Origin of the sequence: Streptomyces fragilis (genome assembly GCF_003112515.1) — a bacterium.
GTDB classification, from domain to species: domain Bacteria; phylum Actinomycetota; class Actinomycetes; order Streptomycetales; family Streptomycetaceae; genus Streptomyces; species Streptomyces fragilis.
Genome location: NZ_BEVZ01000004.1, coordinates 344624 through 400149, shown reverse-complemented (window position 1 = coordinate 400149; position 55526 = coordinate 344624). Strand labels below are relative to the sequence as shown.

56 protein-coding genes and 2 tRNA genes (2 of these 58 running past the window's edge) are annotated in these 55526 nt (G+C 71.8%); 41 read left to right on the top strand and 17 right to left on the bottom strand.

The features are described 5' to 3' along the window. Positions 1-781, top strand: partial view of a non-homologous end joining protein Ku gene (gene ku / locus Sfr03f_RS15005; RefSeq protein WP_170145089.1) — the 3' portion only. The gene continues 242 nt to the left of window position 1, outside the view; the window shows 781 of its 1023 coding nt (coding positions 243-1023); its start codon lies beyond the left edge, outside the window; it ends in the stop codon at positions 779-781. Between the two features lie 8 nt (positions 782-789). Here the strand turns inward: ku and Sfr03f_RS15000 are convergent, their stop codons facing one another. Further along, positions 790-1869: a PucR family transcriptional regulator gene (locus Sfr03f_RS15000; RefSeq protein WP_108954400.1), complete on the bottom strand. Its 1080-nt coding sequence runs from the start codon at positions 1867-1869 to the stop codon at positions 790-792. Positions 1870-2181: 312 nt separating this feature from the next. On the opposite strand from Sfr03f_RS15000, the gene Sfr03f_RS31540 reads away from it, so the two are divergent. Both Sfr03f_RS31540 and Sfr03f_RS14995 read left to right on the top strand, forming a co-directional pair. Beyond that, a complete protein-coding gene (locus tag Sfr03f_RS31540) occupies positions 2182-2313 on the top strand; it encodes a hypothetical protein (RefSeq protein ID WP_281262836.1) in 132 nt (43 codons plus the stop codon). 149 nt (positions 2314-2462) lie between these two features. Further along, positions 2463-3293 (top strand): hypothetical protein, encoded by an 831-nt coding sequence (locus tag Sfr03f_RS14995; protein WP_108954399.1) that lies wholly within the window; start codon positions 2463-2465, stop codon positions 3291-3293. On the opposite strand, the gene Sfr03f_RS14990 is transcribed toward Sfr03f_RS14995, so the two are convergent. Then, positions 3284-3562: a tautomerase family protein gene (locus Sfr03f_RS14990; RefSeq protein ID WP_218028153.1), complete on the bottom strand. Its 279-nt coding sequence runs from the start codon at positions 3560-3562 to the stop codon at positions 3284-3286. The genes Sfr03f_RS14995 and Sfr03f_RS14990 overlap by 10 nt on opposite strands. Positions 3563-3656: 94 nt before the next feature. After that, on the bottom strand, positions 3657-5165 hold the full coding sequence (locus tag Sfr03f_RS14985; RefSeq protein ID WP_159105650.1) for a cellulose binding domain-containing protein: 1509 nt from the start codon (positions 5163-5165) through the stop codon (positions 3657-3659). A gap of 454 nt (positions 5166-5619) precedes the next feature. Here Sfr03f_RS14985 and Sfr03f_RS14980 point away from each other — a divergent pair, with 454 nt between their 5' ends. Together Sfr03f_RS14980 and Sfr03f_RS14975 are read left to right on the top strand one after the other, a co-directional pair. Next, on the top strand, positions 5620-6714 hold the full coding sequence (locus tag Sfr03f_RS14980; RefSeq protein WP_108954397.1) for a glycosyltransferase family 2 protein: 1095 nt from the start codon (positions 5620-5622) through the stop codon (positions 6712-6714). A gap of 20 nt (positions 6715-6734) precedes the next feature. Continuing rightward, entirely contained in the window at positions 6735-6956 is a 222-nt protein-coding gene (locus tag Sfr03f_RS14975; RefSeq protein ID WP_108954396.1) for a hypothetical protein, read from the top strand. Positions 6957-7269: 313 nt separating this feature from the next. On the opposite strand, the gene Sfr03f_RS14965 is transcribed toward Sfr03f_RS14975, so the two are convergent. The 3 genes from Sfr03f_RS14965 to Sfr03f_RS14955 form a co-directional block, all read right to left on the bottom strand. Continuing rightward, entirely contained in the window at positions 7270-7491 is a 222-nt protein-coding gene (locus Sfr03f_RS14965) for a hypothetical protein (RefSeq protein ID WP_108954394.1), read from the bottom strand. A 197-nt stretch (positions 7492-7688) separates the two neighbouring features. Further along, on the bottom strand, positions 7689-8297 hold the full coding sequence (locus Sfr03f_RS14960) for a M23 family metallopeptidase (protein ID WP_108954393.1): 609 nt from the start codon (positions 8295-8297) through the stop codon (positions 7689-7691). Between the two features lie 326 nt (positions 8298-8623). Continuing rightward, on the bottom strand, positions 8624-9013 hold the full coding sequence (locus tag Sfr03f_RS14955) for a VOC family protein (protein ID WP_108954392.1): 390 nt from the start codon (positions 9011-9013) through the stop codon (positions 8624-8626). 105 nt (positions 9014-9118) lie between these two features. Here Sfr03f_RS14955 and Sfr03f_RS14950 point away from each other — a divergent pair, with 105 nt between their 5' ends. After that, positions 9119-9907, top strand: a complete 789-nt coding sequence (locus Sfr03f_RS14950; RefSeq protein WP_108954391.1) for a TetR/AcrR family transcriptional regulator — start codon at positions 9119-9121, stop codon at positions 9905-9907. A gap of 583 nt (positions 9908-10490) precedes the next feature. On the opposite strand, the gene infA is transcribed toward Sfr03f_RS14950, so the two are convergent. After that, positions 10491-10715, bottom strand: a complete 225-nt coding sequence (gene infA / locus Sfr03f_RS14945) for a translation initiation factor IF-1 (RefSeq protein WP_108954390.1) — start codon at positions 10713-10715, stop codon at positions 10491-10493. A 200-nt stretch (positions 10716-10915) separates the two neighbouring features. Then, on the bottom strand, positions 10916-11734 hold the full coding sequence (locus tag Sfr03f_RS14940; protein WP_108954389.1) for a GNAT family N-acetyltransferase: 819 nt from the start codon (positions 11732-11734) through the stop codon (positions 10916-10918). 408 nt (positions 11735-12142) lie between these two features. On the opposite strand from Sfr03f_RS14940, the gene Sfr03f_RS14935 reads away from it, so the two are divergent. The 6 genes from Sfr03f_RS14935 (at position 12143) to Sfr03f_RS14910 (ending at position 17203) form a co-directional block, all read left to right on the top strand. After that, entirely contained in the window at positions 12143-13675 is a 1533-nt protein-coding gene (locus Sfr03f_RS14935) for a serine/threonine-protein kinase (protein ID WP_159105649.1), read from the top strand. Positions 13676-13829: 154 nt separating this feature from the next. Continuing rightward, entirely contained in the window at positions 13830-15092 is a 1263-nt protein-coding gene (locus Sfr03f_RS14930; protein WP_108954388.1) for a GNAT family N-acetyltransferase, read from the top strand. 225 nt (positions 15093-15317) lie between these two features. Next, a complete protein-coding gene (locus Sfr03f_RS14925; RefSeq protein ID WP_108954387.1) occupies positions 15318-15677 on the top strand; it encodes a 5-carboxymethyl-2-hydroxymuconate Delta-isomerase in 360 nt (119 codons plus the stop codon). A gap of 109 nt (positions 15678-15786) precedes the next feature. Beyond that, positions 15787-16215, top strand: coding sequence for a DUF6892 domain-containing protein (locus Sfr03f_RS14920; RefSeq protein WP_108954386.1), 429 nt, complete (start codon positions 15787-15789; stop codon positions 16213-16215). 79 nt (positions 16216-16294) lie between these two features. Further along, on the top strand, positions 16295-16963 hold the full coding sequence (locus Sfr03f_RS14915) for a maleylpyruvate isomerase family mycothiol-dependent enzyme (RefSeq protein WP_108954385.1): 669 nt from the start codon (positions 16295-16297) through the stop codon (positions 16961-16963). A 166-nt stretch (positions 16964-17129) separates the two neighbouring features. After that, positions 17130-17203, top strand: a tRNA-Met gene (locus Sfr03f_RS14910). A gap of 93 nt (positions 17204-17296) precedes the next feature. On the opposite strand, the gene Sfr03f_RS14905 is transcribed toward Sfr03f_RS14910, so the two are convergent. Beyond that, the gene (locus Sfr03f_RS14905) at positions 17297-17743 is read right to left on the bottom strand and encodes an ATP-binding protein (protein WP_108954384.1); all 447 of its coding nucleotides are present in this window, start codon (positions 17741-17743) and stop codon (positions 17297-17299) included. Positions 17744-17861: 118 nt separating this feature from the next. Between Sfr03f_RS14905 and Sfr03f_RS14900 the strand changes: the two genes are divergently transcribed. Both Sfr03f_RS14900 and Sfr03f_RS14895 read left to right on the top strand, forming a co-directional pair. After that, entirely contained in the window at positions 17862-18704 is an 843-nt protein-coding gene (locus tag Sfr03f_RS14900; protein WP_108954383.1) for a helix-turn-helix domain-containing protein, read from the top strand. Further along, complete coding sequence (locus Sfr03f_RS14895; protein WP_108954382.1) at positions 18701-18892, top strand: DUF397 domain-containing protein; 192 nt, start codon at positions 18701-18703, stop codon at positions 18890-18892. The genes Sfr03f_RS14900 and Sfr03f_RS14895 overlap by 4 nt, the downstream gene beginning before the upstream one ends. Positions 18893-19085: 193 nt before the next feature. On the opposite strand, the gene Sfr03f_RS14890 is transcribed toward Sfr03f_RS14895, so the two are convergent. After that, positions 19086-19844 carry a DeoR/GlpR family DNA-binding transcription regulator gene (locus Sfr03f_RS14890; protein WP_108954381.1) on the bottom strand — a complete coding sequence of 253 codons (759 nt, stop codon included), beginning with the start codon at positions 19842-19844 and terminating at the stop codon, positions 19086-19088. 48 nt (positions 19845-19892) lie between these two features. Between Sfr03f_RS14890 and Sfr03f_RS14885 the strand changes: the two genes are divergently transcribed. After that, positions 19893-20309 (top strand): DUF4406 domain-containing protein, encoded by a 417-nt coding sequence (locus Sfr03f_RS14885; protein ID WP_170145088.1) that lies wholly within the window; start codon positions 19893-19895, stop codon positions 20307-20309. Continuing rightward, the gene (locus Sfr03f_RS14880; protein WP_108954380.1) at positions 20306-20998 is read left to right on the top strand and encodes an NUDIX domain-containing protein; all 693 of its coding nucleotides are present in this window, start codon (positions 20306-20308) and stop codon (positions 20996-20998) included. Before Sfr03f_RS14885 ends, Sfr03f_RS14880 begins: the two co-directional genes overlap by 4 nt. Before the next feature lie 308 nt (positions 20999-21306). Here the strand turns inward: Sfr03f_RS14880 and Sfr03f_RS14875 are convergent, their stop codons facing one another. The 4 genes from Sfr03f_RS14875 to Sfr03f_RS14860 form a co-directional block, all read right to left on the bottom strand. After that, entirely contained in the window at positions 21307-23214 is a 1908-nt protein-coding gene (locus tag Sfr03f_RS14875) for an Ig-like domain-containing protein (RefSeq protein ID WP_108954379.1), read from the bottom strand. 271 nt (positions 23215-23485) lie between these two features. Continuing rightward, positions 23486-23923, bottom strand: coding sequence for a hypothetical protein (locus Sfr03f_RS14870; protein WP_108954378.1), 438 nt, complete (start codon positions 23921-23923; stop codon positions 23486-23488). 30 nt (positions 23924-23953) lie between these two features. Beyond that, the gene (locus Sfr03f_RS14865; protein WP_108954377.1) at positions 23954-24610 is read right to left on the bottom strand and encodes a hypothetical protein; all 657 of its coding nucleotides are present in this window, start codon (positions 24608-24610) and stop codon (positions 23954-23956) included. 169 nt (positions 24611-24779) lie between these two features. Continuing rightward, positions 24780-24851 (bottom strand) — tRNA-Arg (locus Sfr03f_RS14860). A gap of 134 nt (positions 24852-24985) precedes the next feature. Here Sfr03f_RS14860 and Sfr03f_RS14855 point away from each other — a divergent pair. From Sfr03f_RS14855 to Sfr03f_RS14735, 25 genes are all read left to right on the top strand, one after another. Further along, on the top strand, positions 24986-25450 hold the full coding sequence (locus tag Sfr03f_RS14855) for a response regulator (RefSeq protein WP_372514370.1): 465 nt from the start codon (positions 24986-24988) through the stop codon (positions 25448-25450). Between the two features lie 102 nt (positions 25451-25552). Beyond that, positions 25553-26749, top strand: coding sequence for an ArgS-related anticodon-binding protein NrtL (gene nrtL, locus Sfr03f_RS14850; protein ID WP_108954376.1), 1197 nt, complete (start codon positions 25553-25555; stop codon positions 26747-26749). Positions 26750-26813: 64 nt separating this feature from the next. Beyond that, positions 26814-28205, top strand: coding sequence for a diaminopimelate decarboxylase (lysA, locus tag Sfr03f_RS14845; protein WP_108954375.1), 1392 nt, complete (start codon positions 26814-26816; stop codon positions 28203-28205). Between the two features lie 205 nt (positions 28206-28410). Further along, positions 28411-29703, top strand: coding sequence for a homoserine dehydrogenase (locus Sfr03f_RS14840; protein ID WP_108954374.1), 1293 nt, complete (start codon positions 28411-28413; stop codon positions 29701-29703). 8 nt (positions 29704-29711) lie between these two features. Then, a complete protein-coding gene (thrC, locus tag Sfr03f_RS14835) occupies positions 29712-30788 on the top strand; it encodes a threonine synthase (protein WP_108954373.1) in 1077 nt (358 codons plus the stop codon). A 400-nt stretch (positions 30789-31188) separates the two neighbouring features. Beyond that, complete coding sequence (gene thrB, locus Sfr03f_RS14830) at positions 31189-32112, top strand: homoserine kinase (protein WP_108954372.1); 924 nt, start codon at positions 31189-31191, stop codon at positions 32110-32112. A gap of 489 nt (positions 32113-32601) precedes the next feature. Continuing rightward, complete coding sequence (rho, locus tag Sfr03f_RS14825) at positions 32602-34677, top strand: transcription termination factor Rho (protein WP_108954371.1); 2076 nt, start codon at positions 32602-32604, stop codon at positions 34675-34677. 310 nt (positions 34678-34987) lie between these two features. Beyond that, positions 34988-36175 (top strand): LCP family protein, encoded by a 1188-nt coding sequence (locus tag Sfr03f_RS14820; RefSeq protein WP_108954370.1) that lies wholly within the window; start codon positions 34988-34990, stop codon positions 36173-36175. Between the two features lie 181 nt (positions 36176-36356). Further along, positions 36357-36581: a 50S ribosomal protein L31 gene (rpmE, locus tag Sfr03f_RS14815; protein WP_108954369.1), complete on the top strand. Its 225-nt coding sequence runs from the start codon at positions 36357-36359 to the stop codon at positions 36579-36581. 111 nt (positions 36582-36692) lie between these two features. After that, positions 36693-37769, top strand: coding sequence for a peptide chain release factor 1 (gene prfA, locus Sfr03f_RS14810; protein WP_108954368.1), 1077 nt, complete (start codon positions 36693-36695; stop codon positions 37767-37769). A gap of 85 nt (positions 37770-37854) precedes the next feature. Beyond that, positions 37855-38694, top strand: coding sequence for a peptide chain release factor N(5)-glutamine methyltransferase (prmC, locus tag Sfr03f_RS14805; protein ID WP_108954986.1), 840 nt, complete (start codon positions 37855-37857; stop codon positions 38692-38694). Between the two features lie 90 nt (positions 38695-38784). Next, positions 38785-39432 carry an L-threonylcarbamoyladenylate synthase gene (locus Sfr03f_RS14800; RefSeq protein ID WP_108954367.1) on the top strand — a complete coding sequence of 216 codons (648 nt, stop codon included), beginning with the start codon at positions 38785-38787 and terminating at the stop codon, positions 39430-39432. Further along, a complete protein-coding gene (locus Sfr03f_RS14795) occupies positions 39429-40076 on the top strand; it encodes an arsenate reductase/protein-tyrosine-phosphatase family protein (protein ID WP_108954366.1) in 648 nt (215 codons plus the stop codon). Before Sfr03f_RS14800 ends, Sfr03f_RS14795 begins: the two co-directional genes overlap by 4 nt. An 80-nt stretch (positions 40077-40156) precedes the next feature. Then, the gene (gene glyA / locus Sfr03f_RS14790) at positions 40157-41401 is read left to right on the top strand and encodes a serine hydroxymethyltransferase (RefSeq protein WP_108954365.1); all 1245 of its coding nucleotides are present in this window, start codon (positions 40157-40159) and stop codon (positions 41399-41401) included. A 90-nt stretch (positions 41402-41491) separates the two neighbouring features. After that, positions 41492-42919: an MraY family glycosyltransferase gene (locus tag Sfr03f_RS14785; protein WP_108954364.1), complete on the top strand. Its 1428-nt coding sequence runs from the start codon at positions 41492-41494 to the stop codon at positions 42917-42919. A 376-nt stretch (positions 42920-43295) separates the two neighbouring features. Beyond that, positions 43296-43733 (top strand): Cg1360 family ATP-synthase-associated protein, encoded by a 438-nt coding sequence (locus Sfr03f_RS14780; RefSeq protein WP_108954363.1) that lies wholly within the window; start codon positions 43296-43298, stop codon positions 43731-43733. A gap of 225 nt (positions 43734-43958) precedes the next feature. Continuing rightward, positions 43959-44780, top strand: coding sequence for a F0F1 ATP synthase subunit A (atpB, locus tag Sfr03f_RS14775; RefSeq protein WP_108954362.1), 822 nt, complete (start codon positions 43959-43961; stop codon positions 44778-44780). Between the two features lie 79 nt (positions 44781-44859). Then, on the top strand, positions 44860-45087 hold the full coding sequence (gene atpE / locus Sfr03f_RS14770) for an ATP synthase F0 subunit C (protein ID WP_108954361.1): 228 nt from the start codon (positions 44860-44862) through the stop codon (positions 45085-45087). Positions 45088-45129: 42 nt separating this feature from the next. After that, positions 45130-45675, top strand: a complete 546-nt coding sequence (locus tag Sfr03f_RS14765) for a F0F1 ATP synthase subunit B (protein WP_108954360.1) — start codon at positions 45130-45132, stop codon at positions 45673-45675. Beyond that, positions 45672-46487: a F0F1 ATP synthase subunit delta gene (locus Sfr03f_RS14760; protein WP_108954359.1), complete on the top strand. Its 816-nt coding sequence runs from the start codon at positions 45672-45674 to the stop codon at positions 46485-46487. The genes Sfr03f_RS14765 and Sfr03f_RS14760 overlap by 4 nt, the downstream gene beginning before the upstream one ends. Positions 46488-46632: 145 nt before the next feature. Continuing rightward, positions 46633-48225, top strand: a complete 1593-nt coding sequence (atpA, locus tag Sfr03f_RS14755; RefSeq protein ID WP_108954358.1) for a F0F1 ATP synthase subunit alpha — start codon at positions 46633-46635, stop codon at positions 48223-48225. A 21-nt stretch (positions 48226-48246) separates the two neighbouring features. Beyond that, positions 48247-49164 (top strand): F0F1 ATP synthase subunit gamma, encoded by a 918-nt coding sequence (locus Sfr03f_RS14750; RefSeq protein ID WP_108954357.1) that lies wholly within the window; start codon positions 48247-48249, stop codon positions 49162-49164. After that, a complete protein-coding gene (gene atpD, locus Sfr03f_RS14745) occupies positions 49164-50612 on the top strand; it encodes a F0F1 ATP synthase subunit beta (protein WP_108954356.1) in 1449 nt (482 codons plus the stop codon). The genes Sfr03f_RS14750 and atpD overlap by 1 nt, the downstream gene beginning before the upstream one ends. A 173-nt stretch (positions 50613-50785) precedes the next feature. Then, a complete protein-coding gene (locus Sfr03f_RS14740; protein WP_108954355.1) occupies positions 50786-51160 on the top strand; it encodes a F0F1 ATP synthase subunit epsilon in 375 nt (124 codons plus the stop codon). Between the two features lie 174 nt (positions 51161-51334). After that, positions 51335-51790 (top strand): DUF2550 domain-containing protein, encoded by a 456-nt coding sequence (locus Sfr03f_RS14735; RefSeq protein ID WP_108954354.1) that lies wholly within the window; start codon positions 51335-51337, stop codon positions 51788-51790. A 398-nt stretch (positions 51791-52188) separates the two neighbouring features. Here the strand turns inward: Sfr03f_RS14735 and Sfr03f_RS14730 are convergent, their stop codons facing one another. The 3 genes from Sfr03f_RS14730 to Sfr03f_RS14720 all read right to left on the bottom strand — a co-directional run. After that, entirely contained in the window at positions 52189-54018 is a 1830-nt protein-coding gene (locus Sfr03f_RS14730) for a glycoside hydrolase family 18 chitinase (protein WP_108954353.1), read from the bottom strand. Between the two features lie 173 nt (positions 54019-54191). Then, entirely contained in the window at positions 54192-54848 is a 657-nt protein-coding gene (locus tag Sfr03f_RS14725; protein WP_108954352.1) for a response regulator, read from the bottom strand. Between the two features lie 4 nt (positions 54849-54852). Beyond that, positions 54853-55526, bottom strand: the 3' portion of a protein-coding gene (locus Sfr03f_RS14720) for a sensor histidine kinase (protein WP_108954351.1). 529 nt of this gene lie beyond the right edge of the window; the window shows 674 of its 1203 coding nt (coding positions 530-1203); its start codon lies beyond the right edge, outside the window — the gene reads right to left on this strand; its stop codon occupies positions 54853-54855.

The window sequence follows — 55526 nt, the reverse complement described above, 5'->3', positions numbered from 1 at the left end:
GCTCCCCATCCCCACCGCCAAGACGATCGAGATCGTCGCCTTCGTGCCGTCCGAGCGGATCGACCCCATGCAGATGGAGTCCGCCTACTACCTCGCGGCCGGCGGCGCGCAGGCCGCCAAGCCGTACACGCTGCTGCGGGAGGCGCTCAAGCGCAGCCACAAGGTCGCCATCGCCAAGTTCGCCCTGCGCGGGCGGGAGCGGCTGGGGATGCTGCGGGTCGTGGAGGAGGCGATCGTCATGCACGGCCTGCTGTGGCCCGACGAGATCCGCCGGCCGGAGGGCGTGGCCCCGGAGAGCGACGTCAGGATCCGCGACCAGGAGCTCGACCTGGCGGACGCGCTGATGGACACGCTCGGCGAGGTCGACATGGACGACCTGCACGACGAGTACCGCGAGGCGGTGGAGGAGATGGTCGCCGCGAAGGCGTCCGGCCAGGAGGCGCCGGCCGTGCCGGAGGCCCCCGCGGGCGGCGGCAAGGTGCTCGACCTGATGGCCGCGCTGGAGAACAGCGTCCGCGCGGCGCAGGAGTCGCGCGGCGAGAGCGCGGAGGTGCGCGAGATGAACCGGTCGCGCACGACGCCGAAGGACACCTCGGGCAAGAAGTCCACCTCCACGGCGGCGAAGAAGTCCACCGCCAAGAAGACGGCCTCCTCCCGCGCCGGCTCCGGGGGTTCGGGCTCCGCCTCCTCCAAGAAGTCCACGAGTTCCGGCACCGGCAAGAAGGCGGCCGCGAAGAAGACCCCCGCGAAGAAGACGGCCTCCCGCAAGCGATCCGCCTGACGCCCGGGTCAGAGTTCCTGGGCGGGCCAGTTGAGGAGGCGGGCTCCGATCGCCGCGGTCTGCAGCATGTACCGCTGCGCGGGGTCCGCCGCGTCCGCCCCCGTCAGCTTCCGGATCCGCTCCAGGCGGTACGTCAACGCCCGCACGCTCAGCGACAGCCGCCGCGCCGCCTCGGCCGCCACGCACCCGGAGTCGAAGTACGCCGTGAGCGTCTCCAGCAGCGGCTGCGCCCCGCCCCGCGCCCCCCGCAGCGGGCCCAGCGCGCTGACCACCAGGTCGGCCAGCGCCTGCCGGTCCCGGGCCAGCACCGGGTAGACCAGCAGGTCCGCCGCCTTCAGCACCGGCCCGTCGAACCCCAGCCGCTCGGCCATCTCCAGGGTGCTCAGCGCCTCCTCGTAGGACTGGACGACACCCCCGGGGCCGGCGTGGGACCGCCCCACCGCGACCCGCCCGCCGTCCGTCGCCGCGTACGCCTGCTTGGCGAACCAGTTGAGGACGTCCTCCTCGTCGCCCGGCGCGACGCACAGCAGCCGGCCCTCCTTGGTGGTGACCAGGATGCGCCGGCTGTCGAACCGCGCGGTCACCGCCCGTGCCACCCGCCGCGGCACCGCGTCGCCCTCCTCGTACGTGTCCGGCCCCTCGGCCACCGCCACCGCGTGGGCCCGCGCCAGCCGCAGCCCGAACCGCTCGGCGCGCTCGGCCAGCCGGCCCAGGTCGCTGCGGCCGAGCAGCAGGTCGTCGATGAACTCCCGCCGCGCCGCCTCCTCCTGGCGGACGGCCTGCCGCTGCGCCCGCTCGTACCCCTCGGCGAACGAGTCGACCGCCTGCTGCACCGCGGCCAGTGCGCAGTCCGCCGAACTGCGGCCCGACGGCCACCCGTTGGACGAGGCCGGCCAGGCCTCCCGGGCCGCCGCCAGATGCGCGCTGACCATCCTGCGCAGCCCCAGCCCCGCCTCGGCGGCCTGCTCGCCCAACTCGCGCCGTGACTCCAGTTCGTCGCGGCTCAGACGGCGCCCGGTGGCCGCGACCTCCTCGAGCATCCGGTCGAACCCCGTCAGGAACGTCGCCGGTTCCACCCCGGACGCCATGGCCCCACCCCCCGAATCTTGACGCGTCCTTGACGCTGCTCCGGAAGGCTGACCCTAGTCAACGCTGCCGGAATCCGGCAATGCGCCTCATGTGCGGCGCAGTTCATGATGAGGGGGAGGGAGCACGGCGGACGACTCCGGTTCCGGACCCCGGCAGTGCGCCGGCGTCCGGAACCGGAGCCCTCGTCCGAGCCCCCCCCCGCGTCGTGTGGACCGCACCGGTTGTCGGTGCCCCGTGCCACGCTGCACGGCGACCACGACCCCCACCGAGCCTGCCCGCCTCCGCACACCCGCGAGGGAAGGAGACCCCCGATGGCCCCCTACCTGATTCCCGTGGCCCCCGCACTCCTGCTGATCGCCGTCTCCACGGCGTTCCAGGTGCGCCGCGACCGCCGCTGCGTCGAGGCCTTCCTGCCGTGCGACGAGAGTGAGCCGTCGAGCTGACGGTCCGCCCGTTCGCACCGTTCGCCCCCCGACGGCCACCGCGTTTCGCTAGGGTCCCTCGACGGGCCGACCGCCTCACCGCCGGTCCGCCCGTCCGCCGTGAGCCGTGCGCTGTCGGTCAGCGCGCCGTCGACCGAGAAGGCTTCACCGTGTCATCCGAACGCCTGCCGTCCGCCTCACCCGTCCCCACCGCGGACGCCGGCCCCGCCCCGGCGGCCCGCCGCCACCGTCTGCTGCGCGTGCGCGCGGTCCTGACGGTCTGCGCCCTGGCCTCCACGGTGCTGCTCACCGCCGCCTGCGGCGACAGTTGCGCCTCCACCTCGCGCAAGGGCCGCTCCGGCGGTTCCTCGTCCTGCTCGGGCACCTCCGGCCACGGCGGGAGCCAGCACAACGACTACGACGATGACGACGACTACGACTACGACTACGGATCGGGCTCCGGCTCCGGCCCCGGTCCCGACGACTCGTCGGACTCCGCCGGAGCGGAGGGTCCGGAGGAGTCGACGGCGTCCGCCGAGCAGTTCCCCGCCGAGGCCCGGCCCGGCGATTCCACCCAGATGCTCACCGTCCAGCTGAACCGCGGCAACGGACCCAAGCTGACTGCCTGGAGCAAGGACGCGGACGGCGTCTGGGTCGAGGCGTTCTCCACACACGCGGGGGAGTCCGACGCCGACGTCCCCGAGGGCACCTACCGGATCACCACCGCCTTCGGCAACGACGCGGCCCCTGCCCGGACGACGTTCACCTACCGGCGCGTCACCGGGAACAGCTACCAGGGGCTCGACCTCACGGACAGGACCCCTCTCTACGGCATCGTCGTCGACACGGACGGGCCCGGGAGCACCCTCGTCCACGGCCACGTGCCCCCCGGAGACGCGGACATCAGCCTCGTCGACACCGACATGGAGCAGGTGCTCAGCTGGCTGGACCTGGCCGCACGCCCGCGCATCGCCTTCATCGACGGCAACGCCTACCCGTAGTCCGGGAACTGGATGAGCCGGTCCTGCCGCCCCGCGATCTCCGGCTGGTACACCTCGGTGTCCCAGTCGTCGCGCCCGACCGGCTCCAGCCCGATCGACACGGCCCCCTGCCGCACCCCGAACGCCTCCTGCACCGCCTCCGAGACCCGGGCCGCCAGCCGTGCGCGGGTCTCGTCGTCGAGGTCCTTGGGGAAATGCTTGATGATCACGTGCGGCACGACGCCGGGCCCCTCTCGCAGGTACTCGTCGCGGACGCGCGGCCACCGCACGCCCGCAGCCGATGGTGTCACCCACCGCTCGGCGGCCCGGTACCGGCCTCACCGCACCTGAGGGCCGACGCGGCCGTCGCGGCCGTCGCGTATGTCAGCCCAGGGTGTCGACGTACCCGCTGCCCGCGCCGGAGAGGTCCCGGACCTGCCGGCGCACGTCCTTCAGGGACACCTCGCGGTCCTCGGCGAGGTAGAGCCAGTCGACCTCCATGTCCCAGGCGCGCCCGGCGTCCTGGAACGGCAGGTCGACGAACCACGCGCTGAAGTGCACGCCCATCGCCTCGCGCGGGAAGTACGCGGCGTCCGTGCGGAACAGGACACGGCCGTCCACCGAGTACTCCGTCGTCCCGTCCACGGCCGTGATCATCAGGGTGTGCCAGTCGTCGCCCAGCTTCTCGACGGTCGCGCGGGTCACCCGGTCGCCGGCGTCGACGTCGCGCCAGCTCGTGGTGTCCAGGCGCGGGCCGAGTGCTCCCCAGCCGCCGTTCGGCAGGTACTCGTAGTCGAGTTCGCTGTACTCCCGCGACCGCTGGTTCGGCGAGATGGCGAAGAAGGCCTGGCTGATGTGGTCGCCGTCGTGTCCCTCGGCGGGCCGGTCGCTGAAGCGGACGCGCGCGGCGAGGGTGCCGGTGCGGAAATTGGGGCCGGTGTGGATCTCCGCCTGGCGGGTGCCGTCCACGGATCCGTCCGTCCCGGCACGCAGCCGCAGCACCTGGTCGGACACCGGACCGGCGCTCCCACCGTCGCCCGTTCCCGGCGACTCGGCGGGGAAGGCGATGCCCGACCTGGTCCAAGTGCCCTTGATCCCGGGACCGCCCGCGCCGGTGCGGACCTGCCAGCCGCCCGCCGCGAGGGCGGGGTCGGCGGGACCCGTGTAGTGGAAGTCGTCGAAGAGGACACCGTCCGGCGGATCGCCGGCCGTGCCCGCCGAGCCGTCCGGGGCGGGAGCGGGCACACGGCCGGGCTCGTCGCCCCAGACCAGCTTGCCGCGCAGGTACGCGCTCACCTTGCGGGAGGGCGCGTACCGGGTGAGGGCGGCGTCGTACGACGGGTCGTCCGTCTGGTCCAGCTCGCCGTGGTCCAGGCGGTACAGCTGCAGGCCGATGCCCTTGCTCGACTCGCCGGGACGCAGCGTGCCGGCGGAGGGGGAGAAACCGGCCTCCAGGTGACGCAGTCCCCCTTCCGCCGTCCCGAAGCGCCGGGTGATCAGCGAACAGTCCACCGAACTCCGCACGCAGTTGGCGCCGTACCCCGCGCCGTCCCCCCTGTGGCCCGTCGTGTCGCCCGTCGCGCCCTTCGCCGGGTCCTCGGCCCCGTCGTCGACCCGGAAGTGGTACCGCAGCACCACGTCGGAGAGCCGCACGTTCCGGTCCGAGGTGTTGACCACCTCGAGCCACGGCGCCGCGACCTCCGCCCGTGCGGCGGGGGCGGTGCGGTAGCGGACGGTCAGCTCGGCGGCGTCCTCCCCGTCCGCGCGCAGCGTCGGGACCAGGAAGATCCCGGCACCCACCAGGGAGGCGAGCACGGCCGTCACCACGAGCGCCGGCGACAGCCGTCCTCGCGTCCCTCGACGGCGACGGGGGTGCGGGCGGCGGCGGCTCACGGGGACTCCTCGGCAGACTGCGGGGGCGGCAGGAGCGGCGGGACGAGATGCCCGCTTGATCCGCACATCTGCGCGACCGCGCCATCCTAACCGTGGCGGAAAAGAGCACCCGTCGAATATGGCGTCAGTCACCCGACGTTCTGTCCGAGCGCCGTGATTGCCCGCATTGATCCCGGTCGGGTTCGCGGCGTCGGGGCGGAGTCCGGCTCCCGGACCCGGGACGACCCGTCCAGGATGTGGCATCCCGCGACCTTCGAGGGTCGATATTCAGAAAGGTAAGGTAATTTGGTTTAGCTTTCACGTAATCGTCACATCGTGCGAGCCGATCACGTGTTGACCTGGGGTGGGAGAGGCTGTGTCAGTCACTGCGGCGCGCCGTGTGCGCGGGGGGTCGGGGAACGGGGCGCGCAGCCGGCACCGCAGAGGTAGGGCCGCCGGGCATTCCGTCGGCGGCGTGCTGACCGAGCTGCTGTACGAGACGGTCGTCATCGTCCCCGCGCGCAACGAGGAGGTCGGCGTCCTCATGTCGCTGGACTCCCTCGCGGCGCAGACCCGCCGTCCCGACCTGATCATCGTGGTGGTCAACAACTCCACCGACCGCACGATGGAGTTCGCCCAGCAGTTCGCCGACGAGGTGACCTCGCCCCTCACCGTCGTCCTCAACTTCGAGAACAACCCGCACAAGAAGGCAGGCGCCCTCAACCTCGGCCTGCGCTGGCTGCGGGACGCGGTCGGCGGCCGGCTCACCGGGGCGGTGGGGCACGTCCTGGTGATGGACGCCGACACCGAGCTCCACCCCCGGTTCATCGAGCGGGCCCGCAACGTCCTCGCCTCCGACCCGGAGCTCGGCGGCGTCAGCGCCGCCTGCCTGGGCCGCACCGGTCTGTGGCGCAGCCCCTGGCAGCGCTACCTGCTCGGCATGCAGATCATCGAGTACGCCCGCGCCGCCAACGGTCGTTTCCGCAAGGACGTCCACACCATGGCGGGAGCCGGCTCCTTCTACCGGGCGGAGGCCCTGCAGAGCCTGCTGGACTGGCGGGGCGCGGTGTTCTGGGAGGACCACCGCAACCTCGTCGAGGACTACGAGACCACCCTGGCGCTCAAGGAGTCCGGCTGGAAGGTCACCGCCAACCAGCTCTGCATCGCCTACACCGACCTCATGCCGACCCTGCGCGAACTGATCCAGCAGCGCGAGCGGTGGAGCCGGGGGACCGTGGACACCCTGCGCTACCGCGGGTGGACGAAGTTCACCTGGCACACCATCGCCACGCTGGTGCTGGGCCTCCTCGGCCTCTCGTACATCCTGGGCTACGGCACCACCCAGATGATCGTCGTCGCCCGCCAGGGCTTCTCGGACAACCCGTTGCTGGTCGTCCTCCTTGCCTTCTGGCTCCTCCATCCCGCCCTGCGGGTCAGGAACCTTGGCTGGAAGGCGATGCTCGTCGAGGCGCTGCTGCTGCCGGAGCTGGTCTACATGCTGGTCCGCGCCTACTGGCTGCTCTCCTCCGTCGTCAAGTCGTACGTGACCCGCGTTTCGGCGTGGAAGTAACCACAAAGGCAAGCAGAACCATGAACTCGCTCAAGGGCTTCGGGATCCTCGCCGCGTTCGGCGGCCTGATCTACGTGATGAGCAAGGCCGACCGTCTCGACCGGCTCGTGCTGGTCTTCACCGTCGCGGTGGTGGCGGGCTCGCTCCTGCTGTGGGCGGCCGCCGTCCGCCGGGCCCGCCAGGACCGCCGTGCCGCCCGCGGCCCGGGCCGCGGCGTCTCCCGCCGGGCGGCCCGGAACTAGCCGGTCCGGAGTCAGTTCTGCGGAGCCGCCCAAGCCTCCGGGGCGAAGTGCTGCGCGTCGTCGAGCCACGCCGTCTCGTCCTCCCCGAAGTCGGGGGCCTGGAACGGCTGGGTCACCGGAGGGGGTGACGGGACGGCGGCGGTGCGGTGCTGCTGGGACGCCCCGTCCGGGGCGGAGAACAGCGAGGAGAGTTCGATGAGGGGTACTTCCGTTCGGTGACGGGCCCGCGGGAAACCGCGGGCCCGGGTGTCGTGGCAGCCGGCCGGCCGGCCGTGGCCGGGGCCAGGCGTGACGACGGCGCGGAGGCGCAGGTCTAGAGCTTGCTCATCTTGGCGTACGGGCTCAGGATCCGCTCCTGGGTCGGACCGAAGTCCACCAGCGCGGCGATCCCGTCCTCGATGCCGATCACCCGGCCGAGACCGAACAGGTCGTGCGTGACCCGGTCGCCCACGGCGAAGTGCTTGAGGGGAGGCGCGACCGGAGCCTTGAAGGGGCTGGTCGGCAGATGACGTTTAGGTGCTGCTGACTTTGTCATTACTGCCAGTATGCGCCCGACGGGGCAACTGGGGAGGACCTTGTTCCTGTGAATTGTGCCCGGAACGGCCGGGGGAGGGGTTCGTCCGCCGCCGGGGCACGCGAAAGGCCCCCCGGCGGGTGCCGGAGGGCCTGTCGTTCACGTGCTGCGGCGATGCCTCCGTGAGGGGACGCATCCGCGGCCGGTGGGACGACCGGTCAGATCTTCACGCCCTTGGTGGCGAGGAACTTGGCCGGGTCGACGGCCGAACCGTAGTTGGCGGTCGTGCGGATCTCGAAGTGCAGGTGGGGACCGCTGGAGTTGCCGGTGTTGCCGGACAGGGCGATCTGCTCGCCGGTGTTCACCTTCTCGCCGACGCTCACCTGGATCTTGGAGAGGTGGGCGTACTGCGAGTAGGTGCCGTTGCCGTGCTTGATGACGACGGCGTTGCCGTAGGCGGGGCCGTCACCGGCGCCCCAGCTGCCGGCCTTGACGACGGTGCCCTCGTGGGCGGCGAAGACCTTGGTGCCGGTCGGGACGGCGAAGTCCTGGCCGGAGTGCTTGTGCGCCCACATGCCGCCGTTCTGCGCGAAGCTGGCGGATAGCTTGTAGTGCTGGACCGGGTCGACCCAGCTCGGCTTGGCGGCCTTCTTGGCCTCGGCGACGGTGTGGACGCCGGTGGCCGCGCCGGCCGCCTCGGGGGCGCCGGCAGCAGTCGCGACTCCGGCACCCAGCACCACCGAGGCTCCCATGCCGGCCGCCAGGACGGCGGCGCGGGTGCGGAGGGCGGAGGTACCGGTCGTGCGGAGCGAGACGCGCTGGAACATGCGGAACCCTTTGGCTCGGAGATCGGGACTGCCGCCGGTGAACCAGGACGGTGCCCGGCGACGGGTTCATTGGTAACCGGACCCCGAGCCGCCTGACAAAGGTGTGATCTACGAAGGTTCTTCGTACGTACATGCTTGCCATGCCTTAACGTCTCAGAACACATGAAAGCGGGACGAAACGGAAACGCGCAGGTGGGGCCGGTGTGAGCCGGCCCCACCTGCGCGTACCGCTGTCGCGGCGCCCCGCACCCGTACCACTAAGCGCCTTAGGAGGTGACCTGGGTCCTATGGGGCACCTCACCGCCGAGCCCCCATTCCGGGGCGGATCAGGCGGCCGCGCCGCCCTTCCAGTCGACGAGCTGGACGATGACCCCGTTCGGGTCGCGGACCTGGAAGGCGCGCTCGCCCCACTCCTCCACGGTCAGCGGCATGGTGATCGGCACCCCCGCGTCGGTCAGGCGCGCCAGCTCCCCCTCCAGGTCGTCGACCTCGAAGGCCAGGATCAGGCCCTGCGCGTGGTCGTCGCGCTGGTCGGCCGGCAGGGTCTCCAGGCCCCTGCGCAGGAAGATCACGTTCACGGAGACGTCCTCCCTCGCGAGGGAGACGAACCCGTCGGCGGCCATCTTCTCGACGAAGCCGAAGTGGTCCTGGAGGAAGGCGCTGGAGGCGACGACGTCCTCGACGTTGAGCGATACGGCGCACGCGGTGATCTTCATGAGGCCTCCTGAGCGGTCCCGACGGGGCCGGTGGACCGGCCCGCGTTCTCTGTACGTTGTATATTGTACAGCGTTCAGAGAAGTTGTGCGGGGAAAATCGACTCCATGCCGACCGAACGAACCAGCGCGGGCGATCCCGCCAGCACTCTGCGCCTGCTGTGGCGCGACGCCCTGGGGGAACTGAGGGCCGACGAGCCCGCCGGAACCCGCCGCGGTCCCCGCCGGGCACTGAGCGTCGACGCCGTGGTGGACACCGCGACGCGGCTCGCCGACGCCGAAGGGCTGGACGCGCTCACCATGCGCCGGGTGGCCGGTGACCTGGGCGTCGTCCCGATGACCCTCTACACCTACGTCCCCGGCAAGGCCGAACTGCTCGACCTGATGCTGGACGCCGCCTACGCCCGGATGCCGCGCGCGGACACCGCCGGGCGTCCCTGGCGGGAAAGGGTGACCGCGGTCGCCGACGAGAACCGCGCCCTGTTCACCCGCCACCCCTGGGCCGCCGCCGTCTCGACCGTCCGGCCGCCACTCGGCCCGGGGCAGATGGCGAAGTACGAGCACGAGCTCGCCGCGTTCGACGGGCTGGGCCTGGACGACGTCACCATGGACGACTGCCTCACCCACCTGCTCGCCTTCGTCCAGGCGAACGCCCGCACGGCCGCCGCCGCGCGGGCCGCCGGGGCAGACGGGGGCATGGACGAGCAGGAGTGGTGGGAGGCCAACGCCCCTCTGCTGGCCCAGGTCCTCGACCCCGCCGTCTACCCCCTCGCCTCACGCGTCGGCACTGCCGCCGGCGAGGCCCACGGCAGCGCGCACGACCCGGACCACGCGTACACCTTCGGGCTGCACCGGGTGCTGGACTCGTTCGCGACGCTGATCGAGGCCGGGGGGTAGGGGCGGCCGGGCGTTGCCGTCTCGCGCTGCGATGTCAGGATCGGGCCGGCCGGGTGGTGCCGTCATGCTGAACGAGGCCAGGGGCCGGTCGGCCGGGCCGGCCGGGCGCCGTCGTCTCGCCGCTCGCCCGGCCGCCTCCTCCAGCCACGCGACCACGCGCTCGCGGGCCCGCGCGTCGAGGGCCTGCTCGTGGGGCTCGCGCGACGGGCCCGGCGGCTGGTGCTGCCGGTGCGCGCCGAGGTGCGGGTGAAGGAGCTGGTGGCGGCCGCGGAGGCGATGGGCGCTCCCGCCCCGCTGGTCGTCGAGTGCGACCTGTCCGACCACGCGGCGGTCCGGCGGATGTGCGCGGCGGTCGGTGAGGGGCCGCTGGACCTCGTGGTGAACAACGCGGCCGTCGGTGGCGGCGCCGATCCCGCCGTGCGCGGGACCAACGCCGTCGGCGTCGAGCTGCGGATGGCGGTCAACGCCGTTGTCCGCCGCGAGAGTTGCGGCCCGCGCCCGGGACGGCCGCGGCGCGCGCCCGGGCCCGGACGGGCGTGCGCCCGGGCCGGAGTGGAAGCCCGGGGCACGCGCCGCGCGGGGCTCAGTTGCGGTACCGGAAGAGGATCCGCCCCCGGCTCAGGTCGTACGGGCTCAGTTCCACGAGCACGCGGTCGAAGGGGAGGATCCGGATGTGGTTCTTGCGGATCTTCCCGCTGATGTGCGCGAGCACCTGGTGCCCGTTCTGCAGCTCCACCGTGAAGGTGGCGTTGCGCAGGCACTCGACGACGGTGCCCTCCATCTCCAGGCCGTTCGCTTTCCTTGCCAAGACGTCTCGCTTTCCCAGGGTTCCGTGTGTTCTGTGTGTTCCGTCGGATGAGGTGAGGCGCGGTGCGGTGGGGTCAGGCCGGCCGGGCCGTGACCCGGCCGGTGCGGGTGGTCGTTCGTCTGCCCGGTGGCGGCCGCTTCGTTCACCGGCGCCCGCGCGCGGCCCCGCACCGAGGGCTTCCGCCCCGTCACGGACGAAGGTCAAGGCCGCACCAGCTCCAGACAGGCTCCCGCCCGCCGCGCTCCCGCTCCTTCCACCAGCGAGAGCGCCGCGGTGTTGGACGCGTCGACCTCGGCCCAGGCGGTGCTCACGCCGTCCCGGGCCAGCGTGTTCAGCGCGTGGGCCAGCAGCGCCCGCCCGGTCCCGCGCCGGCGCTCGTCCGCCCGGACCGCGATCAGCCCGACCCGCGCCCGGCGGCGCACCCGCACCACCCGGACCAGCCCGACGTACGCGCCGCCGTCGCCTCCGGCCGCGCCGCCGTCCCCTCCGGCGCCGGAGGGCGTGCCGCCCCGGACGGCCACCGCGTACTTCGACGGGTCCACCACCGTGTCCCCGGGCGGGCCCGGCACCAGCTCGGCCGGCATGGTGTGCCAGCCGACCGTGGCGCCGACCTCCTCCCGGATCGCGCGGTCCAGGGCGCGCAGCCGGCTCTCGTCCGCCTCCCCGGCGGGCAGGATCGCCACCCCCGCCGGGAGCGGCACCGCGCCGAGTCCCGTCACGCGCGGATCGGTGGGCAGGTCGTACGCCCGCTCACGGCGTCCGACGGTGAAGCCGAGCCGCTCCCAGCTGGAGCGGCGGTCGTGGTCCTCGTCGCCGACGAGGGTGTGCAGCGGTGCGGGGAGTTCCGCCAGCATCGCGGCGGCCAGCCGGTCGAAGGCGGCGTCCTGCCACACGTCGACGCTGAGGAAGAGCCGCCCGTCGGGCCGGCGCGAGACGTCGCCCCGGCCGACGACGGTCCCGTCGTCGGCCGCGGCCTCCCACCGGTCCTCCGCGGCGCGGGTGACGGTCACAGTGCTCATGGGTGTTCGCCTTTCGGAAGTGCCTTGGTGGAGGAAGGCGCTCCCGACGACACCACCTGGGTCAGTCGCACACCGTGACGGAAGGAGGGAGCACCCACCTCGAAACAACGTCGTTCACGGGTCTCACCTCCTCCAGCAGGTCACGGTCGACGGCAAGGTATCCCCGCGCCCCGCGCCCCGTCCAACTCTTTTTCCCCGTACGGCAGTCGGCGACCGGGAGCCTACCGTCGGGCCCGGCGGACAACGTCCTGGTGAGGGCGGGAAGCGGGGGACGGGACAGCGCCGCGCCGACTTCGTCCGGATATCACACCGGACCTCGGGGTACCCGCATCGCCACGGCCCAGAGCCGAGCCCGGTCACGCGGCGACAGCAACGGAGATCCAGATGAAGGCCAGCCCCTCTGCAGCCATGCCTATCGCACAGGCATCGGCGGATCCCTGGACCACCCATCTCCTCTGTGACCGATATCAGCTGGAGGAGAAGATCGGGATGGGCGGCATGGCCGACGTCTACAAGGGCGTCGACACCCGCCTGCAGAGGCCCGTGGCCGTCAAGGTCTTCCGTCCGGGTGCGGACCACCACACCGAGGACTGCCTCGCCGCCGAAGCCGTCCTCCTCGCGGGCCTGCAGGGCCCGGGCCTCGTCACCGTCTACGACATGGGCCGCCACGACGGCCGCGCCTTCCTGGTGATGGAGCTGGTCGACGGTCCCACGCTGCGGGACCTCCTCGAGGGCGGGGCCCTGCCCCAGCGACGGGTCGCCGACCTGGGAGCCGCCCTCGCCCAGGCGCTCGCCCACGTCCACCGCTCCGGCATCGTGCACCGCGACGTCAAGCCCTCCAACGTCCTGCTCGACACCGCCGCCGGCGCGCCCCACCTGGCCGACTTCGGCATCGCCCGCTTCGTCGACGCCACCCGTCACACGGCCCCCGACGCCCTGACCGGCACCGCCGCCTACCTCGCCCCCGAGCAGGTCGAGGGCAAGAGCATCGGGCCCGCCACGGACGTCTACGCCCTCGGGCTGGTGCTCCTCGAGTGCCTCACCGGGAGGACGGAGTACCAGGGAACCCCCCTCGAGGCCGCGATAGCCCGCCTCCACCGCCCGCCGCTGATCCCCACCTGGCTCTCCCCGGACCTCGTCGCCCTCCTCCAAACCATGACCCACCTGGACCCCGGAGCCCGCCCCGACGCGGCCCACTGCGCGAAGACCCTCGCCGCCCTGGCCGCCGGCGGCACCCCCGCGGCGGCCCCGGTGCCCGTCCCGCCGTCGACGGACCTGGTGTTCCCCGTGCGGTCCGCGCGGGCGGACGCCGCGGTCACCCGGTCCGCCCCCCTCCCGGCCGGTCCTCGCCGTCGCCCCGGCCGCCGCCTGGCGGTGGGCACCGCACTCGCCGCCCTCTCCGTGGCCCTCGGCGCGACCGTCGCCCTCGCCCCCGACACCAGCGGCGCCGACGACGACAACCGCGCCTCCGCCGCGGCGCCGCCGGCCCACCGCCCCTCCGACGACACGAGCACCGGCGACGCAGCCGCCGCCGAGGGCGCCGGCGACTCCGGCCAGGTCCCCCCGACCGTCTCGTACGCCCTCCCGGCCGCCAACCCGATGGGCTCCACCGGCCGCAAGGCGGAGAGGGGCAAGGCGGCGGCCGCGGACCGGGACGCGGAGGGCCACGGCCCCAAGAAGGACCACCCCGCCGAAGGCCGCGACACCGCCAAGGGCGGCAAGAGCGGCAAGGGCGGCAAGGGACCCGACGGCGGCAACGCCGGCAACGGCCCCCGCGGCGGCGAAGGCCGTGCGGACTCCGAGGCCCCCACCTCCCCGAGCACCGCCCCCACCCCCGCGGACGAGCCCGCCGAGACGCCGACGACCACGCCGGACAGCCCGGACCAGGCCGATCCGACCGACCAGACCGAGCCCGCCGCGCCGCAGAAGGGCCGCGGCTGAGGCGGCCGTGGCGGCCGACCGGGCTGAGGCCGCTGACCCGGCCCAGGCGGCCGACGGCCGTCCCGTGACGCCGCCAAACGCACGATCAGCCGGGGGTAAGGTCCGGCCCGTCCCTCGCCGCCGATGCGACGCGATCGTGTTGTAGACATGTGCGATGCATGCTTCTCAGTTCGCGCTCCGCCCCGTGACGGAGCAGGAGTTCACCCCCTGGGCCCGCATGATCGCCGACACCTACGGCCTGGACCGGTCGGAGCAGGAGCTGGCCGACCAGCGAGCGGCGACGGACCTCTCCCGCACCCTGGCAGCCTTCGACGAGGGCGAGCCGATCGCCGGAGCCTCCGTCTACAGCCGGACGCTCACCGTCCCCGGGGGGACCGTCCCCGTGGCGGGCATCGCGTCCGTGGGCGTCGCCCCGACGCACCGCCGCCGCGGGCTCCTCACCGCCATGATGCGCGCCCAGCTCACCGACCTCCACGAGCAGCGGCGTGAGCCCATCGCCGCCCTCCGCCCCTCCGAGGCCGGCATCTACGGCCGGTACGGCTACGGCCCCGCTACGACCGGCAACCGCATCCGCTGCGACCGGCGCGCAATGCGTTTCCGCCCCACCACCGACTTCGGCGACGGAACCGTCCGGTTGCGCCCCGCCGACCAGGCCCGTCCCTTCGTCGAGAAGGTCTACGACGAGGTCCGCGCCGTCACGACCGGATGGCCCGACCGCGAGGCGGCCCACTGGGCCGTGCGCCTCGCCGACCACCCCCACCGTCGCGGCGGCGCGACCTCCCTCCGCTACGCGGTGCACCAGGAACAGGACGGGCGGGCCACCGGCTACGCGCTCTACCGTCACACCGAGACGCCGGACGGACTCGGCGGCAGCGCCGGGGTGCTCCAGGTGGTGGAACTGGCAGCGTGCACGCGCCAGTCGTACGCGGCGCTGTGGCGCTTCCTCGCCGGCGTCGACCTCGTCACCTGGATCGACTACGAGGGCGCCGTGGACGAGCCCCTGCCGCACCTGCTGGCCGAGCCGCGCGCGGTCCGGTCCACGCCGGTGGACCGCCTGTGGCTGCGCACCGTCGACGTCGACCGGGCCCTGGCGGCCCGCGGTTACAGCGTCCCGCTCGACCTCGTCCTCGACGTGCGGGACGACTTCTGCCCTTGGAACACCGGCCGTCACCGGTTGCTGGCCGAGCAGGGCGGTGCCGGCGACGCCGTCTGCGAACCCACGACCGCCCCCGCCGACCTGCGGCTGGACGCGGCGGCACTCGGCGCCGTCCACCTCGGCGGCACCACCCTGACCGCCCTCGCGGCCGCCGGCCTGGTCGAGGAACTCCGGCCCGGTGCGCTCTCCCTCGCCTCGGCCGCCTTCCGCGGCGACCGCGAACCCTCGTACCCGGGCGGCTGGGCCTTCCCGCTGTACTGACCGGTGCTTCGGGTCACCATGCGCGGCGCCGTGCCCTGCCCGATGTGGCGCCGTGTCCTGCCCGGTGCGGCCGGGCCGAGTGCTCACGGCGCCTCGGTACAGCGGCGGAAGCTCATCCCGCCCTCGCCGCCGTACGCGAGGATGACCAGGACCCCGTCCCGCAAGCCGCCAGGCCTTCGGAGCCCCAAGCCTCCGAGGCTCCAAGACCCCGACCGGGAGCGCCCGATGCCGCACATCACCGTGGACTACTCCGACTCGCTGACCGACGCCTTCGACCGTCACGGCTTCGCACGCGAACTGCATCCGCTCACCGCCGACATCGCCAGGACCGCCGTCGGCAACTGCAAGACCCGCTTCCGCCGCGTCGAGGAGACGTACGTCGCCGAAGGGGCGCCCGGACACGCGGTGGTGCACGTCGAGATCACGCTCCTGCCGGGCCGCACCGACGAGGTCAAGACGGAGCTGAGCCAGGCCGTCCTCGCCCTCCTCCGGACGCGGGTGAAGCCCGTGCCCGACGTGACGGTGCACGCCAGCGTGGACATACGCGACCTCGGACCGGCGTACCGCAAGCACGTCTCGGCCTAGGCGGAACCAGGTCCCACCACGGGTGGGCAGTGGTCACCGTGCGCCCGTGTCCGCTGCCCGCTTCCCCCTGCCCGCCGTGACTGTCAGTGCCGTCACCTACGGTGATCCCATGGCCCAGTTCAAGGACTTCAACTTCAAGCTCCTCGTCATCGAGCAGTTGATGTACACCGACGAGACCCTGACCCCGCCGTTCCACCTCGTGGACCTGCTGCGGCAGAAGGGCCTGGGCAACGACGCGTACGACTACGCCCAGCGGCACGGCCTGGCCTACAAGGTGGTGCCCGAGGCGCGCGACCACTTCGCCTCACTGCACCTCGACGACGACCTCCTGGCCGGCGTGGAGGAGCTCTGCATGGACGGCGGCCTCCAGGTGTACCAGGAGTGCGCCCCGATCTGGGACGGCGAGGACGACCTGTTCGACGTCGCCTCCCTGGACGACCTCGCGCTGCTCCCCAACCTCCGGCGCGTCATCGGCTCGGAGTTCCTGAGCCCCGAACTGCAGGACGTCCTGACCGCCCGCGGCATAGCCGCGGACTGACGCCGTCCCTGGCCGCACGAGGCCTGGCCAGGGGCGGTGGTGCACTGCGCGCACGACTCACGACAGGAGACCCGTCCGTATGACTGCGTCGAAGCCCTCAACGGATCGCAGCCCGGGATCCGCGACCTCGTGGCCCCTGATCCACGCCGAGCGCGCGGCACTGGCGGCCGATCTGGCGGAGCTGTCCGACGACCGGTGGGAGACGCCCTCTCTGTGCGCCGGACTCACCGTGCGCGAGGTGCTGGCGCACCTCACCGCGGGGGCGAGCCTCAACCCCGTGCGCTGGATGGCAGGGGTGATCCGCTGCCGTTTCGACTTCGACAAGCAGGTGGCCGTGCGGCTGGCCGAGCAGCTCGGAGCGAGCCCGGCGGAGACACACGAGCGGTTCCGGAAGGCGGTCCCCAGCACGACCAAGCCTCCCCTCCCCGTCGTCGCGATGCTGGGCGAGACGATCGTGCACGGCGAGGACATCCGGCGTCCGCTGGGCATCAAGCGTGACTACCCGATCGACGTGGTCACGCGGGTGGCCGAGTACTACCGGGCCTCGGATCTCGTGGTCGTCGCCAAGGGACGGATCGGCGGCCTGCGACTCGTCGCGAACGACGGGCCCTTCAGGACCGGCTCCGGTGCGCTCGTGTCCGGTACCACCTTGGCCCTGACGATGGCCATGACCGGGAGAAGGGCCTGTCTCGACGATCTGGAGGGCGACGGCGTCGAGCTCCTCCGCGAGCGCTGCGCAGCGTCCTGACGGCGGGGCGCCCGCTGTCCGTGCGGCACCTTGCTCACGGCGAACGACCCACGCCGCACGCCAAGTTGACCCACCCGATGGCGGGCAGCACCCCACACCACCCCTATACCGTCCCCTTACCGATTCGCTATTCCTCTGGTCATGCCGTACGGTCAAGGAACAACGACGCGGGGTGGAGCAGCTCGGTAGCTCGCTGGGCTCATAACCCAGAGGTCGCAGGTTCAAATCCTGTCCCCGCTACTGAAGACTCAGGGCCGGAATCCTTCCAGGGTTCCGGCCCTGAGCGTTTCCCCACCCGCGGGGCCCCGGTGGTCGCTCTGCTGCGCCATCCCGTCATCCTCCACCGCTCGACGAGCCGCCTCCCTTCGCGCACACCGCCCACACCGTCTTCCCGGAAGGCGGCCGCAGCCGCCACCCCCAAGCGACCGCGAGCGCCTGGACCAGCACCAGCCCCCGCCCCGTGTCCTCACCCTCCGGCACCCTCGGCTCCGGCAGCCGCTCACCCCGCGCGTCGTCCACGGACACGACCAGCAGGCCCGACTCCGACCCCTCGACCTCCAGCCGCAGCCGGAACCCACGCCCCGGGACATGACCATGTGTGACGGCGTTGCTCGCCAGCTCCGCCACCACCAGCTCTGCCGCCTCACCCGCCGCCGACGACGACGGCCACCCCCACAACTCCAGTTGACGCACGGCGAGCAGCCTCGCGAGCCGCGCCCCACGGGGCGTTCCGCTGAACAACTGTGCCCACCGCTTCCGGGTGGGAGTTTCCAGAACCATGTGACTCACAGTGGCCGCCGCGACCTACGCTGGGGAGGACGACGGCCGGTACAGGCGACGCCGTGCGGACGTGGCACGTGACGGGTACGGCCTGTCGGGTGGAAGGGCGGTGGCGTCGATGACCCACGGGACGGACGAACCCGAGCCGTACGAGGAGCTGTTCCGCGCGGTCGGCCGACAGCTCAAGCTCCTGCGGGAACGAGCCGGTCTCACCCAGCGCGACCTGGGCGACCGCCTCGGATACAGCGAGGACCTGATCTCCTCCCTGGAACGGGGCCGCCGTACCCCGCAGCGGGAGTTCCTGACCGCCGCCGACGAACTCCTGTCCGCCGGCGGTCTGTTGAGTGCGACAGCGGACGAGGTGGAGAGCGCCCGGGCCAAGTCCCGGGTCCGCCACCCGGCCTGGTTCCGTGACTACGCCCGGCTGGAGGCGAGCGCGGTCGCCATCGACTTCTACAACAACCATGACGTCCCCGGCCTGTTCCAGACCGAACGCCGAGCCCGCGCCCTCTACGAGATGCGCACGCCTCTGCTCGACGACGAGACCATCGAGCGCCGCGTGGCCTCACGCCTCGCCCGGCAGGAGATCCTCGGCCACTGGCCCCCGCCCATGGTCACCGCCGTCATCGAGGAGGGTGCGCTCCGCCGCCCCCTCGGGGGCCGAGCAGTCCACAAGGAGCAACTGCAGAAGCTCCTGGACCTCGGTCGGTGCCGCAACATCTCGCTGCAGGTGATGCCGACCGAGCGATACGAGCACGCCGGCATGGGCGGCCCCTTCGTGCTGCTGACCCCGAAGGGCAAGCCACAGGTCGCCTACGTGGAAACCCAGGCGCACGGCAGCCTCCTGGTGGCATCCGAGGAAGTCCGTATTCTGGCGGCACGCTACGGAACGATCAGGGCGCAGGCACTCACTCCCCACGAGTCCATCGCGCTGATCGCGAACATCATGGGGGACCAGTGACCGACGAGACGGCAGTCGAACTCCGCTGGTGCAAGAGCAGTTACAGCGGCAACGAGGGCGGTGAATGCCTGGAGGTGGCGCTCTCCCCGACCACCGTCCACGTCCGCGACTCGAAGGACACCGCCCGCGAAGGGCTCGCCCTCACCCCCGCCGCCTGGACGGCGTTCCTCGGCCTCACCGCCCCGTAGCAGCATGGAGCACCGGGCGCCTCCGCCCACACCGGGTCGCCGAGTGCCCACCACGCCGTACTGCACGGCCGGGAGATACGCCGGCTCACCGGTGATGCGCCCTGCACGCGCGTACGCCTGACGCGACACGCTCGCCCATCTCCGGGCGAGGCCGACTGCCGTGCGCCCCTGTCGGTGGCCGCGCGAGCGGGAGTCAGCCCGCTGCCAACACCTCCACCCCCAACTCCCCGACCCGCTCGACCACCGCGTCGCGCGGGTCGGCATCGGTGATCAACCCGCTCACCTTCTCCCACCCCAGGACCCGGTACTGCGAGGCCGTACCGATCTTCTCCGACGAGGCGAGGACGTAGGTGTCCGCGGCCCTCGCCGCCAGGGCACGCTTCATCGCCGCCTCCTCCGCGTCCCCCGTGGTCAGCCCCGCCTCGGGATGCACCCCGGTGACGCCGAGCAGGCAGAGGTCGGCGGAGACGTTCTGCGCCGCCTCGACCGCGACGGCCCCACAGGTCACCGCCGAGTGCTTGAAGACGCGCCCCCCGAGCAGGAAGAGCTCCGCCCCCGGATGCTCCAGCAGCGCCGCGGCGATCGTCGGACTGTGCGTGATGACAGTGCAGTCGAGGTCCCTCGGCAGCGCCCGCGCGACGGCGAGGGCGGTGGTGCCCCCGTCGAGGATCACCGAACCGCCCGGCCGCACCAGCCCCGCGGCGACCGAGGCGACCTTCCGCTTGCCGTCCGGTGCCACCGACTGCCGCGCGTCGTAGTCCACGACGGCAGGTGACGCGGGCAGCGCGCCGCCGTACACGCGCTGACAGAGCCCCTCGGCGGCGAGCTCCCGCAGATCACGCCGCACGCTGTCCTCGGAGATGCCCAGCTCGGCGGCGACCTCCTTGGCCACGATCTTCCCCGTGCGGGCGAGCAGCCCCAGCAGGTGCTCACGCCGTTCAGCAGCCAGCATGCACGTTCCTTCCTGTTCTTTCCCGTTTCTGCATGTACCTTAGCCGTCATGACCGACAAGCCCTTGCTCATCCTCATCGCGGGCCCCTACGGCTCCGGCGCCGACGGCGACCCGCAGGTCATGGCCGCCAACCTGGCCCGCCTCGAAGCCGCCGCATGGCCCGTCTTCGCGGCCGGTCACCTCCCCGTGATCGGCGAGTGGATCGCCCTGCCCGTCCTCCGGTCCGCCGGTGCCGGCCCCACCGACCCCCTCGCCGACCACGTGCTCCACCCGACGGCCGACCGACTGCTCGTCCACTGCGACGCCGTCCTGCGTCTGCCCGGCGCCTCAGCGGGCGCCGACCAGGACGTCGCCACCGCCCGCCGCCTCGGCCTCCCGGTCTACCACGACGTGTCCGAGATCCCCCGCCGCACGGAGGCACCCCGCACAGCGCTCGGCCACGGCCTTCCGCAGGAGACCGCGTGACACAGCGCCCCGCAGGAGACCGGCCGGCGGGCCGCCCGGGCATCGATCTCCCCGACCACCGCGGCCGCACCCACCTCGACCAGGCCGGCCGCGACCTCACCCGCAACCCCGGCGTCGTCGTCCGCGACGTCGAACTCACCTCACAGGGCTGGCACGTCCTGCGCCGCACGACCTTCGACCACCGCCGGCGCGACGGACGGTGGGAGACACAGCAGCGCGAGACCTACGACCGCGGCAACGGCGCCGTCGTCCTGCCCTACGACACCACCCGAGGCTGCGTCCTGCTCACCCGGCAGTTCCGCTACCCGGCCTACGTGAACGACCACCCGGACGGCATGCTCGTCGAGGCCGCGGCCGGCCTGCTCGACGCCGACGACCCGTCCAGCGCGATCCGGCGCGAGGCGGTCGAAGAGCTCGGCGTCACCCTCGGCCCGCTCACCCACGTCCTCGACGCCTACATGAGCCCCGGCTCGGTCACCGAACGCCTCCACTTCTTCGCCGCCGCTTACACCCCGGCCGACCGCACCGGCGCCGGCGGCGGGCTCGAGGAGGAGGGCGAGGACATCGAGGTCCTCGAACTCCCCTTCACCGAGGCCCTCGCCATGACCCACGACGGCCGCATAGCCGACGGTAAGACCATCCTGCTCCTGCAATGGGCCGCCCTGAACGGCCCCTTCGCCCGCCCGTAGAACCAGCGACTGTCTGCGTACGGCGGCCCCGGCCCCGTTGGGGGACGGGGAGACTTGCAGGTGCCCGGGCAGCGGCCCAACCGAGCCGTCATGCATACGCCAGGTCCGCGTCTGGTGCCGACCCCGGCCCTACGCCAGGGTGACGACCACGGACGGCTGCCATCAGAACTCAGAGCAGCCACCGCCTCCAGAGCACCAGACCGGTATCCCCGCACCGGTTGGCCGCCCCGGAAGACCGGGGGAAAGCCGTTCCCCCTCAGCGCGGGGGAGGCCCGTCTGCGCTGCGGGGGGAGGGGTCAGGTCCCAGGTCAGCCGATGGGCTGCCCCAAGGGCGGGGAGTCGGGGGTGACGGGGGGCGGCACCGGCCGATCGGTCATGTGGGCGTCGAGCTCCCGGCGGGTGCGGCTGATGATCTCGTCTCGCGTGCCGCGCTGGTCGGCGAGGGCGACGTCGATGGCCAGTCGGATGTGGCGGGCCTCCAGCAAGGGGTAGGCGATTCCGGAGGCCTTCGCGCGGTTGGAAACCCTGATGAGGGTGATGCCCTGAGGCCGGTGCTCGTGGGTGAGCCAGCGCCCGTAGTCCCACTCCCGGCGCTTGGACAGGCCGGCGAAGAGGACCCGACGGTCGGTGACGGCCACCTCGCCGCGGTCGGTCTCCTCCAGACTGGCGAGACCCTGCTTGGTCCGGACCTCGACCAGTCGGGCGGTCGCCACCAGGAGGACCCGTTCGTCCTTCTTCCGGCGCCCCCAGCGGAACTGTTCTGCCGGGTAGACCTCACCCGTCAGGTTGCGCGCCAAGTCGTGCAACTCGGCCAGCCGGTCGTGTTCGCCTTCCCAGACGGCCAGGTCCCGTTCGTAGCGTTCCTGCTCGCGCAGGCTCTGCTCCTGGCGGCGGGCGATCGCACGCAGTTCGGCGGCCATGCGTGCGGCTTCGCGTCGTCGTGCCCACCATCTGACGACACGGCGTCGTCTACGCCACAGCAGCAGCATCGTCACGCCGACGACCAGGACGATGCCGACGGTCCACAGCACGGCTCGGAGGATCTCGGCCGTCGTCATGTCGTCCTGCACGGTGACCGAGAGGTCGTAGGTGCGTTCGTTGCCGGCCCGGTCCTGCGCCGAGACGGTGAGTTGGTGACGACCCGGCCCCAACTCCGGGGTGAGTCGCAGACTCCTCCGGTCCCGCTCCAGACGGCCGGACGCCACCGTCTCGGCACCCTCGCTGAGCGTGACCTCCGTCCCCGGCTCGCTGGTGATCGTGACGGCGACCGTCCCGTAACGGGCGGCCTCCTCGTCGTAACCCGCCTTCACCGCGGGCGCCTGCGTGTCGACGGTGACGGGATCGCCGGTCAACGTGCCGCGGCGTCCGAAGCGGTCCACAAGTTCGACCTCGGGCCGGTAGGTGCCGTCCGCAAGCTCGAAGGAGAGCTCCACCGAGCCCTGCTTGCCCAGGGTGACCTTCTCGGTCTTCGCGCCCATGCGCGCCGTGACCTCAGCCTCGGGCGGCCCCGCGACGGTCAGCGGAACGGACGACGAGCGGAACACGTCCTCCTGCGTCAGCCTCGGTTCCAACGAGTCCAGCTCGACGGTGAAGCTTTCGGTACGCCGGGTCACGTTGCCCACGGCGTCCTCGACGGTGACGGTGAGCTCATGGTCGCCGTCCGGCAGCCACAGGGCCTCGTCCACCGGTGAACCGGCACCGGCCTCCCCGGTGACGCTCTCTTCGCGGCCGGCCACGGCCAGCTTGTAGTCGACCTTCTCGTCCACCTCGAACGAGACCCCGACGGCAGCGGTCGTCGGGTCGGCGGGCGCGACGTCGAACGCGGCCAGCTCGGGCTTCGTGCCGTCGGTCTCCACGGTGAACGCCTTGCTCCGGGAGCTCTCGTTCCCGGCGGCGTCCGTCGCGGTGACGACGTAGGTCGTGCTGCCGTCCTCCGCCTCGAAGGTGAGCGTCTGCGGTGACCCGGTGGCGGTCGCCTTCGTCACCTCCTCGCCGTCGCCCTCGTCTCCTTCGTCGCTCCCCCCGAACACGATGATCGTGGCGCCCCGCTCGGCGGTGACGGTGACGGACACCTTCCCGCCCGGCAGGGCTTCGGGGCGCTGGACCCTGGGCTTGGACGGCGCGTCGTTGTCGACGGGCTCGGCGGGCTCGACGGATGAGCCCGTGCCGGAGCCGCCTGTCCCGCCGGTGCCCCCGGTGCTCCCCGTTCCGCACATCGAGGCGTCACCCAGGTCTCCACAGATGTAGGAACCGGTGTCCGAAGGGCAGGAATGCCGGGCGTGGCACCCGTGACGGTGGGCCGAGGCGGGAGCCACCGAAGTGAGTACGGCCGTCCCGGTGAGACAGGCGACGGCCAACGCCGTCAGGGCACGCCGAAGCGGCGCAGAGATGAACACGGTGAGAATCCCCCCACAGGACCCCGGCGTCGCGTACGCCGGAAAGGCGAAGCCTGACCCTGTGTCACGACCCTGTCAACCGGCTGGACGGTCATCCCACCCAGCAGTAGACGCTGTGCCCCCGGCGCCGGGCACGGCCGGCCATGCCGGCCAAGCTTCCCAGTAGTGCGTCGGCGACCTCCGGGGCGAAGTGTTCATCCTCCTCCGCACGGAGCCTGACCCATGAGGCCGCGACGTCACGCAGCCTGTCGGGCGCGGCGTGCGCGAGCGCGTCCATCAGCCGCGGCGACACGGCGAAGACGAACGCACCCCCGCTGCCGTCCTGTTCGGCGACCGCCCGAGGCTCACCGGCGTCGACGAGCTCCTCGAAGTCGCCACCGGCAAGCAGGCATTCCCACTCGAGTACGGCTTCCTCGGCGTCGAAGTTGCCGAAGGACACCGCCTCGAACACCTGCCGTGTCCCTCCCGGAAGAGTCCTTGCCGCGGACAGGTCGTCCGGCGCGGCGAAGAACTCGACGATGATGCTCACGGGCGCATCATGTCGCGTACGCCTCCCCGCTCAGAACGGGGCCGTCCACCCTGCCGGCCAGTTCGTCGCGTATCCGGGCGGGGGGTACACGTCCGAGCCGTTGTACACGGACCACTGGCGGCCCAGCCACTCACACTCGGGAATGGATCCCTCCCAGTCGTCGGTGCAGTGGGCCGCCCACTCGCGGCCCACGAGAACGGGCCGGGTCAGGAGCCCGTCGACGGTGTCCTGGACCCGCAGGACCATGCCGACCTCGTTGATCCCCGGGTTGCCCCGCGGACCGTACGACACGTGGTGAGTACCCGAGGAGTGAAGGTCCAGGACTGTCTCTTGGAGTACGGCAGGCACGCGGCCGGTCAGCTCCAGCCCTTCCAGCGTCACGCGCGGTCCGTGGGCAGCGTCGGCAGCCACGCAGAAGAGCCGACCGGTGCTCTCGAAGTACGCGTAGACAGCCGGCACCGCTGGATGGAAGCCGAGCTGAAGGCCGTAGATCTCCGGGTAGAAGGGCTCGGCGGAGAAACGGCTCAACTCGACGGCTTCCGGAAGAGCGGCTCGGACCTCGTCGGCGAACATGCCGAAGCGCAGCGGACCAACACTCTCCAGCGGGGTCAGCACCCACACCGGTCGAACCGGCTCCGTCGCGGTCTCCCCGGCTCCCGAACCCACCCGCTGCTTCCCCTCGTTCATCAGCCCGAGCCCTGCCCCTGACCTGCGCTGACGCCGCACGTCCCAGGCCGCGAATAGGCCGCGACCCCTGTCATACGGCCGCCCACCCCGGCACACGCCTGCACATACAACAAGACCCCGCACTCAGCGTTTCCGCTGATCACGGGGTCTGTCTGGCACTTCTGCGAAGTGCCCCCGGCAGGATTCGAACCTGCGCACACGGCTCCGGAGGCCGTTGCTCTATCCCCTGAGCTACGGGGGCGCGTTCGCCGCGGCGCGTTGGTCGCGGTGACGGGTAGAACACTACCAGCTCACCTGGGGTGGTCGTGAACAGGTTTGCCGTGGGGTGGGGGAGGTGCGCCGGAGCGCGGGGGTGCCGTGTCCTGTCCGTTACGGGTGGAAGTGCGGAAAAGCCGGACGGGGGGTGCGCGCCGTGCCTACTCTCTAGTTGTGGCGGGCGCTTCCGGCCGGATCCTTGTCGTCGACGACAGTGAGGTGATCCGGCAGCTGATCAGGGTCAATCTCGAGCTGGAAGGGTTCGAGGTGGTGACCGCGGCCGATGGTGCCGAGTGTCTGGAAGTGATCCATCGGGTGCGGCCCGACGTGGTGACGCTGGACGTGGTCATGCCCCGGCTCGACGGACTCGGGACGGCGGCGCGGTTGAGGTCGGACCCGGGGACGCGTGATCTGCCTCTCGCCATCGTCAGCGCCTGCAGCCAACCGGAGGTCGAGGCCGGGCTGGACGTCGGAGTGGACGCGTTCGTGGCCAAGCCGTTCGAGCCGGCCGAACTCGTGGATGTGGTGCGGCGGTTGATGGAGCTGCGGCGCGGGCCGGAGGAGCCGGCCCCGGTGAGCGCCTGAAAGCGTGGTGCACGTACCAAAAAGGGCGCGAGCTGTCCGGATGGCGGGACCCAGCCGAAACGGGTCGACCTACCCCGCCCCGGCTCCCCTAATCTGGGTCCCGTGACCCCCGTCGAGCTCTCGCACACCGTGCTGCGCGCGGTGCGTTCCGCCGTGGACGCGGGCGAGCTGGCGGTGGCCGTGCCGGAGACCGTGAAGGTCGCCCCGCCCGGTCCCGGGGGCTGTGGGGACTACGCCACCAACGTCGCGATGCGGCTCGCGCGGCCGGCCGGACGGCCCGCCGCGGAGGTCGCCGAGGTGCTGCGCACCCGGTTGATGCGGGTGAGCGGGGTGCGGGACGTCGCCGTCACCGGGCCGGGGTTCCTCAACATCAGTCTCGAGGGCGACGTCGACGCCGCCCTGGTGCGCAGGGTGCGCGGAGCACGCGGGGTGGGTGCGGAAGGCGGCAGCGCATACGGCCGGGGGGACGCGTTCGCCGGGCGGACGGTCACGCTGCGGGTCGCGGACGAGGTGCGGGCCCAGGTGGTCGCCGAGGTCGTGGCGCGCCTCGTCCGGAACCAGGGCGGTGAGGCCGGGGTGGTGGTCGTGGAGAACGCGCGGGCCGCCGACATCCGGCCCGTGCCCGCGCCCGCCGATCCCGCGCCCCTCGGGCCCGCCGCCGCCCGGTGGGCGCTGCTGTACCCGGCGCCGCACGACCGGCCCACCCTCGGGGACGAGCACCTGAGGCAGCGGGAGAGCAATCCGCTGTTCCGGGTGCGGTACGCCCACGCCCGGACGCGGGCGGCGAGCCGCAACGCCGCGCAGCTCGGTTACTCCGCTGAGCCCGGCCCGGTGCAGAACGCCGCTGCAAAGGACGCACCAGTGCAGGACGCCCCGGCACAGAACGCCCCGGTAGAGAGCACTCCCGGCGCCCCCGGGACCTCCGCCACCCCCGGGACCTCCGCCACCCCCGGGACCTCCGCCACCCCCGGGACCCCTGCCCCCCTCGGGACCCCTGCCCCCCTCGGGACCCCTGCCCCCCTCGGGACCCCCGCCCAGCCCCTGCTGCGGGAGATCGCCGACCACCCCCGCGTCCTCGCGCAGGCCGCGCGGGAGTACGCGCCGGACCGCGTCGCGCGGCACCTGGTGGGTGTCGCCGACGCCACGCTGGAGTTCCTGACGTACGGGGCTGTGCTGCCGACGGGGGAGGAGAAACCCTCGGCCGCCCACCGCGCCCGGCTCGCCCTCGCCGAAGCCGCCGGGACGGTGCTGGCCGGCGGCCTCACCCTGCTCGGCATCGACGCACCCGAACATCTCTGAGCCCCCGGCCGACGAAGACGCCGGAGCAGGCGCCAGAGACAGAAGAGAGACGCAGAGACAGACGATGAGCCGTTCCGCACACCCCGCCGGACCCCGTCACGCCGACGTCCTCCCCGAGGGCCACTACACCGCTCCGCCCGCCGACCTGAACGTCCTCGACCCGAAGGTGTGGGCGGGTTCCGTCACCCGGGACGAGGACGGCGCCGTCCGCGTCGGCGGGGTCGACGTCCGGGAGGTCGCCCGGGAGCACGGCACTCCGGCGTACGTGATGGACGAGGACGACTTCCGGGCGCGCGCCCGGGCCTGGCGGGAGGCGTTCGGCGAGGGCGCCGACGTGTTCTACGCCGGCAAGGCGTTCCTCTCCAAGGCCGTGGTCCGGTGGCTGCACGAGGAGGGGCTGAACCTCGACGTCTGCTCCGCCGGTGAGCTGGCGACCGCGCTGGCGGCGGGGATGCCGGCCGAGCGGATCGCGTTCCACGGCAACAACAAGTCGCTCGGCGAGATCGAGCGGGCGGTCACCGCGGGGGTCGGGCGGATCGTGCTCGACTCGTTCCAGGAGATCGTGCGGGTCGCCCACGTCGCGCAGGCGCACGGGGTGCGGCAGAAGGTGCTGGTCCGGGTGACGGTGGGCGTGGAGGCGCACACCCACGAGTTCATCGCGACCGCCCACGAGGACCAGAAGTTCGGCCTCCCGCTGGCCGGCGGCCAGGCCGCCGAGGGAGTGCGCCGGGCGCTCGGGCTGGACGGGCTCGAACTGGTCGGCATCCACAGCCACATCGGCTCGCAGATCTTCGACATGGCCGGCTTCGAGGTCGCCGCGCGGCGCGTGGTCGGGCTGCTCGCCGAGATCCGTGACGAGCACGGCGTCGAACTGCCGGAGATCGACCTCGGCGGCGGCCTCGGCATCGCGTACACGAGCGAGGACGACCCGCAGGGGCCGCACGAGATCGCCAAGGCGCTCGGGGAGATCGTCGCGCGCGAGTGCGAGGGCGCCGGGCTGGCCGCGCCGCGGATCTCGGTCGAGCCGGGGCGGGCGATCGTGGGCCCGACGGCGTTCACGCTGTACGAGGTCGGCACGCTGAAGCCGCTGGACGGGCTGCGGACGTACGTCTCCGTGGACGGCGGGATGTCGGACAACATCCGCACCGCCCTGTACGACGCCGAGTACTCGGTGTCGCTGGTCTCGCGGGCCAGTGACGCCGAGCCGATGCTGGCCCGGGTGGTCGGGAAGCACTGCGAGAGCGGTGACATCCTGGTCCGGGACGCGTTCCTGCCGGCCGACCTCGCGCCCGGCGACCTGATCGCGGTGCCCGCCACCGGCGCCTACTGCCGCTCCATGGCGAGCAACTACAACCACGTGCTGCGCCCGCCGGTGCTCGCCGTCCGCAACGGCGAAACCCGGGTGATCGTCCGCCGTGAGACGGAGGAGGACCTGCTCCGTCTCGACGTCGGGTGAGCCCGGTGCGCCGGGCTGGCCGGGTGACGCGGGTGCCCCGGGCGCGGTGAATGGCCTTCCGGCGGAAAAGCCGTCGGAAACCGGGGAGGATCCCGGAAAATTACATCTCAGGATCCGGACGAATCGAAGGGATTTCGTCCGGTGCCTGAGACTGGACAACGGTTGACCGGTATGAGACCGGTACGAGGAAACGAGGCGAGGTCGGATGATGCGTACGCGTCCGCTGAGGGTGGCGCTGCTGGGCTGTGGAGTGGTCGGCTCCGAGGTGGCGCGCATCATGACGACGCACGCGGCCGACCTCGCCGCGCGGATCGGCGCGCCGGTGGAGTTGGCCGGTGTCGCCGTCCGCCGCCCCGACCGGGTGCGGGCCGGGATCGACCCCTCGCTGATCACCACCGACGCGACCGCCCTGGTCAAACGGGGCGACATCGACGTGGTGGTCGAGGTCATCGGCGGGATCGAGCCGGCCAGGACGCTCATCACGACCGCGTTCCAGCACGGCGCGTCCGTGGTGTCCGCGAACAAGGCGCTGATCGCCCAGGACGGGGCCGCGCTGCACGCGGCGGCCGAGGAGCACGGGCGGGACCTGTACTACGAGGCGGCGGTCGCGGGCGCGATCCCGCTGATCCGGCCGCTGCGCGAGTCCATGGCCGGTGACAAGGTCAACCGGGTGCTGGGCATCGTCAACGGGACGACGAACTTCATCCTCGACAAGATGGACACCACGGGCGCCGGGTACCAGGACGCGCTGGACGAGGCCACCGCGCTGGGGTACGCCGAGGCGGACCCGACGGCCGACGTCGAGGGATTCGACGCCGCCGCCAAGGCGGCCATCCTGTCGGGCATCGCCTTCCACTCGCGGGTCCGTCTCGACGACGTGTACCGCGAGGGCATGAGCGAGGTGACCGCTGCGGACTTCGCCTCCGCCAAGGAGATGGGCTGCACGATCAAGCTGCTCGCCATCTGTGAGCGGGCGGCCGACGGCGCCTCGGTCACGGCCCGGGTGCACCCCGCGATGATCCCGCTGACCCACCCGCTCGCCTCGGTGCGCGGCGCGTACAACGCGGTCTTCGTGGAGTCGGAGGCCGCGGGGCAGCTGATGTTCTACGGGCCGGGCGCGGGCGGCTCGCCCACCGCCTCGGCCGTCCTGGGCGACCTGGTGGCGGTGTGCCGCAACCGGCTGGCCGGGGCCACGGGCCCCGGCGACTCGGCGTACGCGGCGCTCCCGGTGTCGCCGATGGGTGACGTGGTCACGCGGTACCACATCAGCCTGGACGTCGCCGACAAGCCGGGCGTGCTCGCCCAGGTGGCCACGGTTTTCGCCGGGCACGGGGTGTCGATCGACACCGTGCGCCAGCAGGGCAAGGACGGCGAGGCATCGCTCGTCGTCGTCACCCATCGTGCGTCCGACGCCTCGCTCAGCGCGGTCGTCGAGGCGCTTCGCGGCCTGGACACGGTCCGGGGCGTCGCCAGCATCATGCGGGTCGAAGGAGAGTAGGCGGAGTCATGACTCAGACTCACCAGTGGCGCGGAATCATCGAGGAGTACCGGGACCGGCTTCCGGTCTCGGACACGACGGAGGTCGTGACGCTCCGCGAGGGCGGTACGCCGCTCGTGCCCGCGCAGGTGCTCTCCGAGCGCACCGGGTGCGAGGTGCATCTCAAGGTCGAGGGGGCGAACCCGACGGGGTCGTTCAAGGACCGCGGGATGACGATGGCCATCACGCGGGCGAAGGAGGAGGGCGCGAAAGCGGTCATCTGCGCCTCCACCGGCAACACCTCCGCCTCCGCCGCCGCCTACGCGGTGCGGGCCCAGATGGTGTGCGCGGTGCTCGTGCCGCAGGGCAAGATCGCGCTGGGGAAGATGGGTCAGGCGCTGGTGCACGGCGCGAAGATCCTGCAGGTCGACGGCAACTTCGACGACTGCCTCGAGCTCGCCCGGTCGCTGGCCGACAACTACCCGGTGGCGCTGGTCAATTCGGTGAACCCGGTGCGGATCGAGGGGCAGAAGACCGCCGCCTTCGAGATCGTGGACATGCTGGGCGACGCGCCGGACATCCACGTGCTGCCGGTGGGCAACGCGGGGAACATCACCGCGTACTGGAAGGGCTACCGGGAGTACGCCGGGGACGGGCTCGCCACGCGCAAGCCGCGGATGTGGGGTTTCCAGGCCGCGGGCAGCGCGCCGCTGGTGCGGGGCGAGGTCGTGAAGGACCCGCAGACCATCGCCACGGCGATCCGGATCGGCAACCCGGCCTCCTGGGAGTACGCGGAGGCGGCCCGGGACGACTCCGGCGGCCTGATCGACGACGTGACGGACCGTGACATCCTGCGGGCCTACCGGCTGCTGGCCTCGCAGGAGGGCGTGTTCGTCGAGCCAGCGTCCGCGGCGTCCGTGGCGGGGCTGCTGAAGGCGACGGAGGCGGGGCTGGTGGACCCGGGGCAGCGGATCGTCTGCACCGTCACCGGCAACGGGCTCAAGGACCCCGAGTGGGCGACGATGGGGGCGCCGGCGCGACCCGAGGTCGTCCCGGTGGACGCGGCCGCCGCGGCCGCGCGCCTCGGCCTCACGCCGCAGGACTGATCCCGCCCGGCGGGCGGTCCGCACCCGGGGCCTCGTCCCGGCCGACCCGGACCGCCCGCCGCCCGGATGCTCTCCGCCCGAGCCGCCTGCCCGCCGCCCGAGCCGCCTGTGCTCCCCGCGGGCGGCCGGGGCCGCCCCGCAGGGCCTTGCGGCGGGCAAGGGCCGCACCCGGTGGACGGCACCGTCGCCCGCGCGGCGCCCGCGGGCCCGCCAGGGCGGTGCGGGCCGCGGAAGTTGGCGTGAATCGACACGCTGCGTGTGCCTCCTGTGCGCCCTATGTCGCCGGGGAAGCATCCTTCGATAGTCTGTACTGAACCAGCCCGCCGCATCTGCCGTGCCGTGCTCGGTCCGACGCATTGGCGTCGTCTCATGTCCCGCAGTCAAGGAGAGTCATCCAGCGATGGCCGGTCCCGCCTTCCGAGCCGCCGCCGTGCGCGTGCGCGTGCCCGCCACCAGCGCGAATCTCGGTCCGGGGTTCGACGCCCTCGGTCTTTCGCTCGGGCTGTATGACGACGTTGTCGTCCGGGTGGCCGAATCGGGGCTGCACATCGACATCGCCGGCGAGGGAAGCGACAATCTGCCGCGCGACGAGAAGCATCTGCTCGTGCGCGCGATGCGCGCCGCTTTCGACGTGCTCGGCGGACAGCCCAGGGGGCTGGAAATCGTCTGTGCCAACCGCATTCCGCACGGCCGCGGACTCGGTTCCTCCTCGGCCGCGATCTGCGCCGGAATCGTCGCCGCGCGCGCGGTGACGATAGGCGGCGAGAACCGGCTCGACGACGAGGGACTGCTGGAACTGGCCACCGAGATCGAGGGCCACCCCGACAACGTCGCCGCCTGTCTGCTCGGCGGATTCACCCTCGCGTGGATGGAGGGCGGGGTCGGCCGCGCGGTGCGCAGCGAGCCCTCCGGTTCCATCGTTCCGGTGGTTTTCGTTCCCGGGAAGCCGGTACTGACCGAGACCGCCCGTGGCCTGCTGCCGCGCAACGTCCCCCATGTCGACGCCGCCGCCAACGCCGGCCGTGCCGCGCTGCTCGTCGAGGCCCTCACCAGGCGCCCCGAGCTGCTGATGCCGGCCACCGAGGACCGTCTGCACCAGGAGTACCGCGCCCCGGCGATGCCGGAGAGCGCGGCCCTGGTGGAGCGGCTGCGGGCCGACGGAATTCCCGCGGTGATCTCCGGGGCGGGCCCCACCGTGCTGGCCCTGGCCAGCGAGGAGACGGCCCAGAAGGTGGAGATGTCCGCAGGTGACGGCTGGGCCGCGAACCGGCTGGCCCTGGATCTGTCGGGCGCGAGCGTGCTTCCGCTCGCGGCCGGTGCGTGAGCCGCCGCATGAACGGCCGCGTTCCCGGATAAGCACTGACCGGGAGCGGATATTCAGGCGATTGCCGGATGTGGAGAGGGGGAATGTTTGTGGGATCCGGTAGTGTTAATGTCAAGTCCGCACCCGACCACCCGAGCGTGGCGAGGTGCTTCACGTCCCCGTCCGGGACAGACATTCTTCCGGGAGCCTCCCAAGCCGCACTGTGTTTCGTACGGTACGTAGTACGCGGGCAGCAACCCGTACGCGAATACTGAGCAGCTCTCCGGGCACGCTTCGGAACCGGTGCGACCGAGCCACGCGACACGCAGAATCACGGTGTCGCCGTCGCGGGGAGCGCCACCAATCACCCGTTGTTTCCTCCGTCCGATGTGGCGGACCACCGCCCCGGACCGTCCGATCGATCAGAGGGATCAGATCGGGACCGATCCGGACAGCACAACCGGTCGCCGAGCCAGACAGGCCGACGCCCGCTCCAGGGAAGGACCCTTCGTGAGCGACACCACCGATCTGATGGGCGCACGTGTCGACGAGACCGCTGCCGCGCCCGCCACGGACGCTTCCACGCCTGCCAGCGGTGCCGGCTCGCGACGGCGTCGCGGTACCGGCCTCGAGGGCATGGTGCTGGCCGAACTGCAGCAGGTCGCCTCGGGCCTCGGGATCAGGGGCACGGCGCGGATGCGCAAGAGCCAGCTGATCGAGGTCATCAAGGAGGCACAGGCCTCCGGCGGCGCCCCGGCCAAGACGGCCGCGTCCGGTACCGACAGCGAGGCCAAGCCCAAGCGGCGCACCACCTCCCGCACCCGTACGGGTGAGGAGTCGGCGGCCGAGAAGGCCCAGATTCCCGGCCAGCCCTCGCCCAAGGCCGAGCAGGCCGCGAAGGGCGAGGCCGAGCAGGCGCCCGCCGCCAAGAGCGACGAGCCGCCGGCCGAGCGCCGCCGCCGTCGTGCCACCGCCGAGGCCGGCAGCCCCGAGACCGTCACCGCCGAGGCCAAGGGCGAGACCCAGGGCCAGGACAGAAGTGACAGCGGTAAGGGCGACGCGCGCGGTGACAAGAACGACGTGAAGACCGACAACAAGCAGCAGGACGCCGCCGGCCAGGCGCAGGGCGAGCGCAGCGACTCCGGTGACGCGGAAGGCCGTTCGGGCCGCACCCGGGACCGGGAGCGCAACCGCAACCGTGACCGCGGGGACCGCGGCGGCGAGCGCGGCGGTGACCGTGGCGAGCGCCGCAAGGGCGACGACCAGCAGGGCGGCGGCCAGGGCGGCCGTCAGAACCAGCAGGGCGGCGGCCAGAACCGTGACCGCGACCGCCAGCAGCAGGACGACGACGACTTCGAGGGCGGCCGCCGTGGCCGTCGCGGCCGCTACCGCGACCGCCGGGGCCGTCGCGGCCGTGACGACGTGGCCGAGCCGCAGGTCGCCGACGACGACGTGCTGATCCCCGTCGCGGGCATCCTCGACATCCTCGACAACTACGCTTTCATCCGCACCTCCGGCTACCTGCCGGGCCCGAACGACGTGTACGTCTCGCTCGCCCAGGTCCGCAAGAACGGCCTGCGCAAGGGCGACCACGTCACCGGCGCGGTCCGCCAGCCGAAGGACGGCGAGCGGCGCGAGAAGTTCAACGCGCTGGTCCGCCTCGACTCCGTGAACGGCATGGCGCCCGAACACGGCCGCGGCCGCCCGGAGTTCAACAAGCTGACGCCGCTGTACCCGCAGGACCGCCTCCGCCTGGAGACGGACCCGGGCGTGCTGACCACGCGGATCATCGACCTCGTGTCGCCGATCGGCAAGGGCCAGCGCGGTCTGATCGTGGCCCCGCCGAAGACCGGTAAGACCATGATCATGCAGGCGGTCGCCAACGCGATCACCCGCAACAACCCCGAGTGCCACCTGATGGTCGTCCTGGTCGACGAGCGTCCGGAAGAGGTCACCGACATGCAGCGGTCGGTGAAGGGCGAGGTCATCTCCTCGACCTTCGACCGCCCGGCCGAGGACCACACGACCGTCGCCGAGCTCGCCATCGAGCGCGCCAAGCGCCTGGTCGAGCTGGGCCACGACGTGGTCGTGCTGCTGGACTCCATCACGCGACTGGGCCGCGCCTACAACCTGGCGGCGCCGGCCTCCGGCCGCATCCTGTCCGGTGGTGTCGACTCGACCGCCCTGTACCCGCCGAAGCGCTTCTTCGGTGCGGCCCGCAACATCGAGGACGGCGGTTCGCTGACCATCCTCGCCACCGCCCTGGTGGACACCGGGTCCCGCATGGACGAGGTGATCTTCGAAGAGTTCAAGGGCACCGGCAACATGGAGCTCAAGCTCGACCGGAAGCTCGCCGACAAGCGCATCTTCCCGGCCGTCGACGTCGACGCCTCCGGCACCCGCAAGGAGGAGATCCTGCTGGGCGCCGAGGAGCTGGCGATCGTCTGGAAGCTGCGGCGCGTGCTGCACGCCCTGGACCAGCAGCAGGCCATCGAGCTGCTCCTCGACAAGATGAAGCAGTCGAAGTCCAACGCCGAGTTCCTGATGATGATCCAGAAGAACACGCCGAACCCCAGCGGGGACTGACGGCGAAGGCGCCTCGAAGGGCCGCTCCGCGCATCGCGCGGGGCGGCCCTTCGCCGTGTGCGGGGCGTGTGAGCCGGAGCGGACGCGGACCGGGCGCGCCGGAACGTGGCGGGAGAGCTTCTTCACAGGGGCAGATCGGGCGGCCGTCGCCCGGCGGCCCGGAAAGCCGCAGGTGAGGCGCGGTGCCGGCGGGGCGCGGGGGAGGGGCGCGGTGGTCGTTCGGGCACGGAGGGCGAACACCCCGTGTGCCAACCTTTCGGCTTCGGCCCGCACGGGTACACCGTCCAACCGAGAGGACCAGAGGATCGAGATGCCACCCGAGAGCAGCACGCCCCCGCCCGGCATACCGGAGGAGAACGGCCCCGGCACGCCCGGCTCCCGGCGCGCGAAAACGCGCGGGAGCAAGGGGCGCCGTCGCAAGGCCCGCACGCCCGGGCAGCGGGCACTGCGCGCCGCGGTCTGGAGCGCGGCCGGCGTCCTCGTGCTCGGCGGCGCCGGACTCGGTTACGTGTACACGCAGCTCAACGGGAACATCCAGAGCATCGACATCGACCACATGCTCGGCTCGGCCCGCCCCGCGAACGCCGCGAACGGCTCCCAGGACATCCTGGTCCTCGGCTCCGACAGCCGCTCCGGCGGCAACAGGAAGCTCGGCGGAGGCTCCGACGACGGCGTCGCCCGCGCCGACACCGCGATGCTGATCCACGTGCACAAGGGCCGCGAAGCGGCCAGCGTGGTCTCCATACCGCGCGACACCCTCGTCGACCGGCCCTCCTGCGTCGACCGCTCCGGGCACCGGCAGGGCGCCGCCGAGGACGTCATGTTCAACTCGGCGTACGCCACCGGCGGAGCCGCCTGCACCGTCAAGACCGTCGAGTCGATGAGCGGCATCCGGGTCGACCACTTCGTCGAGGTCGACTTCACCGGCTTCAAGCGGATGGTCGACGCCCTCGGCGGCGTCGAGGTCACCACCAACAAGAAGATTTCCGACCCGGACAGCCACCTCAGACTCGCGGCCGGCACCCACCGCCTGGACGGCGAGCAGGCCCTCGGCCTGGTCCGCACCCGGCACGGCGTCGGCGACGGCTCCGACCTGGGCCGCATCCAGCTGCAGCAGGCGTTCGTCAAGGCCCTCGTCGAGCAGGTCGAGGAGGTCGGCGTGCTCTCCCACCCGAAGCGGCTCTACGACCTCGCGAACACCGCCACCAAGTCCGTCACCACCGACTCCGGCATCGGCTCGGTCACCTCGCTCGCCTCCTTCGCGAGCGGGCTCAAGGACATCTCGCCGTCGCACCTGTCGATGACGACGCTGCCCGTCGGCTACGACCCGGCCGACCCCAACCGCGTCCTCGTCGACGAGGACGCGGCCGCCCTGGTGTGGTCCGCGCTGCGGCACGACAAGGCCCTCCCGGCCAAGGTCAAGGGGTCCGCCGCCGGCCACGCCGACGCCGTCGTGGGCCCGCCCGGCCGCGGCGCGGCCCGCCACCTCGCCTCCTGAGGCGGCCGGGAGAGGCCGGAGGCGGCCGGACGGCGCGGGGCGCGGGCGGGAGGAATAGAACAGCCCTCACCCCGGTTTTGGGGGATGCGGCCAGTACTGGCAAACTGGTACGTCGGCCCCGGTTCACGCTCCCGCATCCCGCGGCGGCGACCCGGCGCCCTCCCGAAATCTAGGAGACACCTTGAAGCGCGACATCCACCCCGAGTACGTCGAGACGCAGGTCAGCTGCACCTGCGGCGCGTCGTTCACGACTCGCAGCACCATCACCTCCGGCAACATCCGTGCCGAGGTCTGCTCCGAGTGCCACCCGTTCTACACGGGCAAGCAGAAGATCCTCGACACCGGTGGCCGTGTGGCCCGCTTCGAGGCCCGCTTCGGCAAGGCGGCCGCCGGCTCGAAGAAGTAGCGAGCCACCGCGCCGGTCCTCGGCCGCCCCACGCAGGGCGGCCGGGACCGGCGTTTTTGGTCGTCACGCCTTCGCAGCCATGCCCGCCTTCCAGGAGCCAGGAGCCCCCACATGTTCGAGGCCGTCGAGGAACTCGTCGGTGAGCACGCCGATCTCGAGAAGAAGCTCGCCGATCCGTCGGTCCACGCCGACCAGGCCAACGCGCGCAAGCTGAACAAGCGCTACGCCGAGCTGAGTCCGATCGTCGCCACCTACCGCTCCTGGAAGCGCACCGGGGACGACATCGAGGCCGCCAGGGAACTGGCCGCCGACGACCCCGACTTCGCCTCCGAGGTCAAGGAGCTCGACAAGCTCCAGGGCGAGCTCACCGAGAAGCTGCGCCTGCTGCTGGTCCCGCGGGACCCCAGCGACGACAAGGACGTCATCCTCGAGATCAAGGCCGGCGCCGGCGGCGACGAGTCCGCGCTGTTCGCGGGCGACCTGCTGCGCATGTACCTGCGGTACGCCGAGCGGGTGGGCTGGAAGACCGAGATCATCGACGCCACCGAGTCCGAGCTGGGCGGCTACAAGGACGTCCAGGTCGCCGTGAAGACCAAGGGCGGCAACGGCGCCACCGAGCCCGGCCAGGGCGTCTGGGCGCGCCTGAAGTACGAGGGTGGCGTGCACCGCGTGCAGCGCGTGCCGGCCACCGAGTCGGCGGGCCGCATCCACACCTCGGCCGCGGGCGTGCTGGTCACGCCGGAGGCCGAGGAGGTCGACGTCGAGATCAACCCGAACGACCTGCGCATCGACGTCTACCGGTCCTCCGGGCCCGGCGGGCAGTCCGTGAACACGACCGACTCCGCGGTGCGCATCACGCACATCCCCACCGGCGTCGTCGCCTCCTGCCAGAACGAGAAGAGCCAGCTGCAGAACAAGGAGCAGGCACTGCGTATCCTGCGCTCCAGGCTGCTCGCCGCCGCGCAGGAGGAGGCGGAGCGGGAGGCCGCCGACGCGCGCCGCAGCCAGGTCCGCACGGTCGACCGGTCCGAGAAGATCCGCACGTACAACTTCCCGGAGAACCGGATCTCCGACCACCGGGTCGGCTTCAAGGCCTACAACCTCGACCAGGTCCTCGACGGCGACCTGGACGCGGTGATCCAGGCCTGCGTCGACGCGGACTCGGCCGCCAAGCTCGCGAGCGCCTGACGCCCGGCGCCCACCGAGCGAAGACGTCCCGCACGACACCGGACACCGGAGGACCAGCGTGCCGCAGAACCAGAGCCCGCGCAGCGTGCTGCTCGCCGAGGTGGCGCAGGCCACCCAGCGGCTGGCGGCCGCCGGCGTGCCCTCGCCGCGCAACGACGCGGAGGAGCTCGCCGCGTTCGTGCACGGCGTGAAGCGGGGCCAGCTGCACACCGTCAAGGACTCCGACTTCGACGCCCGGTACTGGGAGGTCGTCGCCCGGCGGGAGGCCCGCGAGCCGCTGCAGCACATCACCGGCCGCGCCTTCTTCCGCTACCTGGAGCTCCAGGTCGGGCCCGGCGTCTTCGTGCCCCGTCCGGAGACGGAGTCGGTGGTGGGCTGGGCCATAGACGCGGTGCGGGCGATGGACGTCGCCGAGCCGAGGATCGTGGACCTGTGCACCGGGTCGGGCGCCATCGCGCTGGCCATGGCGCAGGAGGTGCCCCGGTCCTCGGTGCACGCGGTGGAGCTCTCCGAGGAGGCCCTGGAGTGGGCCCGCAAGAACATGGAGGGCTCCCGCGTCGACCTGCGGCACGGTGACGCGCTGACCGCCTTCCCGGACCTGGACGGCCAGGTCGACCTGGTCGTCACCAACCCGCCGTACATCCCCCTCACCGAGTGGGAGTACGTCGCCCCCGAGGCCAGGGACCACGATCCGGACATGGCGCTGTTCTCCGGCCAGGACGGGCTCGACTTGATCCGCGGCCTGGAGCGCACCGCGCACCGGCTGCTGCGGCCCGGCGGCGTCGTCGTGGTCGAGCACGCCGACACCCAGGGCGGGCTGGTCCCCTGGATCTTCGCCGAGGAGCGGGGCTGGGCCGACGCGGCCGACCACCCCGACCTCAACAACCGGCCGCGGTTCGCCACGGCCCGCAAGGCGACGCCGTGAGCGCGCGCCCCGCCGAGCCCCGCGGTTCGGCCGCTTCCGACCCTTCCGAACACTTCCCCCTGCACGACCCGCACGAGGAGGCCAGCTGACATGGCACGGCGATACGACACCAACGACGCGACCGACCGCACGACCGGTCTGCGCGAGGCCGCGTCCGCCGTCCGCCGTGGCGAACTGGTCGTCCTGCCGACGGACACCGTGTACGGCATCGGCGCGGACGCCTTCTCCGCGGAGGCGGTCGGCGACCTGCTGGAGGCCAAGGGCCGCGGGCGCAACATGCCCTCCCCGGTGCTCATCGGCTCGCCCAACACGCTGCACGGCCTGGTCACCGACTTCTCCGAGACCGCCTGGGAGCTGGTCGACGCCTTCTGGCCCGGCGCGCTCACCCTGGTCGCCCGCCAGCAGCCGTCGCTCGCCTGGGACCTCGGCGACACCCGCGGCACGGTCGCGGTGCGGATGCCGCTGCACCCGGTCGCCATCGAGCTGCTGACCGAGGTCGGCCCGATGGCCGTCTCCTCCGCCAACCTCACCGGGCACCCCTCCCCGGAGGACTGCGACGCCGCCCAGCGGATGCTCGGCGACTCCGTGTCCGTGTACCTCGACGGCGGTCCGACGCCGGGCAACGTGCCCTCGTCGATCGTGGACGTCACCGGCGCCGTGCCGGTGCTGCTGCGCGAGGGCGCCATCTCCGCCGAGGAGCTGCGCAAGGTGGTACCCGACCTCGAGGTGGCGAATTGACCCCCGCCCCTGACGCGGGGCTTGGCATACGAGAGGAAGACGGCGGGGAGGCCGGCTTCCGGATCCTGCATGTCAGCACCGGAAACGTGTGCCGCTCGCCGATCACCGAGCGGCTGACCCGGCACGCCCTCGCGCAGCGGCTCGGCGACCCCCGGTGGGGCGGACTGGTGGTCGAGTCCGCCGGCACCTGGGGGCACGAGGGCGCGCCCATGGAGGAGAACGCGGTCACCGTGCTCGACGAGTACGGGGCGGACGCGTCCGGCTTCACCGGGCGGGAGCTGCGGGACGAGCACGTCATCCGCGCCGACCTGGTGCTGACGGCCACGCGGGACCACCGGGCCCACGTCATCTCCATGGGGCACTCGGCGGGGCTGCGGACCTTCACGCTCAAGGAGTTCACGCGGCTCGTGCGGGCGATCGACCCCGCGACGCTCCCGCCGGTCGAGGACGGGGTGTGCGCGCGGGCGCGTGCCCTGGTGCGGGCCGCCGCCGCGCTGCGCGGCTGGCTGCTCGCGCCCACCCCCGAGGCGGACGAGGTGTACGACCCGTACGGGGCGCCGCTGCCGTTCTTCCGCTCCGTCGGCGAGGAGATACACGGAGCCCTCGACCCCGTCGTCACCGCCCTCACCGGCATCCGCACCTGACCTCCCCGCCGCGTGCAGGGCGCGCGGGGGCGATGCGGGCGGCCTAGGCTGGAGGGGTCGTCCGGAGGAGGAGGGTCCGCATGGGGACCGTCACCGAGAGGCAGGCGCGGACGCTGAGGGCGCAGGACCCCGAGATGGCCGGGATCCTGGAGGCCGAGGCGCACCGCCGCCACACCACGCTCCAGCTGATCGCCGCCGAGAACTACACCTCGCCCGCCGTCCTGGAGGCCCTCGCCTCGCCCCTCGCGGACAAGTACGCCGAGGGCTACCCCGGCAACCGCTTCCACGGCGGCTGCGCCTACGCCGACCTCGCCGAACGCACGGCGGTGGACCGCGCCCGCACCCTCTTCGGCGCCGCGCACGTCAACGTGCAGCCCCACTCCGGCTCCGCCGCCGTGCTGGCCGCGTACGCCGCCCTGCTGCGCCCCGGGGACCCGGTGCTCGCCCTCGGCCTCGCGTTCGGCGGGCACCTCACCCACGGGTCCCCGGCCAACTTCTCCGGCCGCTGGTTCCGCTTCACCGGCTACGGCGTCGACGCCGAGTCCGGCCTGCTGGACTACGAGCAGGTCCGGGCGCTGGCCCGGGTGACGAAGCCGAAGGTCGTGGTCTGCGGGTCGACCGCGTACCCCCGGCACATCGACTACGCGGCGTTCCGGGAGATCGCCGACGAGGCCGGCGCCTACCTCGTCGTCGACGCCGCGCACCCCATCGGCCTGGTGGCGGGCGGTGCCGCGCCCAGCCCCGTGCCGTACGCGGACGTGGTCTGCGCGACCACGCACAAGGTGCTGCGCGGCCCGCGCGGCGGGATGCTGCTGTGCACCGAGGAGATGGCCGAGCGGATCGACCGCGCGGTCTTCCCGTTCACCCAGGGCGGGGCGCCGATGAACGTGGTCGCCGCGAAGGCGGTGGCCTTCGGCGAGGCGGCCACCCCGGCGTACGCGCGCTACACCCACCGCACGGTGGCCAACGCCCGCGCCATGGCCGACCAGCTCGCCGCGGAAGGGCTGCACGTCACCACCGGCGGCACCGACACCCACCTGATCACCGCCGACCCGGCCCCGCTGGGCGGCCTCGACGGCCGCGCCGCCCGCGATCTGCTGGGCGCCGCGGGCATGGTTCTCGACACATCCGCACTGCCTCACGACAGCCGGGGTATCCGCCTGGGAACGGCTGCCGTGACGACCCTCGGGATGGGGGAGGAGGAGGCGCGGGCCGTCGCGTCCCTGGTCGGGCGGGCCCTGCGCGGCGACGTCGACGGGGCGCGCGCCGGGGCACGCGAGCTGGCCGAGGCCTTCCCGCCGCCCTACCCCGACCCCCACGGGTGAAACCGCGGCGGCCACCCGGAAGTCATCACTTGTGACCGTCCCTCGCTAGGGTGGGGTCGGAGTTGGCCAGCGAGATCTGTGGGGAAGCCCGTGCGTGAATACCTGCTGACGCTCTGCATCACGGCCGCGGTGACGTACCTCCTGACGGGTCCGGTGCGGAAGTTCGCGATCGTGGCGGGAGCCATGCCCGAGGTGCGGGCGCGTGACGTGCACCGTGAACCCACCCCGCGGCTGGGCGGCATCGCCATGTTCTTCGGCATGTGCGCGGGCCTGCTGGTCGCCTCGCAGCTGACCAATCTCGGCCAGGTCTTCGAGCGTTCCAACGAGCCGCGGGCGCTGCTCTCCGGCGCGGCGCTGATCTGGATCATCGGCGTGCTGGACGACAAGTTCGAACTGGACGCGCTGATCAAGCTGGGCGCCCAGATGATCGCGGCCGGCGTGATGGTCATGCAGGGCCTCACCATCCTGTGGCTGCCCGTGCCGGGCGTCGGCATGGTGGCGCTCACCTCCTGGCAGGGCACGCTGCTGACCGTGGCGCTGGTGGTGATCACCATCAACGCGGTGAACTTCGTCGACGGTCTGGACGGCCTGTCGTCCGGCATGGTGGCCATCGCCTCGCTGGCGTTCTTCCTGTACGGCTACCGGATCTGGTACGGCTACGGCATCGAGGCGGCCGCCCCGGCCACCCTGTTCGCCGCCATCCTGATCGGCATGTGCGTGGGCTTCCTGCCGCACAACATGCACCCGGCGCGGATCTTCATGGGCGACTCCGGGTCGATGCTGATCGGCCTGGTGCTGGCGGCCGGGGCCATCTCCATCACCGGCCAGATCGACCCGGACGCGATGAGCCTGTTCGCCGGCGGCGAGCGCAGCGCGGTGCACGCGACCGTGCCGGTCTACATCCCGCTGCTGCTGCCGCTGACCATCATCGCGATCCCCGCCGCCGACCTGGTGCTGGCCATCGTGCGCCGTACCTGGCGCGGACAGTCGCCGTTCGCCGCGGACCGGGGCCACCTGCACCACCGGCTGCTGGAGATCGGCCACTCGCACAGCCGGGCCGTGCTGATCATGTACTTCTGGTGCGGGCTGATCGCCTTCGGCGCGCTGTCGTACTCGGTGACCGCGGCCTCGATGTGGATCGTGCTGAGCGTCGCCCTGCTGAGCGCCCTGGGCCTGGTGCTGCTGCTGATGCCGCGCTTCACGCCGCGCGCCCCGCGCTGGATGGAAGGGCTGCTGCCGCCGCGCTACCGGCGCTCACGGGGCGAGGCGGCCGAGGAGGCCGGCGCGGGCTCCGCGGGCGCCCCGGAGGACCGCGCGCCCGGCCAGGAGGCCGAGCGGCTGCCCGCGGGGGCGCACGACGCCCCCCGCGGGCCCGGCGGACCCGCCGGTCACGGTGGGCCCGGGGAGTCGCACGGCGGCGCGGAGGGCGGGGACCGCGAGCCGGTGGCCGTCGGCGCCGCCCGCGTCGCCGGCGGCGCCTCGGCGGTGGGCCACCGCACCCGCTTCCGCCGCCCCTGAGGGGTGGCGCCGGCCCGGGTGCGGGCAGGACCGCAAGGTAAGAATCCGCCTAGAGCTTGACCCGACCGAGGGACGCTCTTGGTGAGCGCTTGGGTGGGCAAATCGTCCTTATACCAGGCAAGAGGTGCGGCGAATCGTTACTGGCGCGCCGCTTAACCCCCTCGTGTGACAGCAGGCACACGAAGTAGGTAAAGACCTCATCAAATAGTTTGTGATAGCGTTCACGAGTAGCCCGGACCGGAGCCGGACCAACGCGTACGGCAGCCTCCCGGCCGCCAGGTGCGACGGTCTCCCGGCCCAAGGTTCTCTCTCGCACCCCGGGTCTACGCTCGTCCATGACGACACCCTGCCCCCCTCAGCAAGCGGAGTTGCCGCCATGCCGTCCAACGACGTTCGGATGCTCACCCACACCGCCGTGCCCACGGCCGCCGCCGGCGCGATCGTCGCCGTCGTCAGCGGGCTGGTCGCCGGTGGCAAGGGTGCTCTCGGCGCCGTCGTCGGGACGCTGGTGGTCATCCTCTTCATGGGGATCGGGCTCTACGTACTGCAGCGCGTCGCGAGGTCGCTTCCGCACCTGTTCCAGGCCATGGGTCTGATGCTCTACACGGCGCAGATCCTGTTGCTGTTCTTCTTCGTGGCCGTGTTCAAGGACACGTCGCTGTTCCACCCCAAGACCTTCGCGATCTCGCTGGTCGTCGGCACCATCACCTGGGTCGCCGCGCAGGCACGGGCGCACATGAAGGCCAAGATCCTGTACGTCGAACCCGAGTCGACCGAGAACGAGAAGACGCAGAAGACGGGGCGCTCGTCGTGAGGGGTGGGGGCGCGGAAATCTCAGCTGAGCGTTCCTGCTATCGTCCGTTGCCGACTGCGGCATCGCGGGCGCGGGCATGCGAGCTGACGCCTGCTCGAACGCGAGGCTTGATGCCCCCCGGCCGCCCCCACATCCGTAAGACCAGTCCCGTGCCGAACAGCGGCCTCGTGCCGCGCCGACACAACGAGGTTGCCGTACCTATGCGCCACGCTGAAGGAGCCCGCGGTGAGTGCTGACCCGACGCAGGTGCTCGCCTTCGAGACCGACTGCCACATCTTCGATGGCTGTGGCTTCCCGGCTCCGGGCCTGCACTCGTTCCTGTTCGAGCCCCTGTGGGGCGACGCGGACAGCAACCTGTACTTCAACAAGCCGATGCTCCTCGCCCTCCTGGGTTCGGTCATCGTGATCGGCTTCTTCTGGGCCGCCTTCCGCAAGCCGAAGATGGTGCCCGGCAAGCTGCAGATGGTGGCCGAGTTCGGCTACGACTTCATCCGCCGCGGTGTGGTCTACGAGACCCTCGGGCGCAAGGAGGGCGAGAAGTACGTCCCCCTGGTCGTCTCGATGTTCTTCTTCATCTGGATGATGAACCTCTGGTCGGTCGTCCCGCTCGCCCAGTTCCCGGTGACCTCGATCATCGCCTACCCGGCGGTCCTGGCGCTCATCGTGTACGTCCTGTGGGTGAGCCTGACCTTCAAGCGCCACGGCTTCGTCGGCGGCTGGAAGAACATCACCGGCTACAACAAGGACCTCGGCCCGGTTCTGCCGCTGGCCATGCTGATCGAGTTCTTCTCGAACCTGCTGGTCCGCCCCTTCACCCACGCGGTGCGACTGTTCGCGAACATGTTCGCGGGCCACACGCTTCTGGTGCTCTTCACGATCGCCAGCTGGTACCTGCTGAACGGCATCGGCATCGCCTACGCCGGCGTCAGCTTCATCATGGTCATCGTGATGACGGTCTTCGAGCTGTTCATCCAGGCCCTGCAGGCGTACGTCTTCGTGCTGCTGACCTGCACCTTCATCCAGGGCGCGCTCGCAGAGCACCACTGAGTCGAACGCCCGTAGGACCCGACCCCCAGTCGTCCGGTGGCCAACCCCCACCGGTCCGTTGAGAAAAGGAAGAACTGGCATGTCCACTCTTGCCGCAGTTACCGGTTCTGTCGCCTCCATCGGCTACGGCCTCGCCGCCATCGGCCCCGGCGTCGGCGTCGGCATCATCTTCGGTAACGGCACCCAGGCGCTGGCCCGCCAGCCCGAGGCCGCCGGCCTGATCCGTGCCAACCAGATCCTCGGCTTCGCCTTCTGTGAGGCGCTCGCCCTCATCGGTCTGGTCATGCCGTTCGTCTACGGCCAGTGATCTAGCGATCCGCCACCAGCCGACTAGACGAAAGGCATTGACATGAGCCAGCTGCTCACGATCGCGTCCGAGGAGGTCCAGAACCCCCTCGTGCCGCCGATCCCCGAGCTTGTCATCGGCCTGATCGCCTTCGTCATCGTCTTCGCCGTCTTCGCCTGGAAGCTCCTCCCGAACATCAACAAGGTTCTGGAAGAGCGCCGCGAGGCCATCGAGGGCGGTATCGAGAAGGCCGAGGCCGCTCAGACCGAGGCCAACAGCGTGCTCGAGCAGTACAAGGCTCAGCTCGCCGAGGCCCGTCACGAGGCCGCGCGCCTGCGCTCGGAGGCGCAGGAGCAGGGTGCCGCGCTCATCGCCGAGATGCGTGCGGAGGGCCAGCGCCAGCGCGAGGAGATCATCGCCGCCGGTCACGCGCAGATCGAGGCCGACCGCAAGGCCGCAGCGACCGCGCTGCGCCAGGACGTCGGCAAGCTCGCCACCGACCTGGCCGGCAAGCTCGTGGGCGAGTCCCTCGAGGACCACGCCCGTCAGAGCCGCGTCATCAACCGCTTCCTCGGCGAGCTCGAGGAGAAGGCCGAGGCCGCGCGATGAACGGAGCGAGCCGCGAGGCCCTGGTCGCCGCCCGTGAGCGACTCGACGCGCTGACGGACTCCACGTCCGTCGACGCGGCGCGGCTCGCCGACGAGCTGGCCGCCGTCACCGCGCTGCTCGACCGCGAGGTGTCGCTGCGTCGGGTCCTCACCGACCCGGCGCAGTCCGGAGAGGCCAAGGCCGACCTGGTCCAGCGCCTGCTGGGCGTCCAGATCGGCGGTCCGGCCACCGACCTGGTGTCGGGCATGGTCCGGTCCCGCTGGTCCGCCCCGCGCCACCTGGTGGACGCGGTGGAGGAGCTGGCGAACCTCGCCGACCTCACGGCCGCCCAGAAGGCCGGCGCCCTGGACGACGTCGAGGACGAGCTGTTCCGGTTCGGCCGGATCGTCGCCTCGAACGCCGGCCTGCGCGCCGCGCTGACCGACCGGTCGGCGAGCGCCGAGGCCAAGAGCGGTCTGCTGCGCAGGCTGCTCGGCGGCCGGGCGAACGCCGTCACCGAGCGCCTGGTGATCCGTCTGGTGACCGCGCCGCGTGGACGTAGCCTGGAAGCGGGACTCGAGTCCCTCGCCAAGCTCGCCGCCGACCGCCGTAACCGGATGGTCGCCGTGGTCACCTCCGCGGTGCCGCTGAGCGAGATCCAGAAGCAGCGCCTCAGCGCCGCCCTGGTCAAGCTCTACGGCCGTGCGATGCACCTCAACCTCGACGTGGACCCCGCGGTCCTCGGCGGGATCCGGGTGCAGGTCGGCGACGAGGTCATCAACGGCTCCGTCGTGGACCGCATCGAGGACGCCAACCGGCGCCTCGCGGGCTGACCCGGCCGCGACAGCGAGCCGAACACAGCAAGCAGTACGTATTTACGGCCCTGGTTGGGCCGTGCAGAGGATGCAAAGTTTCTGGGGGAGCCCCCCAGATTCCCCCAAGAAACTTCGGGCCCAACAAGGAGAGCAGGGAACCCAGATGGCGGAGCTCACGATCCGGCCGGAGGAGATCCGGGACGCGCTGGAGAACTTTGTCCAGTCGTACAAGCCGGACGCGGCCTCGCGCGAGGAGGTCGGTACGGTCACCCTTGCCGGCGACGGCATCGCGAAGGTCGAGGGTCTTCCCTCGGCCATGGCCAACGAACTGCTGAAGTTCGAGGACGGCACCCTCGGCCTCGCCCTCAACCTCGAGGAGCGCGAGATCGGTGCCATCGTCCTCGGCGAGTTCAGCGGCATCGAGGAGGGCCAGCCGGTGCACCGCACCGGAGAGGTCCTGTCGGTCGCCGTGGGCGAGGGCTACCTCGGCCGCGTGGTCGACCCCCTCGGCAACCCCATCGACGGCCTCGGCGAGATCGCGACCGAGGGACGCCGCGCCCTCGAGCTGCAGGCCCCCACGGTCATGCAGCGCAAGTCGGTGCACGAGCCGATGGAGACCGGCTACAAGGCCGTCGACGCGATGACCCCCGTCGGCCGTGGTCAGCGTCAGCTGATCATCGGTGACCGCCAGACCGGCAAGACCGCCCTGGCCGTCGACACCATCATCAACCAGAAGGCCAACTGGAAGACGGGCGACCCGTCGAAGCAGGTCCGCTGCATCTACGTCGCCATCGGCCAGAAGGGCTCCACCATCGCGTCGGTCCGCCGCGCGCTGGAGGAGAACGGCGCTCTGGAGTACACGACCATCGTCGCCGCCCCGGCGTCCGACCCGGCCGGCTTCAAGTACCTGGCGCCGTACACCGGATCGGCCATCGGTCAGCACTGGATGTACCAGGGCAAGCACGTCCTGATCATCTTCGACGACCTGTCGAAGCAGGCCGACGCCTACCGCGCCGTGTCGCTGCTGCTGCGTCGTCCGCCGGGCCGCGAGGCCTACCCGGGTGACGTCTTCTACCTGCACTCGCGTCTGCTGGAGCGCTGCGCCAAGCTCTCCGACGACATGGGCGCCGGTTCGATGACGGGTCTGCCGATCGTCGAGACCAAGGCCAACGACGTCTCGGCGTTCATCCCGACCAACGTCATCTCCATCACCGACGGCCAGTGCTTCCTGGAGTCGGACCTCTTCAACGCCGGTCAGCGCCCCGCGCTGAACGTCGGTATCTCCGTCTCCCGAGTCGGTGGTTCCGCGCAGCACAAGGCGATGAAGCAGGTCTCCGGCCGTCTGCGTGTCGACCTGGCCCAGTTCCGCGAGCTGGAGGCGTTCGCCGCCTTCGGTTCCGACCTGGACGCCGCGTCGAAGGCGCAGCTGGAGCGCGGTCAGCGCATGGTCGAGCTGCTCAAGCAGGCTCAGTACCAGCCGATGGCCACCGAGGACCAGGTCGTCTCCGTCTGGGCCGGCACCACCGGCAAGATGGACGACGTTCCGGTCCAGGACATCCGCCGCTTCGAGTCGGAGCTGCTGGCGTACCTGCGTCAGAACGAGTCGGGTCTGCTCCTGTCGATCCGCGAGGGCGGCAAGATGTCGGACGACACCCTGACGGCCGTCGCCGACGCCATCGCCGCGTTCAAGAAGACGTTCACGACGTCGGACGGCAAGCTGCTCGGCGAGGACGCTCCGGTTTCCGTCTCCAAGTGACGTAAGGAAGGGACCTGACTCATGGGAGCTCAGCTCCGGGTCTACAAGCGTCGCATCCGATCCGTCACCGCGACCAAGAAGATCACCAAGGCGATGGAGATGATCGCCGCCTCGCGTGTCGTCAAGGCGCAGCGCAAGGTGGCGGCCTCCACGCCGTACGCGACCGAGCTCACCCGCGCGGTCACGGCGGTGGGCACCGGCTCGAACACGCGCCACCCGCTGACCACGGAGGTGGACAACCCGACCCGTGCCGCGGTCCTGCTCCTGTCGAGCGACCGCGGTCTGGCCGGCGCGTTCAACTCCAACGCCATCAAGGCGGCGGAGCAGCTCACGGAGAGGCTCGAGTCCGAGGGCAAGCAGGTCGACACGTACATCGTCGGCCGGCGTGGTCTGGCCCACTACAACTTCCGGGAGCGCAAGGTCTCGGGACAGTGGACGGGCTTCACCGACGAGCCGACGTACGCGGACGCCAAGCTGGTCGCGGCGCCTCTGATCGAGGCGATCGAGACGGAGACGGCGGAGGGTGGTGTGGACGAGCTCCACATCGTCTACACCGAGTTCGTCTCGATGATGACGCAGACCGCCATCCAGGCGCAGCTGCTTCCGCTCAAGCTCGAGGAGGTGGCGGAGGAGCTCCCCTCCAAGGGCGAGATCCTTCCGCTGTACGACTTCGAGCCGTCCGCGGAGGACGTCCTCGACGCGCTGCTGCCGCGGTACGTCGAGAGCCGTATCTACAACGCGCTGCTGCAGTCGGCCGCTTCGAAGCACGCCGCCACGCGGCGCGCGATGAAGTCGGCCACCGACAACGCCGGAGAGCTCATCGAGACGCTCTCCCGGCTTGCCAACGCGGCCCGCCAGGCCGAAATCACCCAGGAAATCAGCGAGATCGTCGGTGGCGCAGGCGCCCTGGCCGACGCGACCGCGGGGAGTGACAACTAATGACCACCACTGTTGAGCCGACCGCTGGCGCGGGCGTGGCCTCCGGCCGCGTCGCGCGGGTCATCGGCCCGGTCGTCGACGTGGAGTTCCCCGTCGACGCGATGCCGGAGATCTACAACGCCCTTCACGTCGAGGTGGCCGACCCGGCCAACGCCGGCGCGAAGAAGACGCTGACCCTCGAGGTCGCCCAGCACCTGGGCGACGGCCTGGTCCGCGCCATCTCCATGCAGCCCACCGACGGTCTGGTCCGCCAGGCCGCGGTGACCGACACGGGCACGGGCATCACCGTCCCGGTCGGCGACTTCACCAAGGGCAAGGTGTTCAACACCCTCGGTGAGGTGCTGAACTCCGACGAGTCCTACGCCGGTGAGCGCTGGTCCATCCACCGCCAGGCGCCGAACTTCGACGAGCTCGAGTCGAAGACCGAGATGTTCGAGACCGGCGTCAAGGTCATCGACCTGCTGACCCCGTACGTCAAGGGCGGCAAGATCGGTCTGTTCGGCGGCGCCGGCGTCGGCAAGACGGTGCTCATCCAGGAGATGATCTACCGCGTCGCCAACAACCACGACGGTGTCTCCGTGTTCGCCGGTGTCGGCGAGCGCACCCGTGAGGGCAACGACCTGATCGAGGAGATGTCGGACTCCGGCGTCATCGACAAGACCGCGCTGGTCTTCGGTCAGATGGACGAGCCGCCGGGCACCCGTCTGCGCGTGGCCCTGGCCGGTCTGACCATGGCGGAGTACTTCCGCGATGTGCAGAAGCAGGACGTGCTGTTCTTCATCGACAACATCTTCCGCTTCACCCAGGCCGGTTCCGAGGTGTCGACCCTGCTCGGCCGTATGCCCTCCGCGGTGGGCTACCAGCCGAACCTGGCCGACGAGATGGGTCTCCTCCAGGAGCGCATCACCTCGACCCGCGGTCACTCGATCACCTCGATGCAGGCGATCTACGTCCCCGCGGACGACCTGACCGACCCGGCCCCGGCCACCACCTTCGCCCACCTCGACGCGACGACGGTTCTCTCCCGTCCGATCTCCGAGAAGGGCATCTACCCGGCCGTGGACCCGCTGGACTCCACGTCCCGGATCCTGGACCCCCGCTACATCGCGGCGGACCACTACAACACGGCCATGCGCGTCAAGGGGATCCTGCAGAAGTACAAGGACCTCCAGGACATCATCGCGATCCTCGGTATCGACGAGCTCGGCGAGGAGGACAAGCTCGTCGTCCACCGTGCCCGTCGCGTGGAGCGCTTCCTGTCCCAGAACACCCACGTCGCCAAGCAGTTCACCGGCGTGGACGGTTCGGACGTGCCGCTGGACGAGTCGATCGCCGCGTTCAACGCGATCTGCGACGGTGAGTTCGACCACTTCCCGGAGCAGGCGTTCTTCATGTGCGGTGGCCTGGAGGACCTCAAGGCCAACGCCAAGGAGCTGGGCGTCTCCTGAACCCCCGGGTTCTGAGAGCCGGTTGAGGTGAGGAGGGCCCGTCTTCGGGCGGGCCCTCCGCTCCCTCCCCGCTTCCCCCCGGGACGACGTTCCCGGGACCCCCGTCTTCGGACGGGTCTAGACTTTGACCCAACACCCGGCATACCGCCGGGTGGTGACCCGAGGAGCCACCCTTGGCTGCTGAGCTGCACGTCGAGCTGGTCGCTGCCGACCGCCAGGTCTGGTCCGGCGAGGCCACCCTGGTCGTGGCGCGCACCACCTCCGGCGACATCGGCGTCATGCCCGGTCACCAGCCGCTGCTCGGTGTGCTGGAGTCGGGCCCCGTGACCATCCGTACGAGCGGTGGTGAGACGGTCGTGGCAGCGGTCCACGGCGGTTTCATCTCCTTCGCGGACAACAAGCTGTCGCTGCTGGCCGAGATCGCCGAGCTGTCGGACGAGATCGACGTCCAGCGCGCGGAGCGGGCGCTGGAGCGCGCGAAGTCGGACGCCGACGCCTCCGCCGAGCGTCGTGCCGACGTCCGCCTGCGGGCGGTGTCGGCTCGCTGACCCCGGCGCGCCCGGCGCGCGCTGCGCACGCGCGTGACTCAGCCGCGGCCGGTTCCGGAACACTCCGGAACCGGCCGCGGCTGAGGTGAATCCGGAGACGGTTGTCGCGTTACCGGTTTTCATCTTTGCCAGTTGACAGGTTCCCAGTTCTAGGAGACGAGGAGGTCGGTGCCGATGGTCCTCGCTCTGACTGTGATCGGGACGCTGGTCGTGCTCGCGGCGGTGGGTCTGTTCGCCTTCGGGATGCGGCGCCGGCTGATCCAGCGGTCGGGGGGCACCTTCGACTGCAGCCTGCGCTGGGAGGCCCCCGCGCCGTCCGAGGGCGGCGAGGGGGACGGCAAGGGCTGGGCGTACGGGGTGGCCCGGTACAGCGGTGACAGCATCGCCTGGTACCGGGTCTTCTCGTACTCGCCGCGGCCGCGCAGGATGCTGGAGCGGTCCGCCATCGAGGTGGTCGGCCGGCGGCTGCCGGAGGGCGAGGAGGAGCTGGCGCTGCTGCTGAACGCGGTGGTGCTGGTCTGCGTCCACCGGGGCACGCGGCTGGAGCTGGCGATGACGGAGGACGCGTTGACGGGTTTCCTCGCGTGGCTGGAGGCGGCGCCGCCGGGACAGAGGGTGAACGTCGCGTAGGCGCGAGGCGTACGGAGCGGGGGGCGGCCAGGGCGGCCGCCCCCCGCTTTGCTGTGCCTCCGCCGTCGGCTCCCCCTGCGGGCAACCTGCCGCACCTCCCTGCGGGCGGCTGCGCCGCCCAGGGGGCGATGGGGGTCCCCTGCTCGAGCGGGGCCGAGAGCTTGGGGGAGGGCGGGCGCAGCCCAGCCCCCGCGGCGAGTGGCTCGCCCCACCGTGCACAGGCCGACGGCGCCGCACACACGGCCCGCGCGACCGGCGTGAACCGTGGGGGAGCGCGCCGCCGTGGGGACGGCCACGTGTGTTGCGTGGGGGCGTGAGCCGTGGGGCGCGGTGGCGGGGAACGCGGAAGCGGGGGCGGCCGGTGGGCCGCCCCCGCTTCGTGGTGCTGTGACGCGGTACTACAGGTTGCTGGAGATGGCGCTCACCAGCTCGCCGTTCGCGGTGTCACCGCTGAACTCCCAGAAGAACGCGCCGCCCAGGCCCTGGGACTTGGCCCAGGACATCTTGCCGGCGATGGTCGACGGGGTGTCGTAGGACCACCACTGCGTGCCGCAGTGCGCGTAGGCGGTGCCGGCGATGGTGCCGGTGACCGGGCAGGAGTTCTTGAGGACCTTGTAGTCCTCGATGCCCGCCTCGTACGTGCCGGGCGCCGCGCCGGTCGCCGTGCCGCCGGGGGCGGACTGGGTGACGCCGGTCCAGCCGCGGCCGTAGAAGCCGATGCCGAGCAGCAGCTTCGCGGACGGCACGCCCTTCGCCTTCAGCTTCGCGATCGCGTCGGCGGAGTTGAAGCCCGCGGTCGGGATGCCGGAGTACGAGGTGAGCGGGGAGTGCGGGGCGGTCGGACCGGTGTTGGCCCAGGCGCCGAAGTAGTCGTACGTCATCACGTTGTACCAGTTGAGGTACTGCGCGGCGCCGCCGTAGTCGGCCGCGTCGATCTTGCCGCCGCTGGAGCCGTCGGCGGTGATCGCCGCGGTGACCAGGTAGTTTTGGCCGAACTCGGTGCGCAGCGCGGAGACCAGGTTCTTGAACGCGGCCGGGCCGGAGGTGTCGCAGGTCAGGCCGCAGGCGTTCGGGTACTCCCAGTCGATGTCGATGCCGTCGAAGACGTCGGCCCAGCGCGGGTCCTCCACGACGGACTTGCAGGACTTGGCGAACGCCGCCGGGTTCTGCGCGGCCTGGGCGAAGCCGCCGGAGTAGGTCCAGCCGCCGAAGGAGTAGAGGACCTTGATGTGCGGGTACTTCGCCTTCAGCTTGCGCAGCTGGTTGAAGTTGCCGCGCAGCGGCTGGTCCCAGGTGTCGGCGACGCCGTCGACCGACTGGTCCGCGGTGTAGGCCTTGTCGGTGGCGGCGAAGGAGTCGTCGAGGACGCACTGCCCGTTCTTGACGTTGCCGAACGAGTAGTTGATGTGCGTGATCTTCGAGGCCGAGCCGGAGGTCACCAGGTTCTTGACGTGGTAGTTGCGGCCGTAGATGCCCCACTCGGTGAAGTAGCCGAGCTTGACCTTGTCGCCGGGCGGCGGGTCGGTGGGCGTGGTGGAGCCGCCGGTGGTGCGCACCGCGGTGGAACCGCTGACCGGACCGGTCTGGTCGGCGGTGTCACGGGCCAGGACGGCGTAGGAGTAGTCCGTGCCGGCGGTCAGGCCGGAGTCGGTGTACGAGGTGCTGGTGACCGTGGCCACCTTCACGCCGCCGCGCAGGACGTCGTAGTTCTTGATGCCCTTGTCGTCGGTGGCCGCGGTCCAGGCCAGCTTGACCGAGGTGTCGGTGATGTCGGAGGCGGTCGGCTTGCCCGGGGCGGACGGGGCGCTGTCGCCGGGCACCGAGGGCCCGCCGTCGCAGGAGCCGCCGTTGAGCGTACAGCCGGTCGGGGAGCCGGTGCCGGAGCCGTTGAAGCCGAAGGATATGGAGGCGCCCGGGGCGAGGGAGCCGTTCCAGCCCAGGTTCTTGGCGGTCCAGTGGTTGCCGGAGTTGGTGACGGTGGCGTCCCAGGCGGAGGTCACCTTGGTGCCGGTGGGGAAGTCCCACTCGACGGTCCAGGAGGAGAGAGCGGTGGTGCCGGTGTTCTTGACCGTCCACTTGCCTTCGAAGCCGGAGCCCCAGTCCTGCGTCTTGGCGTAGGTGGCGGTGGCCGAGGTGGCCGCCTGGGCGGGCGTGGCCAGCCCGACGAGTCCGGCGAGGGGAAGGACGAGCGTGGCGACTGCCGCCGTCACGCGCTGTCTGAAGCGCATCTGCGCCTCCTCGGGGTGAGGGTGAGGGGGGTGCTACGGCTCCGAGCCACTTGACGAGGCCATGACGCCGAGCGGTGCGGTCAGACTAGAAAGGTCTGGACCACCGGTCAATAGGTCTGGACCAATGCAGCCTTCTTGAGTAAACCCCGGCCCCCGACCAGGGCGTCCCCGCCTCAGCGCAGACCCAACTCCTGGGCGAGGACCGCCGCTTGGAGTCGGCTGCGCAGTTCCAGCTTGGCGAGCAGGCGGCTGACGTGCGACTTCACCGTGGCCTCCGCCATCTCCAGGCGTGCGGCGATCTCGGCGTTGGACAGCCCCTCGCCGAGGCAGTGGAGCACCTCCCGCTCACGGGGCGTCAGGGACTGCACCGCCTCCGCCCGGGGGTCCGTGACACGCGGCGGCCGGCCCTCCCCCTGGGCGGCGAAGGCCGCGATGAGCCGCCGGGTGACGGCCGGGGCGATCAGTCCCTCGCCGCGCGCCACCGTCCGCACCGCCTCCAGCAGTTCGGCCGCCTCCGCGCTCTTCAGCAGGAAACCGGCCGCGCCCGCGCGCAGGGTGCCGAAGACGTACTCGTCGAGGTCGAAGGTGGTCAGCACCAGCACGTCGGCGAGGCGCTCCGCGGTGATCCGCCGGGTGACGCCCACGCCGTCGAGCAGCGGCATCCGCACGTCGGTCAGCACGACGTCCGGCCGCAGCTCGCGGGCCAGCTCCACCGCCCGCTCCCCGTCCGCGGCCTCGCCGACCACCTCGACGTCCGGCGCGCTGCGCAGGATCAGCACCAGTCCGGCCCGCACGGCCGACTGGTCCTCGGCGACCACCACCCGGATCATGACGTCACCCTTCCCCGTCCGGTACCGGCAGAACCGCCCGCACCACCCATCCGCCGCCCTGGGGCCCGGCCTCGAACGTGCCGCCCACCAGCAGCGCCCGTTCCCGCATCCCGGTCAGCCCGGCCCCCGCCCCCGGAACCCGGGCAGGCCGGCCGCCGGGCGCGGTGAGGGCGCTGGTGACCGCCACGCGCAGGGCGCCGCCGTCCCGCTCCACGGCGACAGTGACCGGACCGGGCCCGGCGTGCTTGAGGACGTTGGTCAGCGACTCCTGCACGATCCGGTAGGCGGCCAGCTCCACCGGCGACGGCAGCCGCGCCCCGCCCTCCTGCGCGTCGTCACCCGCCCCGGGGCGCAGCCGCAGCCGCACCGTCACCGGGAAGCCCGCCGCCCGCACCCCCTCGGCCAGCGGCGCGACGCCCTCCAGGGTGGGCGCCGCCGACGGCTCCAGGTCCTCGCCCCCGGCCCGCAGCAGGCCGATCATGCGGCGCATCTCGGTCAGCGCGGCCACGCTGTTCTCCCGGATCACGCCCAGCGCCTCGCGGGAGGTGTCCGCGTCGTCCAGTGACAGCGCCGCCGTCGAGTGCACCGCCACGGCCGACAGGTGGCCGGCGATCACGTCGTGCAACTCCCGTGCCATCCGCGTGCGTTCCGCGTTGACCGCCTGGGCGCGGTCCAGCT

Bases quoted from the DNA above. Each gene is read 5' to 3' on its own strand.
- Sfr03f_RS15000 (WP_108954400.1), bottom strand. From the start codon at position 1,869: ATGGCGTCCGGGGTGGAACCGGCGACGTTCCTGACGGGGTTCGACCGG.
- Sfr03f_RS31540 (WP_281262836.1), top strand. From the start codon at position 2,182: ATGGCCCCCTACCTGATTCCCGTGGCCCCCGCACTCCTGCTGATCGCC.
- Sfr03f_RS14975 (WP_108954396.1), top strand. From the start codon at position 6,735: ATGAACTCGCTCAAGGGCTTCGGGATCCTCGCCGCGTTCGGCGGCCTG.
- Sfr03f_RS14965 (WP_108954394.1), bottom strand. From the start codon at position 7,491: ATGACAAAGTCAGCAGCACCTAAACGTCATCTGCCGACCAGCCCCTTC.
- Sfr03f_RS14960 (WP_108954393.1), bottom strand. From the start codon at position 8,297: ATGTTCCAGCGCGTCTCGCTCCGCACGACCGGTACCTCCGCCCTCCGC.
- Sfr03f_RS14955 (WP_108954392.1), bottom strand. From the start codon at position 9,013: ATGAAGATCACCGCGTGCGCCGTATCGCTCAACGTCGAGGACGTCGTC.
- Sfr03f_RS14950 (WP_108954391.1), top strand. From the start codon at position 9,119: ATGCCGACCGAACGAACCAGCGCGGGCGATCCCGCCAGCACTCTGCGC.
- Sfr03f_RS14940 (WP_108954389.1), bottom strand. From the start codon at position 11,734: ATGAGCACTGTGACCGTCACCCGCGCCGCGGAGGACCGGTGGGAGGCC.
- Sfr03f_RS14935 (WP_159105649.1), top strand. From the start codon at position 12,143: ATGCCTATCGCACAGGCATCGGCGGATCCCTGGACCACCCATCTCCTC.
- Sfr03f_RS14930 (WP_108954388.1), top strand. From the start codon at position 13,830: ATGCATGCTTCTCAGTTCGCGCTCCGCCCCGTGACGGAGCAGGAGTTC.
- Sfr03f_RS14925 (WP_108954387.1), top strand. From the start codon at position 15,318: ATGCCGCACATCACCGTGGACTACTCCGACTCGCTGACCGACGCCTTC.
- Sfr03f_RS14920 (WP_108954386.1), top strand. From the start codon at position 15,787: ATGGCCCAGTTCAAGGACTTCAACTTCAAGCTCCTCGTCATCGAGCAG.
- Sfr03f_RS14915 (WP_108954385.1), top strand. From the start codon at position 16,295: ATGACTGCGTCGAAGCCCTCAACGGATCGCAGCCCGGGATCCGCGACC.
- Sfr03f_RS14905 (WP_108954384.1), bottom strand. From the start codon at position 17,743: ATGGTTCTGGAAACTCCCACCCGGAAGCGGTGGGCACAGTTGTTCAGC.
- Sfr03f_RS14900 (WP_108954383.1), top strand. From the start codon at position 17,862: ATGACCCACGGGACGGACGAACCCGAGCCGTACGAGGAGCTGTTCCGC.
- Sfr03f_RS14890 (WP_108954381.1), bottom strand. From the start codon at position 19,844: ATGCTGGCTGCTGAACGGCGTGAGCACCTGCTGGGGCTGCTCGCCCGC.
- Sfr03f_RS14885 (WP_170145088.1), top strand. From the start codon at position 19,893: ATGACCGACAAGCCCTTGCTCATCCTCATCGCGGGCCCCTACGGCTCC.
- Sfr03f_RS14875 (WP_108954379.1), bottom strand. From the start codon at position 23,214: ATGTGCGGAACGGGGAGCACCGGGGGCACCGGCGGGACAGGCGGCTCC.
- Sfr03f_RS14865 (WP_108954377.1), bottom strand. From the start codon at position 24,610: ATGAACGAGGGGAAGCAGCGGGTGGGTTCGGGAGCCGGGGAGACCGCG.
- lysA (WP_108954375.1), top strand. From the start codon at position 26,814: ATGAGCCGTTCCGCACACCCCGCCGGACCCCGTCACGCCGACGTCCTC.
- Sfr03f_RS14840 (WP_108954374.1), top strand. From the start codon at position 28,411: ATGATGCGTACGCGTCCGCTGAGGGTGGCGCTGCTGGGCTGTGGAGTG.
- thrC (WP_108954373.1), top strand. From the start codon at position 29,712: ATGACTCAGACTCACCAGTGGCGCGGAATCATCGAGGAGTACCGGGAC.
- thrB (WP_108954372.1), top strand. From the start codon at position 31,189: ATGGCCGGTCCCGCCTTCCGAGCCGCCGCCGTGCGCGTGCGCGTGCCC.
- Sfr03f_RS14820 (WP_108954370.1), top strand. From the start codon at position 34,988: ATGCCACCCGAGAGCAGCACGCCCCCGCCCGGCATACCGGAGGAGAAC.
- prfA (WP_108954368.1), top strand. From the start codon at position 36,693: ATGTTCGAGGCCGTCGAGGAACTCGTCGGTGAGCACGCCGATCTCGAG.
- Sfr03f_RS14800 (WP_108954367.1), top strand. From the start codon at position 38,785: ATGGCACGGCGATACGACACCAACGACGCGACCGACCGCACGACCGGT.
- glyA (WP_108954365.1), top strand. From the start codon at position 40,157: ATGGGGACCGTCACCGAGAGGCAGGCGCGGACGCTGAGGGCGCAGGAC.
- Sfr03f_RS14780 (WP_108954363.1), top strand. From the start codon at position 43,296: ATGCCGTCCAACGACGTTCGGATGCTCACCCACACCGCCGTGCCCACG.
- atpE (WP_108954361.1), top strand. From the start codon at position 44,860: ATGTCCACTCTTGCCGCAGTTACCGGTTCTGTCGCCTCCATCGGCTAC.
- Sfr03f_RS14765 (WP_108954360.1), top strand. From the start codon at position 45,130: ATGAGCCAGCTGCTCACGATCGCGTCCGAGGAGGTCCAGAACCCCCTC.
- Sfr03f_RS14760 (WP_108954359.1), top strand. From the start codon at position 45,672: ATGAACGGAGCGAGCCGCGAGGCCCTGGTCGCCGCCCGTGAGCGACTC.
- atpA (WP_108954358.1), top strand. From the start codon at position 46,633: ATGGCGGAGCTCACGATCCGGCCGGAGGAGATCCGGGACGCGCTGGAG.
- Sfr03f_RS14750 (WP_108954357.1), top strand. From the start codon at position 48,247: ATGGGAGCTCAGCTCCGGGTCTACAAGCGTCGCATCCGATCCGTCACC.
- atpD (WP_108954356.1), top strand. From the start codon at position 49,164: ATGACCACCACTGTTGAGCCGACCGCTGGCGCGGGCGTGGCCTCCGGC.
- Sfr03f_RS14735 (WP_108954354.1), top strand. From the start codon at position 51,335: ATGGTCCTCGCTCTGACTGTGATCGGGACGCTGGTCGTGCTCGCGGCG.
- Sfr03f_RS14730 (WP_108954353.1), bottom strand. From the start codon at position 54,018: ATGCGCTTCAGACAGCGCGTGACGGCGGCAGTCGCCACGCTCGTCCTT.
- Sfr03f_RS14725 (WP_108954352.1), bottom strand. From the start codon at position 54,848: ATGATCCGGGTGGTGGTCGCCGAGGACCAGTCGGCCGTGCGGGCCGGA.